This is a genomic window from Pseudomonadales bacterium, from assembly GCA_024234215.1.
Lineage (GTDB): Bacteria > Pseudomonadota > Gammaproteobacteria > Pseudomonadales > UBA5862 > JACKOQ01.
Genome location: JACKOQ010000005.1, coordinates 1 through 57141 on the forward strand (window position 1 = coordinate 1; position 57141 = coordinate 57141).

The window sequence follows — 57141 nt, forward strand, 5'->3', positions numbered from 1 at the left end:
ATCCACGGCGTCACCGAGGAGACCACCACCGGCGTACACCGGCTGGAGCAGATGCTCAAACGTGGTGAACTCAAGGTGCCGGCGATCAATGTCAACGACTCGGTCACCAAGTCGAAGAACGACAACAAGTATGGCTGCCGTCACAGCCTGACCGATGCAATCAAGCGTGGCGTCGATCACCTGCTGGCCGGCAAGCGGGCGCTGGTGATCGGCTATGGTGACGTCGGCAAGGGCTCCGCGGCCTCGCTGCGGCAGGAGGGAATGATCGTCCGCGTCGTCGAGATCGATCCGATCTGCGCGATGCAGGCCTGCATGGATGGTTTCGAGCTGGTCTCGCCCTATCGGAACGGGCTCAACACCGGGCGGCCGGAGGATCTGAACCACGCGCTGCTGGCCGAAACCGAGCTGCTGGTGACCGCCACCGGCAATGTCCGGGTCTGTGACCGGGCGATGCTGGCTGCGCTGAAGAGCGGAGCGGTGGTCTGCAACATCGGCCACTTCGACAACGAGATCGACACCCAATTCATGCGCGACAACTGGGAGTGGGTCGAGGTCAAGCCGCAGGTGCACCAGATCTACCGCGACCGCGCCAGCGATGACTTTCTGCTGCTGCTCTCCGAAGGGCGGCTGGTCAACCTCGGCAATGCCACCGGCCATCCGTCGCGAATCATGGATGGCTCCTTCGCCAACCAGGTGCTGGCGCAGATGCATCTGTATGGCCAGCGTTTTGCCGAGCAGAGCCCGGACCGTCAGCAGACGCTGCTGAAAATCGAGGTGCTGCCGAAGAAACTCGACGAAGAGGTGGCGGCAGCGATGGTGGCCGGCATTGGCGGTGTGCTGACCCGGCTGACCGCCGAGCAGGCCGACTACATCCAGGTGCCGGTGGACGGGCCCTACAAGCCCGAACAGTACAAATACTGAGCAGGGAACCTCAGCCATGGTCGTGACTTCGTCTGGGTTTCAGCTCAGCTTCGAATTCTTTCCGCCGAAGAGTGAGCAGGGGCTGGAGAAGTTGCGCAGCACCTGGACGCAGCTCGACCGCTTTGCGCCGGTCTTTTTCTCGGTCACCTATGGCGCCGGAGGTTCGACCCGCGATGGCACGCTGAACACCGTGCTGGCGATGCGGGCCGCCGGACTCGATGTCGCACCGCATCTTTCATTCGGTGGCGACAGCCGCGAGCAGATCGGTGAACTGCTCGACCGTTACCGGCAGGCAGGCATCGGGCGCATCGTCGCCCTGCGTGGCGACCTGCCTTCGGGGCTGGGCAGCCGGCGGCTTGCCTATGCCAGCGAACTGGTGGAGTTCATCCGCGGCCACAGTGGCGACCACTTCACCATCGAGGTGGCCGCCTATCCCGAGGTGCACCCCGAGTCGGCCAGTTATGCCAGTGAGCTGCACCATTTCGCCCACAAGGTGGCGGCCGGTGCCAACGCTGCGATCACCCAGTACTTCTACAACGTCGATGCCTACTGCCACTTTGTCGAGGCGTGCCGGCGCGCAGGGCTCGATCTGCCGATCGTGCCGGGCATCATGCCGATCACCAATTACGAGCGGCTGCTGCGCTTCTCCGACAGTTGTGGTGCCGAAGTGCCGCGCTGGATCAGGAAGAAGCTTGAAGGCCATCGTGACGACGAAGCAGCACTGTTGGCCTTTGGCGCCGACGTGGTGACCCGCCTGTGTGAACAGCTGCTGGCCGCCGGGGCACCGGGACTGCACTTCTACAGCCTCAATCAGGCCGAGCCGACCGCCACCCTCTGCCGCCGTCTTGGGCTGGCCGAACACGCCGCTCCGGCATGAATCATCCGTCCGAGGGCGACTGCCTGAACGCTGGTGACAACCGCCACTGGATGGCGCGCGACCTGCAGGTGGTGTGGCACCCCTGCACGCAGATGAAGGACCACGAATCGCAACCGCTGATCCCGATCAGACATGGCCAGGGGGTCTGGCTCGAGGATTTCGACGGCAAGCGCTATCTCGATGCCGTCAGCTCCTGGTGGGTCAACCTGTTCGGCCATGGCCATCCCCACATCAACGGCGCCCTCCGCGATCAGCTGGAGCGGATTCAGCATGTGATGCTGGCCGGCTTCACCCATCCACCGGTGGTGGAACTTTCAGAGCAGCTGGTGCGGGTCACGCCACCCGGGCTCGACCGCTGCTTCTATGCCGACAATGGCTCCTCGGCGGTCGAGATCGCGCTGAAGATGAGCTTTCACTACTGGCGCAACGTCGGGCACAGCCGCAAACAGCGCTTCGTCACCCTCGGTAACAGCTACCATGGCGAGACCCTCGGCGCGCTGGCGGTGGGCGATGTCGCGCTCTACAAGGAGACCTACGCACCGCTGCTGCTCGAAGCGATCACCGTGCCGAGCCCCGACTGCTTCAACCGCGAGCCGGGTGAGTCGTGGGAAGCCTACAGCCGCCGCAGCTTCGCGGCGATGGAGACCACCCTGGCGCGTCACGCCGATGAGGTGTGCGCGGTAATCGTCGAACCCTTGATCCAGTGCGCCGGCAACATGCGCATGTACCACCCGGTCTACCTGAGCCTGCTGCGCGAAGCCTGTGATCGCCATGGTGTCCATCTGATCGCCGATGAGATCGCGGTCGGCTTCGGCCGCACCGGCACGCTGTTCGCCTGTGAGCAGGCCGGCATCACCCCCGATTACCTCTGTCTCTCCAAAGGGTTGACCGGCGGCTACCTGCCGCTGTCGGTGGTGCTGACGCGCGAGTCGATCTACCGCGCCTTTTATGACGACTACAACACGCTGAAGGCGTTTCTGCATTCGCACAGCTTCACCGGCAATCCGCTCGCCTGCCGTGCCGCGCTGGCGACCCTCGAGCTCTTCGCCATCGAGCCGGTGCTGGAGCGCAACCGCACGCTGGCGGCGGCGATGGCGCGCAGTACGGCCCATCTGCTCGATCACCCGCATGTGGCCGAAGTGCGCCAGCATGGCATGGTGCTGGCGATCGAACTGATGCGTGACAAGGCGCGTCGTGAACCCTATCCATGGCAGGAGCGTCGCGGCATCCGCGTCTACCGCCATGCGCTCGAGCAGGGCGTTCTGCTGCGTCCGCTCGGCAATGTGATCTACTTCATGCCGCCCTATGTGATCAGTGAAGAGGAGATCGAGCTGCTGGCCACCGTGGCCACTTCAGGCATCGAGCTGGCGGTCCGCGACTGACCCGCGATGGCCACTGCGCGCATCCATGTCGATCTGCCGCTCGTCGTCGGCGCAACCCTGACCCTGCCCGAAGCTGCCTCGCACCACCTGTTGCGGGTGCTGCGCCTCGAACGCGGCGCCGCGCTGACCCTGTTCAATGGCGAAGGGGGTGAGTTCGCGGCCCGTCTGTTGGGCGTCAACGGGCGATTGGCGCAGGTCGAATTGGTTGCGCAGTGCGCCACCTCGACCGAATCGCCGCTGTTCAGCCACTATGGCCTGGCCATCAGCAAGGGCGAGCGGATGGAGATTGCGCTGCAGAAGCTGACGGAACTGGGGGTGTCGCGCATCACGCCGCTGCTGACTGCACGCTGCGAAGTGCGGCTCGGCGCGGAGCGCTGGGAGCGCAAGCGGCAGCACTGGCAGCAGGTGGTCATCAGCGCCTGCGAGCAGTCGGGCCGCACCCGCATTCCCGCCATCGCCCCGCCCTGTGCGCTCGAGACCTTTGCCGCTCAGGCCGAAGGTGACCTGAAGCTTTTCATGCACTGGCAGGGCAGGGCGCTGCCGAGCGGGCAGCAGCCCCGGCGGTTGGTGCTGGTCAGTGGGCCGGAAGGGGGGTTGACCGAAGCCGAGGCCGACTGCCTCGAACGGGCCGGGTTTTTGCGGGTAACGGTCGGACCGCGCATCCTGCGCACCGAGACCGCGCCACTGACGCTGCTGAGCCTCGGTCAGTGGTTGTGGGGTGATCTCGATGGCGGAGCGGTTTCACCGACGGAGTGATGGCACGCCAGTGCCGCCCTGTGCTCCTGGGGTGACCCGTTTCAGCATCTAGCGGTTGCTGTTCCAGCCACGAGCATTGAGTCGCTGGCTCTTCTTCAGAAAGTAGACCAGCACATAAAGAACGAACAGCAGCGCCATCGTGCCCCAGATCCAGCCGGTCGAACCGGCCTCGGCGAGGTACTCGGCCGCCGACCTGCGTTCATAGAACAGCAGCAGCAGCACGGTGCTGAACCAGGTGAACCAGGTGTTGTAATCCTTGACCACGATCTGGGCCAGATTGAGCCTGCCGTTTGCGAGGGCCTCGGCCAGCTTGTCCGGATTCGGCAGCCAGCGGTTCACGTCGGCGCAGTAGGCACGGTAGGCATCGCCGAACTTGTCGAGCAGAAAATCCTCCTCGGCCGCGACGATGGCAATGTAACTGCTGATGCCGAAGAGGGTGGCCACCGCATAGACCACCCAGTTGTGCCAGATCAGCACCATGCCGGCCAGGATCAGCAGATTGCCGACATAGAGCGGATTGCGGCAATTGGCGAAAATGCCGCCGGTGACCAGATCCACGGCATAGACCTTGCCATCCTTGCCGCCACGGCGGATGTATTCCAGACCGATCACCAGCGCGCGCATCGCCAGTCCGGCCAGCAGCACAGCGAAACCGACCAGGTCGAGCAGGCGGTCGGCCATCGCGCTGCCAAAGGCGGCGGTGGGTGGAAAGAACAGCGCCAGAGAGAGAAACAGCACCGGAAACAGCGCGTTGCGATATTTGAACAGAAAGCGGCCATAGGCGAGCAACATGGGAGGAGTCTCGACGGGATGGGCGGAAGAGGCGGCTACTTGACGGCGAGAATGCCGCAGAAGTTGTACCAGCGGAAGAAGACCTCGACATGGCGAAAGCCGGCCCATTTGAGCAGGTTGTAATTCTCTTCCCAGCGATAGGGGATCAGCACATTCTCGAGCGCTTCGCGCTTCTGCGAGATCTCCAGCTCAGAGTAGCCATGGCGGCGCTTGTAGTCATAGTAGTGCTGGATGAACAGCCGGTTGATCAGGCTGTCATCGACGGTCAGTTTTTCGATCAGAATCAGGGCGCCGTCGCGGCGCATTCCGTCATAAATGCCGCGCATCACCCGCTCGCGATAGAGTGGCCGCATGAACTGCAAGCAGAGCAGCATCGCCACCACCGAGGCATCCTCGACCACGGTGTCGTGGTGCAGGTCGGCGCAGACCAGATCGAATGGCCGTGTCACCCCATGCTGTTGCAGCTTGCTCCGTGCCTGGGCGAGCATCTCTGGTGAGTTGTCGACGCCGACGAAGCGCACGCTCGGGTCGATCACCGGATCGAGTTGCAGCATGGTGGTGGCGGTGGAGCAGCCGAGGTCGTAGAGGCTGCTGCCCGGCACGGCGAAATCGCGGGCGATCTCGCAGGTCATCCGCTGCATCTCGTCATAGAACGGCACCGAGCGGCTGACCATGTCATCGAACACCGCAACCACGGTCGAGTCGAAAGCGAAATCGGTGACGCGATCGAGCGGCTGGGCGAACACCTGGTCGCGCGGGGGGGCATTGGAGTCGGAAGTGGACACGGATTCGATCTCTTGATCTTGTGAAAGGTGGCAAAGTCTGTTGTTGTAATCGGGAGTTCGGCGCGTCAGGGCGATGCGGCCGGTACCATGGCAACGCGATCTTATTCAGTTTTCTGTGAATTCTACAGGAGTCAGCCTTTGTCTGTTCATGATTATGACCTGCTGGTGATCGGGGCGGGTTCCGGTGGCGTGCGTGCCGCACGCACTGCCGCTGAACTGGGCGCACGCACGGCAGTGGTCGAAGCCGGCCCGCTTGGCGGCACCTGCGTCAACGTCGGCTGCATCCCCAAAAAGCTGCTGGTCTACGCTGCCGAGTTCAGCCACACATGGGAAGAGGCCGCCGGCTATGGTTGGACGCTGCCCGAAGCGCCACGGTTCGACTGGCCGCAACTGATCCAGAACAAGAATCGTGAAATCACCCGGCTGAATGGCGTTTACCAGCGCCTGCTCGAAGGGGCCGGCGTGACGGTCATTGCCGGCACTGCCCGACTGACGGGTCCTAACGAGGTGAGGGTGGGCGAGCGCCGCTACAGCGCTGCGCACATCCTCATTGCCACCGGTGGAATGGCCGAACTGCCGGAGATTCCGGGCCGCGAACTGGCCATCACCTCTGACGAGGCTTTCTATCTCCCCCAACTGCCCGACAGCGTGGCGGTGGTGGGCGGCGGCTATATCGCCGTCGAATTTGCCGGCATCTTCAACGGCCTGGGCGCCAGAACCCATCTGATTCACCGCAGCGGCCAACTGCTGCGCAATTTCGACCACGATCTGGGGGCTGCCCTGTGTGAGGAGATGGCGCACGACGGCATCGAACTGCATCTGCACCAACAGATCGAGCGCATCGATGCGGGGGTGGCTGGCCGCAAACGACTGCTGCTGCAGGATGGAGAGGTGATCGAGGTCGATCAGGTGCTCTTTGCCACTGGGCGGCGACCCAACAGCGCTGGCCTGGGGCTGGAGGAGTTGGGCGTGGAGTGCACCGCCAACGGCGCGATTCAGGTCGATGCGCACTATCGGACCCGGGTGCCGTCGATCCTTGCCATTGGCGATGTGCTGGGCGGTTGGCAACTGACGCCGGTGGCACTGGCCGAGGCGATGGCGGTGGCGCGCACCATCGTGCTGAACCAGCCGAGCCGTGCCGATTATGACGCCATTCCGACCGCCATCTTCTCGCAGCCGCAGATCGCCACCGTCGGACTGAGCGAGCAGGAGGCACGCCGCCGTGGACCGATCCGTCTGTTCCGCAGCCGCTTCACCCCGCTCCGGCACACCCTCAGCGGCCGTAAGAGTCGCACATTGGTCAAGCTGGTGGTCGATGCGCAGAGTGACCGCGTTCTGGGTGCGCACATGGTCGGCGAGGGGGCGGCCGAGATCCTTCAGGGCTTCGCGGTGGCGGTCAAGGCCGGGCTCACCAAACGGCAGTTCGACGCCACCCTCGGCATCCATCCCTCGGCCGCCGAGGAGTTCGTCACGCTGCGCCAGGAGGTCGAAGCGTGATACCGTGCGGCCGTTGTTTCACTCTCTGGCGAAGGACATGGCGATGAACACACTGTGCGATCTGCAACTGGATGGCCCCATCGCCACCCTCAGCCTCAACCGGCCCGAGACCCACAACCGGCTGCCGGCCGCCGAGCTGCCGCACCTTCTTGAACTGCTCGATCGGGTCGAGGCCGATGCCCGCCTGCGGGTGCTGGTGCTGACCGCCGCCGGCAACAAGACCTTCTGTGCCGGTTTCGATATCAGCGACATCGGCAGCGAACCGCAGAGTGCTGTCACACTCGACGACGTGGTGAGCCGGTTGGCCGCGTTGTCGATTCCGACGGTTTGCGCGCTCAATGGCGCGGTCTATGGCGGTGGCGTCGACCTCAGTCTGGGCTGCGACTTTCGCATCGGCGTCGAGGGGATGCAGTTGCAGATTCCGGCGGCCCGGTTGGGGGTGCACTACTACCCCAACGGCATGCGGCGGTTGATCGAACTGCTGGGTCTCGGCATGGCGCGGCGGCTGTTGCTGCTGGCGCAGAGACTGACGGCCGAGGAGCTGCTGGCCTGCGGCTATCTCGATCAACTGGTGCCTCTGGCCGATCTGCCACTCACCACCGCGCAGATGGCACAGCGGTTGACCGAACATGCGCCGCTGGCGGTGAGGGGGATGAAATCCTGCCTCAACCAGCTCGCCCGCGGCCTGTTCGACGAAGCACGCGCCCGCCAGGGCATGGAAGCGGCGATGAACTCGCAGGATCTGCGCGAAGGCGCCCGCGCCTTTCAGGAGAAACGTTCACCGCGGTTCAAGGGGCGCTGAGGCGCGATCTTTCCGGAGACGCAGCAGTATCGCAACACCCTGTGCATCGACTGCGCCCGTCCATCGGCGGGCATGTCGAGGCCGCAGTGCTTGATTCAACCGTCCAGCAAACCCGGCATGGTTCAGGCTCGAATCATCTCCATCATCCCCCTCCAATCGCTCTGATTTCCCGTAAAACGGGAGCGGATTCGGATGATTCTCCGATCAGTTCTGCAGGGAAGGTACGTTTTCTGACAGGCCGACACGTCCGTTTCAGCGCGGCAGCGCCTGCCGCGATGGCCGGCAGTTCAGAGCCAGAGCAGCCAGAACGACAGGCCGACGCCGGCCGAGCCGATCAATGGCAGTGCCACCCGCCAGCCAGTTCGCTGGCCACCGATCAGGATCGCCAGCGCCGCTTTGGCCAGGTTGTTGCTGACCGCCACGGCAATGATGCCGGCCAGCGAGGTGGTCGGGCTCACTTCGGTCAGGCTGAGCCGGCTGAGCAGCATGGTGATGGCGTCGACATCGGCAATGCCGGAGATCAGCGCCACCGGCAGCAGCGCTTCGTCGCCAATCAATTGGCGCGCGGCGGCACAGAGGATGACCACCAAGGTCAGCAGCAGGCCGAAGCCGAAGGCCGCCTTCAGTTCGACCGGGTTGCTGAGCGGGGTCGGTTCGAAGGTGCCGACACGGTCGGCCCGCAACCAGCCATGGAGGGCCGGCAGCAGGATGACCGCCTCCATGGCCATGAACGGCAGCAGCAGTGGCGGAATCAGGGCGGCATTCAGCACCAGGATCATCAGCAGCATGCGCGGCAGCATGGCCGAACAGGAGAAGAGAATGCCGCTCCCCAGTAACCTGGCCTGTTCGGGCTGCTGGCGCGCCAGTCGCGAAAAGTGCAGCGTCAGTGCGGTGGATGAGGTCAGCCCGGCAAAGAGCGCGGTCAGCGCCAGTCCGCGGCGCTGGCCCAACAGCTTGACCATCACGTAGCCGTAGAAGGAGATGCCCGAGATCAGCACCACCATCCACCAGAGTTCATGGGGGTTGATCGCCTGCCAGGGACCGAGCTGTTCATTTGGCAGAAACGGCAGCACCACCACCGAGATCAGCAGCAGGCGCAGCAGCGCGGTCAGTTCGCGCTCCTCGAGCCGATTGAGCCAGCCATGCAGGGTCGACTTGAGGTCGAGCAGCAGCGTGGCCACCACTGCGGCCGCGGCAGCCAGCGCGATGTCGAGGTAGGTGGCCAGTGCCCCCAGCGCGAAGGTGAGCAGCAGTGCAATCAGGGTGGTGATGCTGATGTTGGCGGCAGGGTCAGCCGAGGTGGTGCGGGCATAGACCACTGCCAGCAGCAGCGCCAGCGCCAGAAAGATCAGCCCGATCGGCAGCGGACCCTGGTCGAGCGAGAGCAGTCCGGCCACGCCGCCGAGCAGGCCGGTCAACCCGAAGGTGCGAAATCCGGCGATGCGCCGCCCTTCGCCCAGCTCCCGGCTCTTCCAGCCCCGTTCGAGGCCGACCAGCAGACCGATCGCCAGGGCGACGCCCAGCTGCAGCACTGCATCGAGCGCTGCAGTGTCAAACATCACAGCCCCCGGCCGGCGCGCGGCCGCCCTTTGCTGGCTCTGGTTTGAGCGATGGCGCTATGGCGTTCTCCTTCAGCGGAAACTCTGATTGAGCTGTTGCAGCGCCGCGTTGCCGGGGCAGAGTGCGGCATCGTCGAGCTGGTTGAAGGGGGTGTCGACATTGCCCATCTCTTCATGCAGATCCACTGCATCGGGATCGATGAAGAGCAGACCGGTCACCACCTCGCCGCGCTGCTGCCGCTCCTGGATGCAGTTGATGGCGGCCACCCGGTCACGCGGGTTGTAGTCATGGTCGCACTTGGCCAGTCGCAGCACGCTGCCATCGTGCAGCGTCACCGCTTCGACTGCGCCGGCCGGGTAGTCGACGGTGATCTCGTCACGCAGCGGAATGAAGTCGGGGCGGTTGACCACGGCATTGTGCTCACGCACGTAATCGAAGCTCTTGGTCGAGCCCTTGTGGTTGTTGAAGGTGACGCAGGGTGAGATGACATCGATGAAGGCCGCCCCTTGGTGGTGGATGGCCGCCTTGAGCAGCGGCACCAGTTGGCGCTTGTCGCCCGAGAAGCTGCGGGCGACGAAGGTGGCGCCCATCTGGATCGCCAGCGTGACCAGATCGATCGCTTCGTCGAAGTTCTTCACGCCCCGCTTGCTGACCGCGCCATAGTCGGCGGTGGCCGAAAATTGCCCCTTGGTCAGCCCGTAGACACCGTTGTTCTCGACGATGTAGGTCATGTTGATGCCACGGCGCATGCTGTGGGCGAACTGCCCAAGACCGATCGAGGCCGAGTCGCCATCGCCGGAGACGCCGATGTAGATCAGATCCTTGTTGGCCATGTAGGCGCCGGTCAGCACCGAGGGCATTCGGCCATGCACGCTGTTGAAGCCGTGCGACAGGCCGAGAAAATAGGTCGGGGTCTTCGATGAGCAGCCGATGCCGGAGAGCTTGGCGATGCGGTGGGCCGGCAGACTCATTTCGTAGCAGGCCTGTACGATGGCGGCGCTGATCGAATCATGGCCGCAGCCGGCGCAGAGGGTCGAGATCGCCCCCTCGTAGTCGCGGTGGGTGAGTCCGAGCTGGTTGCGTGGCAGATCGGGATGGTGCAGCTTCGGTTTGGCCAGATAGGTCATGTTCAGCTCCGTTTGCGCAGTGGGGTCACCTTGAGCAGATCGAGCCTGGCCTCGATCCCGGCGATGATCGCCCGGGCGGTGATCGGCGTGCCATCATAGTGGCACACTGGCAGCAGCCGCGCCGGATCGATCTCCTCTTCATTGATCAGCAGGGTGCGCAGCTGCGCGTCGCGGTTCTGTTCGACGACGAAGACCAGGCGGTGACGTTCGACGAATTCGCGCACCGACGCAGCAAACGGGAAGGCCCGAACCCGCAGCGTGTCGAGTTGGAGTCCCCGGGCCGCCAGCAGCTCGACGGCCTCATCCATGGCGGGCGCTGACGAGCCGTAGAAGATCACGCCATATTCCCGACCGGCGTCCAGCTCCAGCGGTGCCGGCACCCAGCTCTTGGCGGTTTCGAACTTGCGCAGCAGCCGCTCCATGTTGTCGACATAGACATCGCCCTCTTCGCTGTAACGGGCGAAGGGGTCGCGGGTGGTGCCGCGGGTGAAGTAGGCGCCACGGGCCGGATGGGTGCCGGGATAGGTGCGGTAGCAGACGCCGTCGCCGTCGACGTCGAGGTAGCGGCCGAAGGTCTTGCCTGCCTCCAGCGCAGCGAAATCCATCACCTTGCCGCGGTCGAACCTGCGGCTGTCATCCCAGCTCAGCGGTGCGCAGAGGCGGTCGTTCATGCCGATGTCGAGGTCCGACATCACGAAGACCGGTGTCTGGAAGCGGTCGGCCAGATCGAAGGCCAGCGCACCGAACTCGAAACATTCGCCTGGTCCATCGGGCAGCAGCAGGATGTGCTTGGTGTCGCCATGGCTGGCGTAGGCGCAGGCGAGAATGTCCGACTGCTGGGTGCGGGTCGGCATGCCAGTCGAGGGGCCGCCGCGCTGCACGTCGAACAGCACCGCCGGAATCTCGGCAAAATAGGCCAGCCCGAGGAATTCGGTCATCAACGAGATGCCAGGGCCCGAGGTGGCAGTGAAGGCGCGGGCGCCGTTCCAGCCGGCGCCGATGACGATGCCGATCGAGGCCAGCTCATCCTCGGCCTGAATCACCGCGTATTTGCGCTTGCCCTCGGCATCGACGCGCATCCGCTCGGCATGGTGCATGAATGCTTCCGCCACCGAGGAGGAAGGGGTGATCGGGTACCAGGCCGCCACCGTCGCACCGCCGTACAGTGCACCGAGCGCCGCCGCCGTGTTGCCATCGATAAAGATGCGCTCGCCGACCCCATCGGCCCGCTCGACCCTGAGTCCGATCGGACAGGCAAAGTGATCGAGCGCGTACTGCCGCCCCAGCCGCAAGGTCTTCTGGTTGGGGGCGATCAGCTTGGCCTTGCCCTTGAACTCCTCGGCGATCAGTTGATCGAGCACCTCGAGTTCGATGTCGAGCAGTGCCGACAGCACACCGACATAGAGCACGTTCTTCAGCAACTGGTGCTGGCGGGCATCGCCCGGCTCACGGTTGCAGATCTCCATCAGCGGCACGCCGAACACCGTGATGTCACTGCGGAACTTGCTGGCCGGCAGCGGCTTGGTCGAATCATAGAGCAGGTAGCCGCCCGGCTCGATCGAGGCGATGTCCTGATCCCAGGTCTGCGGATTCATCGCCACCATGAAGTCGACGCCGCCACGGCAGCCAAGATGGCCACGCTCGCTCACCCGCACCTCATACCAGGTCGGGAGTCCCTGGATGTTGGAGGGAAAGATGTTGCGCGGCGCGATCGGCACCCCCATGCGCAGAATCGACTTGGCAAACAGCAGGTTGGCACTGGCCGAGCCGGTGCCATTGACGTTGGCGAACTTGACGACGAAGTCGTTGATGCTTTTCAGTGGCTGCGACATGAGGCCCCCGCCTTGGGCAGATCGATGACGAATTTCTGCATGTCCCAGGCTGCGGTGGGGCAGCGCTCGGCACACAGACCGCAATGCAGACAGACGTTCTCATCCTTGATCATCACCTGACCGGTGTTGAGCGCCGTGGAGAGGTAGAGCGGCTGATCGAGCTGGTGCGCCGGCACCTTCAACTGCTCGCGCAACTGCGCCTCGCTGGCTTCACTCATCTGCGGCAGGAAGGTGATGCAGTCGACCGGACAGATGTCGACACAGGCATCACACTCGATGCACTGGCTGGCGGTGAAGACCGTCTGCATGTCACAGTTGAGGCAACGCTCTGCCTCCTTGTAGGCCAGATCCGGATCAAAGCCGCGCTCTACCTCCAGATTGAGGTTGAGCAGCGCGATGCGCTTCTCTTGAAGCGGTACCTTGCGCCGCTGATCGAGCGAGATTTCGTTGTCGTAGCTCCACTCGTGAATGCCGAGCTTCTGGCTGGCCAGCGCGATCTGGGCCGGTGGCCGCGCCGCAGGCGATTCGCCACGACAGAACAGATCGATCGACAGTGCCGCCTGATGGCCATGGGCCACTGCCTAGATGATGTTCTTTGGTCCAAAACCGGCATCGCCACCAAAGAAGACCTTGGGCAGTGTCGATTGCAGTGTGGTCTCGTCGAGTACCGGCAGCCCCCAGCGGTTGAACTCGATGCCGATGTCGCGCTCGATCCAGGGAAAGCTGTTCTCCTGCCCCACCGCAATCAGCACCTCATCGCAGGCCATCTCGACCAGCGGTTCACCGGTCGGCAGCAGCTTGCGCTGCCCCGCTTCGTCGTAAACCGGCTGTACCGGTTCGAACAGCATGCCGGTCAGTCGGCCGTTGTCATGCAAAAACGCCTTGGGCACCAGAAAGTTGTGGATCGGGATGTCTTCATGCATCGCATCCTCGATCTCCCAGGCCGAGGCTTTCATCTCGTCGAAGCCGCTGCGCACCACCACCCGGACATCCTCGCCGCCCAACCGCCGTGCGGTGCGACAGCAATCCATCGCGGTGTTGCCGCCACCCAGCACGATCACCCGCGCACCGATCTTCTGGGTGTGACCAAAGGAAACGCTGGAGAGCCAGTCGATGCCGAGGTGAATCGACGCGGCCGCCTGCTGGCGACCCGGCAGATCGAGGTCACGCCCGCGCGGAGCACCGGTGCCGATGAAGATGGCGTCGTAGCCCTTCGTCAACAGTTCGGCCAGGCTGCCGACCCAGTGGCCGAAGTGGGCCTTGACCCCCAGGTCGAGCACATAGCCGACCTCTTCGTCGATCACACTCTCGGGCAGGCGGAATGCCGGAATCTGGGTGCGGATCATGCCGCCCGCGCTTGGCGCGCCATCGAACAGATCGACCTGATAACCCAGCGGCAGCAGGTCGCGCGCCACGGTCAGCGAAGCCGGCCCGGCGCCGATCAGCGCGATGCGCTTGTCATTGCTGGCAAAGGGCGCTTGCGGCAACCGTGCGCGAATGTCGCTCTTGTAGTCGGCCGCCACCCGCTTCAGACGGCAGATGGCCACCGGCTCCTGTTCGACCCGGCCGCGCCGGCAGGCCGGTTCGCAGGGACGGTCGCAGGTTCGCCCGAGAATGCCGGGAAAGACATTGGAGTGCCAGTTGACCAGATAGGCATCGTCATAACGGCCAGCGGCAATCAGACGGATATATTCGGGAACCGGGGTGTGGGCCGGACAGGCCCATTGACAGTCGACCACCCGATGAAAGTAATCGGGATCAAGAATGTTGGTGGGTTCCAACGATGTCCTCCTGACTGACGTGACGTAAAGCGGTGCAAACCTGACTGACGACGCACTGCTGTTCCGCAAGCGAAGTCAGAACTCCCTATCGACCTCGAAAAAATCGCGCAATGATACCGTAACGTTTCATTCGAGGGTAAGCCGGTGGTCACATTTTGGTGCGGGTCCGGCCACCCGTGGCGCCAGCAATGATCAGCCATGCCGCAGCGGTGTGCCAACGGCGCTCGATCAGGGTTCGACCGGAACCAGTTCACCCTCGCACGGCACCACCACCGCTTCGAGGCGGTGGCCATCGCCGTTCTGCAGCAGGGCCTCAAGCCGCTCAGCGACGGCCTCGATCGAGGCGGTGGCAAGGGTGATGCGCTGGACAGAGGGCGGTGCCTGCCGTCGCTCGACCCGAAACAGAAAGCCCTGCTGCGCCAGCCGCAGTTGCGCCGCATTGGCGGCCTCCACGCTGGCGAAACCGCTGACGATCTGCTGCGCCACTCCCGCCTGGTCCTGGCCGACATGGTGCTCGAATCCGAGCGCGCTCAGACTGCGTTCGAGTCGGGCCTTGGTGGCACCAACCGGCAGCGGCAGTGTCAGCGCCCAGGAGACATCAAAGCTGAGTGTCGGCAGCGGCGCCAGCAGCACGAAATTCGCGCTGGCCAGCCGTCGCAGCACGCCATCACGCTGCGCTGCGTCAACGAAAGGAGAGAGTTGGTAACAGCGCAGCGGTTCGCGTTCCGTTGCGCCCTGCTCCGGGGTGACTGGTTGCAGGCGGGCGAGCGGAAGAGTGGGCATCGGTTCGGTTGGCGGTTCGGGTGTCCCGGCGGCGGCATCAAGCTCCGCGCGCAGCACCCACGACGGCAGTTCGTCCACTGCTGCTGGGGTCAGGAGCGCGACCCGCCCGTGCTGCCGCAGCAGATGGGGTTGCCCCTCCCACAACGCCAGCAGCAGATTCAGCAGCAACAACAGCAGGAACAGGTTTCTCATGGCGACATCCCGGTCTGAAAAGCGTCACGGAACGGCCCAGGCCAGGCCATCGAGCACCAGATCGGAGTGGTAGCTGCCGGGCAGCTTCAGGCTTCGCAGCAGCCGCTCGCCATCGCCACCGGTGAAGTAGAGCCGGTAATCCCTACCGAGATACTCCTCCAGATTGTCCAGCAGGCCATGCAGCATTCGCATCACACCATGCCCGATCGCCTGGTCGGTGACCCGCCCCGGCGAAATTTCGCCCAGCGGCAATTCATCGATCCTGATCAATCGGGTGCGGGAGCTGAGCACCTCACTGACCATGCGAAGACCCGGGACGATGTAACCACCCAGATGCTTGCCATCGGCCTGCAGCAGATCAAGGGTGATGGCGCTGCCACAGTCGACCACTGCGCAGGGGCGGTTCTGCCGGTCCGGTCGATGGTAAGCCGCCAGCAGGGCGAGCCAGCGGTCGACGCCCAGCCGCTGGGGAAACTGGTAGCCATTGCTGACCCCGGCACAGTGCGCCTGACTCTGGGCGAACTCGGGCACCAGGTTCCACCATTGCCGACAGAGCTGGGTCAGCGCCTCATTGATTTGCGCTCCGGCCACGCTGCCGGCGCGAATCCGGCTGATCGGCAACTGCTGTGCGGGCAGTGCCAGGGTGCCGATCACGCCCTCCGGACCGATGCGAAAGTCGCCGCTGGCCAGCTCGCCCGGTGGCGCGCCGAGCAGACGCCATTTGGCCCGGGAGTTGCCGAGATCGAATTCGAGCAACATCACTGCATCCTGAGCGAGACTTCGCCGCTGCGGATCACCTCGATGCCCGCCGCGGTGCGCAGCTGCAGGCCACCGCGCTGATCAACGCCACAGGCAATGCCCTCGATGGCACTGTGCAGCCCGCGAATCACCACCGCCTGGCCGGCACAGAGGTCACGCTGATTCCACGCCTCGGCAAAGGCGGCAAAACCCTGTCGATGAAACTGCGACAGCATCGCCACCAGCTGATTGAGCAGCAGCGCCGTCAGCCGGTTGCGCGACAGTGGTTCGGCGAGGTGGCGCTGCAGATCGCTCCAGCGTTGATCGATCGCCGCCTCGGCTGCCGCGGGCATGCGCACGTTGACCCCCACGCCGATCACCACCTGACAGTGGCTGTCCATGTCGCCGACGGTCTCGATCAGAATCCCCGCCACCTTGCCCTGGTCGATCAGCAGGTCATTGGGCCACTTCAGCAGCGCGCCCTCAATGCCAAGCTGCTCCAGCGTGCGGGCCAGCGCCACTCCGACCGCCAGACTCAGCCCTTCGAGCGTGCTGACGCCGGCGTTGAACGACCAGCCGAGCGACAGGTAGAGGTTTCCGCCAAAGGGGCTGAACCAGTTGCGGCCACGCCGCCCACGGCCGGCGGTTTGCCGTTCGGCCAGACAGACCAGACCATGGATGCTGGCGGTCTGGGCCGCCTCGACCAGCCGGCTGTTGGTCGAATCGGTCGACCAGTGCAGATCGAGTCTGAGTGGCTGGCGCAGCGCCTCCGGATCGAGCTGCGCGCGGATGGCTGCCGCATCGAGCAGATCGAGGCCACCGTCGATGCGATAGCCCTTGCCATGACGCCGCTCGATGGCAATGCCGGCGGACTCCTGCAAGCGCTGCAACCGCTTCCAGATCGCCGCGCGGCTGATGCCCAGCAGCCTGCCCAGGACCTCACCCGAGTGAAACTGGCCATCGGCCAGATGTGTCAACAGTTGCCGGTTCTGCAGTTCGGCATCACTCATGCTCTGTTCCTGAAGCTGAAACCCAAAAAGAACCCGGATGGTACGGCATCGCCAGTGGCCATGACAGGGCGGCCTTTTTATCGACAGTGAGCAGTGGAGCAGCGCTGCCATGGTGAAAATTCATGGCGCCGTCGAGGGGAAGTCACAATCCCGCTCTACCCATGCGTCCATGATCACCACCAATGAAACCGGTCCGGATGTCGGCCGCTGCCTGTTCACGCTATTCGAAAGCGGGCAAGCGGGCGTGCAGCGCATCGACATCTGGAACGGCAACGCCACCCAGACCCTCTGGTGCAGCCCGGTGGCCGATGGCCATGCCTCCTTCGATGCCTCCTGCTGGACGCCCTTCTCAGTCACCGCACCACTGTGCCATCAGGCGGCGCAGTGGCTCCAGCTCGAATGGCGGCTCTAGGCGGGCATTGATGCCGCTGGCTTGCCAGTCACTCTCCGGCCGGTCAGGACCGTCGATGACGACCAGCGGCGTGGGCAGTCGATTGGACTGCAACTCCCAGGCTCGAATTCTCTGGCCGAGATCAAGGGCATCGAGCAGTGGTGGCTCATGGTGGATCAGGATCAGGTCATAATGGGTCTGTTTGATCCGTTGCAGCAGGGAGCTGCGTTCGCTGACACCCTCGACGGAGACCTTCAGTTTGAGGAAGAGCTTGCGCAGATGGTCGAGCGTGGCCGGATCGCGTTCGAAGATCAGGACCCGGCTGTCGGCATCCGGGCTGTGTGAAGTCGACTCGATCGCTTTGCGCGGCAACAGATCGCCGAGCAGCCGTTGCAGTTGCGCGCCATGAATCGGCTTGGTCAGCACCTTGGCGATGCCTGCATGGCGCAACCGCTCCGAGGTGGGGGCGGCGCCGAAGCCGAGCAGCAGGATCATCACGGGAGAGGGCGACAGCCCTTCTTGGTTGATTTTGAGGGCCAGTTCCAGCCCTGACAACGGGCTGCTCTCCTGTTCGAGCAGCAGAAAGTCGAAACCCTTGCCGAGGTGACCCTGGTCGCGAATCAGGGCGATGGCCTGGTTGCTGTTGCTGGCCGCCAGGGCATCCATGCCCCAGCGTCGGCAACGGATCAGCAGGGTGTCGCGGATGGTTTCGTTGCCTTCGACGATCAGAATGCGCTGGCCGGACAGTCGGATACCGTCGGCTGCCGTCGATGACGAGACTGGCAGTAACTCGGGGCTTGGCAGGGTGAAGCTGATCGAGCTGCCGCGGCCGGCATGGCTGACGAAGCTCAGTTGGCCGCCCATGCCGGTCACCAACCATTTGACGATCGGCAAGCCCAATCCGCCCTGTTCGCGCGACTCCAGTTCGACCAGCATCCGATGCAGGGGCAGGTCGAGCAGCTGTTGAATCGGTTCGGGAATGCCAGGCCCCTGATCGCTGACGGTGAAGCGCAGACCGGGGCTTTCGCTCAGGGCCTCAACGCCGATCCGCACTTCACCGGCATGAATCGCTGCGATGGCATTGCTGACCAGCTCGACCAGTGCCTGTTTGATGCGGCGCGGATCGCCCTGGGCAGTCTCTGCCAGTCTGGGATCGAGGGCAACGGTCAAGGTGATCCGTTGCGGATCGGCAATCAGGCGGGCCTGCGCGACCACTTCATCGAGCAGTTGTTGCAGATCGAACTCATCGACATGAAGCTGCAGGGTGTCCGATTCCAGGCCGACGGTATTCTGAGCCCGGTCAACCAGATAGATGGCCTTTTCAGCCGCCTGGTGAATGGTGCGTGCCTGATTTTTTTCATCTTTGCCAAGATCGGCATCGATGAGCAGTTCGCTCATGCCATGGATGCCGCTCAGAGGATCACGCAACTCCTGGGTGATCTTGGCGATCAGCTTGCGGCGGGCACGAATTTCGACCTGCCGCCGCTCATCCTGGTGTCGTTCGGCCAGGTGCCACTGTTCCATCAGGCGGATTCGATGCAGCAGTGCCAGTGAGAGGATGATGCCCTCGATGGCTGCCACCCCCATCACTCCCTTGCCGGCGAGGATCTGGATGTCGGTGCCGCCAAGCGCATGCAGGATCATCATCAGCAGCACGGGCAGCAGCAACATGCGGCCACAGAAGTAGTAAAGGGCTGGGCGGTAGCCCTGTTGGGCACGGTAGAGGCTGAGCAGCAGCAGAAAGAGGGTGAAAAGTGCCGAACAGGCGAGCGCCAACTGGTACAGCAATACGATATTGGATAGAAAGAGTGCGCTCAGGGCAGCGAGAATGACAATCCACTCGCCGAGGCGATTCAACCGGCTCCAGCGCCCTTCATGCGCATCCTGCAACAGAAATACACGGGCAAAGCGCAGTGCAGTGTAGTTGGTCAGCAGTACGGCAAGGATCGCGCTTTTTCCCAGCCATTTTGCATCGATCGGCACCAGGTTGAAAAACTTGCCATCGATCAATGCCTGCAACAGGGTCATCGACAGCAGGAAGGCGCCATAGTAGAGGTTGGCGGGTTCCCGATTGGCGAAGAACATCAGGAGATTGAACAGAATGACCGCCGTCATCAGCCCAAAGAAAGTGCCGGACATCCACTGGAACCACTCGATCTTCTGCAGCAGTGCATTGGGGACCCAGATGGTGGGGTCGAGTGCAATCGGCAGCGGGTGGTGCAGGCGCAGGTAGTAGGTGGTGGATTGCGAGACAGGCTTGATCAGAAACACCTGTTTCAAGGCAGCGCGGCTGTCAGAGTCGTCAAATGTCGGATCAACCGATCGGGGGTTGATGATTTTTCCGCTGCCATCCACTGCGAACAGTGTTGCCTCGCTCAATGAGGCATGACCGAGATGGAGCAGGCGATTGGGTTGGTGCGGGTCACCCGGTGCGATCTCGAATTTGATCCAGGTGGTGGCGTCGGGTCGATTGAGCCACAGCCGTGAGCGCTTCAGCGGCATGAATTGGTGCTGGTAGGCAGGCGTGAGCAGTGTCCGGATATCGACCTGATTGCTCGGGTCAGTGTAGATCTGCAGGTGCGCGGTGATGTCCGTGCAGGAAGATGCCTCATCCAGCACCACGGGCTGCGCCGACAGAGGCATGGCGCTGCCCAGCAGCCAGAGCAGAGCTGCCATCAGCCAGCAGGGCCAGGTCGAGCGCTCCCGGCACATCAGAACGTGTTGACGTGGCTCCATGCCGGAAGGTTCCATCGTGGGCCCTGCTTCACTCAGATACGGGAAGGCGTTTGCGCAGCTCCGCCTTGTTGATCTTCTCCAGCGTCGAGCGCGGCAGTTCATCGACCACCATGACGTTGCGCGGCACCTTGAAATCGGCCAGCTGGGTGCGGCAATGGTCGATCAGCCTGGCCGCCAGATCGGCGGGCGCGTCGGGGTTGGCGATGACAAAGGCGGCCGGCACTTCGTCGAGCATCGGATGGCGCTGCGCCACCACTGCCACCTCATCAATCCAGCCGGTGCCGCGAATCACGCTTTCGATCTCCGAGGCGGCGACATTCTCGCCTCCCACCTTCAGCATGTCCTTGTCGCGGTCGGCGAAGAAGACATGGCCATCGGGCATCGGTCGCACCCGATCGCCGGTACGGAACCAGCCAGCTTCGTCGAAGCTGTCGCGGGTGGCCTCCGGGTTGTCGAGATACTCCAGAAACAGCGAGACACCACGAATGCCGCGAATCAGCAGATGCCCGGTTTCACCCGGATCGACCGGCACGCCATCGTCATCCAGCACGGCGATCTCATATTCGGGCGCGGGACGGCCACACGAAAGTGATGCATTGGGAAAGTGCAGATCGCCGACGATGCCGTGGGTGATGGTTTCGGTCATGCCCCACCAGCCAAGGCTGGTGACGCCGAAGTAGGCATCGGTCGGCGGCGCACAGATGCCGTTGCCCCAGACCCGATAGCTGTGCCGTGGCGGTCGCTCCTGCTGCAGCAGCGCCTTCAGGCAGAAGGGAATCATCGAGCTCCAGGTGCAGCCGTGGCGCAGCGAAACCTCCCAGAACCGGCTGGCCGAGAAGCGTGGCTGCAGCACCACGGTGCCACCGACCCAGAGTGAACCGAGCACCGAATAGGATTGGGCATTGGTGTGGAACAGCGGCAGATGGGTGAGGGTGACGTCGTTTGAAGTCAGCTCCAGGTGACGGGCATTGATCTGGGCGCCCCACAGGGCGTTGGCATGGGTCCAGACCACCGCCTTGGGGCGTGATGTGGTGCCGGAGGTGTATTGGATTCCGGCCGGCGCCAGGGCTGCCGAGGGGTAGGCGGGGGCCATGCTGTCGGCCAGCAGCGAGCCAAATGGAATTGCCTGATCGGGCAGGAATTCGCTGGAAAGTGGTGAAGCACCGGCATCATTGTCGGTGACCGCCAGCCAGCGAATGCCTTTGGCTTCGCGGGCAATCAGATCAGCATGAGCGGGTTGGGTAATGGCGCCCACCGCTTGCGAATGGGCGGCAAAATAGGCGACCTCGGGACCGACGCTGCGGGTGTTGGTGGTGACCCCGACCGCACCCAGTTCGGCGCAGGCATACCAGGCCAGCAGTGACTCGGGACAGTTGTCGAGGTGAATCAGCACCCGCTCGGTCGGTTTGACGCCGAGGGCGGCAAGGCCGGCGGCCAGACGGCGCACCTCGGCATGGAACTGGCGGTAACTCCAACTGCGGGTGGCGCCCGAGAAGGGTTCCCAGATCAGAAATGGATGATCGGGCCGGACGGCTGCCCAGTGAGCCAGCAGCCAGGGCACATTGCGCCCCTGATAGTGGCTGCTGGCGGGGGAGCGCACTGCGGAGTGAGTCATCGACATGGTCAGGCTCCTGCTGGCTGTTCTGGCTTCCTGCGGCATCGATGCAGAGCGCCCCGCTCTGTCGACACCCTCTTTATTATCTATTCTGGTTCCAGCTCTTTTCTGCGTGCTGCCGAAGCAGCTCGGCATGTTGCTCTGCTTCCAGCCGTGGTCCGAAGCGCGACACCACAGCCGCTGCCGCACGGTTGGCCAGTCGGCCGGCGGCGGTGAAGTCATACCCATGGTTCAGGGCATAGAGGAAGGCGCCCGCGAACATGTCTCCGGCGCCATTGGTGTCAATGGCATGGACTGGCACGGAATCCACCTCGATCAGGCCTGCGCCATCGTACAGCAGGGCACCTCGGGCGCCACAGGTGATGGCGAACTGTTTTGCCACCCTGCGCAGTTGCTCGGCGGCATCCATCAGCGATTCGGCGCCGGTGAACAGGCGTGCCTCATGCTCATTGCAAAAGAGCAGATCGACGCCGTTTCCCAGCATCGCTGAAATGCCCGGCTTGAAATGTTGCACCATGTTCGGATCGGAGAAGGTGAGGCTGGTCTTGATGCCATGCCGTTCGGCAAACTCCCGTGCCGCAATGGCTGCCGCACGGCTGCTGTCGGAAGTGACCAGATAGCCCTCGAGGTAGAGGAACTCCGACCGCTTCAGCGCATCAAAGTCGATGTCCTCGATGTCCAGGGTGGCCGAGATGCCAAGAAAACTGTGCATGGTCCGTTCGGCATCGGCCGACACCATTACCAGACAGCGACCAGTCACGCCGCCAGCCGGGCGCGCGCCATTGATGTTGCTGCTGACGCCAGCTTGGGTCAGGTCATGCAGATAGAAGTCACCCGGCTCGTCATCACCGAGTTTGCAGGCGTAGTAGCATTTGCCGCCGAAATGGCTGACGGCAATAATGGTGTTGGCGGCGGAGCCGCCGCTGGCACGTTTTTTGACGCCGTAGCGCTGTTTCAACTGTGTCAGCAACTGCTCCTGTTGCTCATGGGGAACCAGCGTCATCACGCCCTTGTCGATGCCCTGTTCGGTCAAAAAATGCTCTTCAACCTCAAACTCCTTGTCGACCAGGGCATTGCCGATGCCGTAGACATGGTAGCGTGTCATGGTTTTCCTGTACTTCGAATGAAAAATCTGGACCAGCTTGGCATTATCGGAATTGCTGGCCCGTACGCAAGTCGAAACCGGCGATCCTGGCTGATCCCGGCCGCTTCGGCTGGCCCTGCTGAACATTCTGACGGTCGATGCGGTTGAGGTCTGGCCTGATCAAGAGTCTGGTGGCGCTGGCAGCCCTGTTGACGGCCTTCTGCGTCTATCTGGATGCACAGATCGTCGACTATTTCGAGCAACACCGCTACCAGCCACCGGCGCGGGTCCATGCGCGGCCGCTGCTGCTGCGTGAAGGAGAGCTGCTCAGCGAGGAGCGGCTGACGACCGAACTGGCGGCGCTGGGTTACCGTTTCGTTGCCGGGTTGAAGGAACCCGGAGAGGCCCACCGCGAAGCCGGTGAGGTGGCCTTCTGGCACCGCGGTTTTCGCTTCGCTGAGGGTGACGAGCCGGCCCGCCGGCTGCGGCTGCGCTTTGCCGGCGGGCGCATCACCGAGTTGCGGCAGGAAGATGGCCGTGACGTCGCCAGTGTGCGGCTGGAGCCGCTCGAAATCGGCTCGATCGAGACACGGCTGCATGAAGATCGTCAGCCGCTGGCCATCGACCAGGTGCCGCAACCGCTGATCGCCATCCTGCTGGCGGTGGAGGACCGTCGCTTCTTTGATCACCATGGCATCTCGCTCTGGTCGATCCTGCGGGCCAGTTGGGCCAACCTGCGGGCCGGTCAGGTCGAAGAGGGGGGCAGCACCCTGACGCAGCAATTGGTCAAGAACCTGTTCCTGAGCGGCGAACGCAGCCTGTGGCGCAAGGGGGTCGAAGCCTTGATGGCGCTGCTGCTCGAGTTGCACTATGACAAGTCGCTGATTCTCGAAACCTATCTGAACGAGATCTACCTCGGTCAGCAGGGACCGCGGGCGATTCATGGCGTCGAACTGGCCAGTCGCCACTATTTCAGTCGTCCACTCGATCAGCTCAACCTGCCGGAGATGGCCTTGCTGGTGGGGATGATCAAGGGCCCTTCACTTTATGACCCGTTTCGTGACCCGGTTGCGGCGCGTGGCCGCCGTGATGTGGTGATCGAGCGACTGCTGGCAGAGCGGATGATCACCCCGGAGCAGGCAACCGCTTCCCGCAATGCACCGCTCGGGGTCAGGGCGCGGGAGTTCGCCAATCAGCATCCGGCCTATCTCGACCTGGTGCGGCGTGAGTTGCAACACGATCAGGTCGACTTGAAAAACAATATCAACGGATTGCGTATCTTTACTCATCTTGATCCTGAAATTCAGCGCCAGGCCGAGCGGGCGTTGCGTGAGGGCATCGACGCGTTGGAGAGAAAACATGCGTTGCCGGCCGGGACGCTGAATGGCGCGGTGGTGATGGCCGAAATCGACAGCGGGCAGGTGGTGGCCGTGGTGGGCGATCGACAGGGAACGTTCTTTGGCTTCAACCGTGCGCTCGACAGCCGCCGACCGATCGGTTCGCTGATCAAGCCGGCGGTCTATCTCACCGCCTTGACGCAGCCGTCGCGCTATCGTCTCGACACGCCGCTCGAAGATCAGCCGCTCAGGCTGCGCGATGCCAATGGTCGCTCATGGAGTCCGGGCAACTATGACCAGAAGAGCCATGGCAGCGTGCCGCTCTATCGTGCGTTGGCCAACTCCTACAACCAGGCCACGGTGCGGCTCGGTCTCGACCTGGGGCTGCCACAGGTGATCAGGACCCTGCATCAACTCGGTGTCGAGCAGCCGATTGCCGCCTATCCCTCGCTGCTGCTGGGCACACTTGAGCGCTCACCGCTGGAGCTGCTGCAGATCTATCAGACCATTGCCGCCGGCGGGCGCCATGTGCCACTGCATGGCGTCGGTGGCCTGACCGCACAGCAGGGCGTGCCTCCAGCGTTACCGCCGGTGAGTGCCGAGCAGCGCTTCGACGCAGCCGAAGTGGCGCTGCTGCACCACGGCCTCTACGCGGTGGTGACCGAAGGCACCGCACGTCGTCTGGATGAGCAACTGGGTATCGCGCGGCGGGTGATCGGCAAGACCGGCACCACCAATGATCAGCGCGACAGTTGGTTTGCCGGCTTCGATGGCCGCTATGTCGCCGTGGTCTGGCTGGGGCGTGATGACAACCAGCCAATGCCGCTGACCGGGGCCACCGGTGCGCTCGAGGTGACGGCGCGACTCTATGGCGCCATCGACTCCCGACCCTGGCGCTGGAGTGCGCCGGCTGGAGTACAGATGGCGGCGATTCAGACTGCGGCCGGGTGCCGGGAGTTGCCATTTGTCAGTGGCAGCGAACCCGTTCAGTCCGGCTGTGGCGTCGGGTCACGCCTCGGCGCCACCGCTGGCGAGGCCGCGCAATCGTCGCAGAGCACGGTCAAAGGCACACTCAAAAGCTGGTTCAACCGGTTGTTGGGACGCTGACCGGGATTGTTCCCGCCAACCGTCCGAGTGGGTGCGCAATGCACAAGTGGTCGTCAGTGCCGCATGAACGGCCGAATCGATCCGGAAAGGATGCCGCTGCCGGAATCAGTCGTCCACCCGCTTGGCGAGCTGGCCTTTGCTGTCACGAAAGGGGTGACTTTGCTAGAATCGGCCGCTTGTTCTTTTTCGGCCAGCCCCGCCTGCATGCTTGATCGCACCCGGATCGTTCTGCTTCGCACCTCGCACCCCGGCAACATCGGTGCGGCCGCCCGTGCAATGAAGACCATGGGGCTCACGCGGTTGCTGCTGGTCGATCCAGTGCGTTTTCCGGCGCCCGAGGCCGAGTTCCGCTCAGCCGGCGGTGCGGACGTGCTGGCGCAGGCGCAGGTGGTGGCAACGCTGGACGACGCAATCGATTCCTGTCAGCTCGTCGTTGGCAGCAGCGCGCGCAGCCGACGGGTGCCCTGGCCACTGCTCGACCCGCGGCAACTGGCGGAGCGGCTCAGCCAACTGCCGGCGCAGACCGAAATCGCGATTCTGTTCGGCAATGAGCAGCATGGCCTCTCCAATGAGGAGTTGCACCGCTGTCACTGGCATGTGCAGATTCCGGCTGATGCGGAGTACGGGGTGCTGAACCTTGCCGCTGCGGTGCAGGTGATCAGCTATGAGTTGCGGATGCAGTGGTTGCAGGCAGGTGACATCGCCACGGTCTCGAACAGCTGGGATGTGCCATTGGCAACCAGCAGCGAGATCGAACAGTTGTTCCTCCATCTTCAGAAACTGCTGCTCGAACTCGACTTTTATGACCCCGACAACCCACGGCAGTTGCTGACCCGGCTGCGGCGGCTGCTGCTGCGCAGTGGCCTGGACCGGATGGAGGTCAACATCCTGCGCGGCATCCTGGCGGCGGCCATGGCGCGCATCGACCATTGAAATCAAAGACTGGACTTGCCCATGTTGACCCGACTGCGTGAAGAGATCGATTCGATATTCGAGCGCGATCCCGCAGCGCGCACCCTGTGGGAGGTGCTGACCTGTTATCCGGGGCTGCATGCGGTGCTGTTGCATCGAGTGAGTCACTGGCTCTGGCAGCACCGATTGAAATGGCTGGGGCGTTTTCTTTCGACCCTGACCCGTTGGCTGACCGGCATCGAGATTCATCCCGGCGCCCGCATCGGTCGCCGCTTCTTCATCGACCATGGCATGGGTGTGGTGATCGGTGAAACTGCCGAAATTGGCGATGACTGCACGGTGTATCATGGTGTGACCTTGGGCGGCACCAGTTGGCAACCGGGCAAGCGCCACCCCACGCTGCGGGATGGGGTGGTGGTGGGTGCCGGGGCCAAGATTCTGGGGCCGATCGAAGTCGGTGTCGGGGCAAGGATCGGCTCCAATGCCGTGGTCACCAAGAATGTACCGTCCGAGGCCACGGTCGTCGGTGTGCCGGGCCGCATCATTCAGCCGTTGACGGGTGAGCCTCCCTCGACCTCTTCACCGCACCGCGAAGCCATCGCCAGAAAATTCGGCTTCGATGCCTATGGGCTGGGACGTGATGTGCCCGATCCGGTGGCGCGCTCGATCCATGCCATGCTCGATCACATTCATGCGCTCGACACCAAGCTCGATGGCATCTGTGGCGCCCTGAAGGCGCTGGGCAGCGATCACTGCGCCGAGACGATCGAGATTCTGGATGAGGTGATCGACCTGGAGGGAGGTGTGCCGCCCGGCGCCAGCGGTCGAGCCAATACTTGACTTGTAAAGTAGGTTTTTGGATACTCATTTCACCTATCGACGAAGTTGCCTGGAGCTGATGCCATGAGGTTGACCACCAAAGGACGATATGCCGTCACCGCAATGCTCGATCTGGCCATTCATGCCATTGAAGGTCCGGTCAGTCTGGCAGACATTTCAGAGCGGCAGGAGATTTCGCTCTCCTATCTTGAGCAGATTTTTGCCAGGCTGCGGCAGAACAAGCTGGTTTCCAGTGTCAGAGGGCCAGGCGGCGGCTATCGCCTGAGCCGTGATCGGCAGGAGATCTCGGTGGTACAGATCATCGATGCGGTCAATGAATCGATCGACTCCACCAACTGTGGTGGGCAGGGCAACTGCCAGCGTGGCGAACAGTGCCTGACGCATCAGTTGTGGTGTGACCTCAGCGAGCAGATTCACCTGTTCCTGGCTGGCATCACCCTCGCACACCTGATCGAGAAGCGTGAAGTGCAGGACATTGCCAAGCGGCAGCGTGACTTCATTGCCCGAGAGCGTGGCACCGAATCGCTGGCCCATATTCGTCTGGGCACCAGCTGAGCGACTACAGCCCGGATATTGACGAGCGAGGAGCAGACCAACATGCGCGTACCTATCTACATGGACTATGCGGCGACCACGCCGGTCGATCCGCGCGTCGCTCAGAAGATGAGCGAATGTCTGTTGATGGATGGCTGTTTTGGCAATCCCGCGTCGCGCAGCCATCAGTTTGGCTGGAAGGCCGAGGAGATCGTCGAAACGGCCCGACGGCAGGTGGCCGATCTGATCAACGCCGATCCGCGCGAGATCGTCTGGACCTCGGGGGCCACCGAGTCGGACAACCTGGCCATCAAGGGTGTTGCACACCTCTATGGCGAGCAGGGCAGGCACATCATCACCTCGAAGATCGAACACAAGGCCGTGCTCGACACCTGTCGCCAGCTGGAGCGTGAAGGGTTCGAAGTCACCTATCTCGATCCGGATTCGACCGGGCTGATCACTGCCGAGCAGGTTGGCCAGGCGCTGCGTGATGACACCATTCTGGTGTCGATCATGCACGTCAACAACGAAATCGGCACCATCAACGACGTTGCCGCCATTGGCGAGGTGACGCGCGCGCGCAAGGTGCTGCTGCATGTCGATGCGGCGCAGAGCGCGGGCAAGGTGGAGATCGATCTGGAGCGGATGAAGATCGATCTGATCTCTTTCTCGGCGCACAAGATCTATGGCCCCAAGGGTATCGGCGCGCTCTATGTGCGACGCAAGCCGCGGGTGCGTCTCGAAGCGCAGATGCATGGCGGCGGCCATGAGCGTGGCATGCGCTCCGGCACCCTGGCCACCCATCAGATTGCCGGCATGGGCGAAGCGTTTCGAATCGCCAAGGAGGAGATGGGAGTGGAATGCAGCCGCATCGCCGCGCTGCGTGACCGGCTGTGGCAAGGGATCAGCAGCCTCGATGCGGTCCACTTGAATGGCCATGCCGAACGGCATGTCTGCGGCATTCTCAACGTCAGCTTTGCCTGCGTGGAGGGCGAGTCGTTGCTGATGTCGCTCAAGGATCTGGCCGTCTCCAGTGGTTCGGCCTGCACTTCGGCCAGCCTTGAGCCCTCCTACGTGCTGCGCGCGCTGGGATTGAGCGATGAGCTGGCACACAGTTCAATCCGTTTTTCGATTGGACGCTTCACCACTGAACAGGAGATCGACCATGCGATCGAGCAGGTTCGCAAGGCGGTGACGCGGCTGCGTGAACTCTCCCCGCTGTGGGAGATGCACCAGTCGGGTGTTGATTTGAGCACGGTCCAGTGGGCCGCACACTGACTGCTGCTGGCGGCGGCTGAGCGGTCAGGCACGGCTTCATCATCGGAGAGATCAAAATGGCATACAGTGAAAAAGTACTCGATCACTATGAAAATCCTCGCAATGTCGGCAGCTTGGACGTCAATGACGTCAACGTTGGCACCGGCATGGTGGGGGCTCCGGCCTGTGGTGACGTCATGCGGTTGCAGATCAAGGTCAACGAGGCAGGCATCATCGAGGATGCCAAGTTCAAGACCTACGGCTGTGGCTCGGCCATCGCGTCAAGCTCGCTGCTGACCGAATGGGTCAAGGGCAAGAGCCTGAACGAAGCGGCGCAGATCAGGAACCAGGAGATCGCCGACGAGCTGGCACTGCCTCCGGTGAAAATTCACTGCTCGGTGCTGGCCGAAGATGCGATCAAGGCCGCCATTGCCGACATCAAGCAGAAAAGAAGCGAATAGCGCCATGCGGGCAGACGATCGAGGTGGGTCATGGGCATTCAACTGACTGAACAGGCGGCTGAACACATTCGCCAGCAACTCGATGCGCGCGGCCATGGCATTGGTGTGCGCATCGGCGTCACGCCGAGCGGCTGTTCCGGCATGTCCTATCTGCTGGAGTTCGTCGACCAGCTCAATGAAGAAGATCAGGTGTTCGAGAAAGATGGCGCCAAGGTGATCATCGATGCCAAGAGCCTTCCCTATCTGGAGGGCACCCAGCTCGACTTCGTGCGCGAGGGGCTCAACGAGGGTCTGAAATTCAACAACCCCAATGTCAAGGCCGAATGCGGCTGCGGCGAGAGTTTCACTGTCTAGTCCACCCGCCACCGGCGGTCCTGGTCTTCTGTTGTCATGCGCTCCTATTTTCAGCTCTTTGATCTGCCGCAGTGTTATCAGCTCGACCTCGAGCGATTGGATCGCAACTACCGAAACCTGCAGGCCTCGGTGCATCCAGACCGTTTTGTTGGCGATGGGGCACAGGCCAGGCGTCTGGCCGAACAGTACAGCGGATTGTTGAATCAGGCCTACACGACGCTCAAATCCCCGGTCGAGCGCGCCGCCCACCTCTTGCAGTTGCTGGGCGTTGAAATCGATGGAGCAGCCACCATCTCTGATGGTGATTTTCTTTTCAGGCAGATGACGCTGCGCGAAACGCTGCACGACGTGCGTCAACAACGGGATGAAACAGCCCTGTTGCAGCTCAGGCAGCAGGCACTGGCCGAACAGAACGGGCTGCAGCAGGCCTTTTCGCGGGCCATCAAGGATCCGCAAAATTTGCAATCCGCCTTGCAATTCTTGCTCAAGATGCGGTTTTTTCAAAAGTTTCTGGCTGACATTCATGATGTTGAAGATGTGCTGCTTGATTAGTCGCCGAGCGTTGACAAGCGCTGTTTTCGCCAAATTCGAGTAGCCCATGGCACTTCTCAAGATAGCGGAACCCGGTCAATCCACGCCTGCGGCTCGTCCTCGACGGCGAGCGGTCGGCATTGACCTTGGCACCACCTACTCATTGGTGGCGACCGTCGAAGCGGGGCAGGTCAAGGTGCTGAGCGACAGTGATGGGGGGGTCCTGCTGCCATCGGTGGTCCATTACCGTGCCGAGGGGCTGCCCGAGGTGGGTGTGGCCGCGCAGTCGCTGGCGATCGTTGATCCACTCAACACCATCGCCTCGGTCAAGCGGCTGATGGGGCAGGGCATGGCGGCAGCGCAGCGGCTGTCGGACCATCCGCTGGAGGCGAGTGCCAATGGCATGCCCTATCTGCGAACGGCAGCGGGCAACAAGAGCCCGGTCGAGGTGTCGGCCGAGATCCTGCGCGCACTGGCGGAGCGTGCCGAACGGCACTTCAACGAAACCGGTGTGGCCGCGGTCATCACGGTGCCGGCCTATTTCGATGATGCGCAGCGACAGGCGACCAAGGATGCTGCGCGGCTGGCTGGCATCGAACTGCTTCGACTGCTGAACGAACCCACCGCCGCCGCGATTGCCTATGGGCTCGATCAGAATGCCGAAGGTGTGATTGCGGTCTATGACCTGGGGGGCGGTACCTTCGACATCTCGATTTTGCGCCTGTCGCGCGGTGTCTTCGAGGTGCTGGCCACCGGTGGCGACAGCCAGCTGGGCGGCGACGACTTCGACCGGCGACTGGCGCAGTGGCTTCTGAGCGAAACGGGTCACCCCGAACCCTTGACGCCGGCCGAATCACGTCACCTGCTTGGCGTGGCCCGTGCTGCCAAGGAGCGCCTCAGTGAACAGGTGCAGACAACGGTTGAATTGAACGAAGGCAACCTGTGCTGGCAGGGTGTGCTGACCCGCAGCCAGTTCGAGCAGCTCATTGGTGACGAGGTGGAGCGCACGCTGCGCGCCTGTCGTCGGGCGTTGCGTGACAGCGGTTGTGAGTTGAAACAGATCGACGAAGTGGTGATGGTCGGTGGATCGAGTCGCGTTCCGGTGGTGCGCGAGCGGGTGGAAGCGCTCTTTGGGCGCACACCGCGCATCGACATCGATCCGGAGCGGGTGGTGGCGATGGGTGCGGCGCGTCAGGCCGATCTGCTGGCCGGCAATGCGCAACAGCAGGCCCTTCTGCTGCTCGATGTCATTCCGCTGTCGCTCGGCATCGAAACCATGGGCGGCCTGGTCGAGCGGATCATCCCGCGCAATTCGCCGATTCCGGTGTCGCGGGCCCAGGAGTTCACCACCCATCAGGATGGTCAGACTGCCATGTCGATCCATGTGGTGCAGGGCGAGCGTGACCTGGTCGAGGAGTGCCGTTCACTGGCCCGCTTCGTGTTGCGTGGCATTCCGCCGATGAGCGCCGGCGCAGCACGGATCCGGGTCACCTATCAGGTTGATGCCGACGGACTGTTGAGTGTTTCGGCCACCGAGCTGACCAGCGGCGTTGCCAGTTCGATCGAGGTGAAGCCCTCCTACGGATTGGGCGAAGAGGAGATTCTGCGCATGTTGCGTGACTCACGCGCCTTCGCCGCCGAGGACATGCGCGCGCGCGCCCTGCGCGAACAGCGGATTGCCGCCGATGCCCTGCTGCAATCGCTCGACCATGCGCTGACGCAAGATGGCGACAAATTGCTTGCGGCGACCGAACGCCAGCAGTTGCTGCAGCAGATGGCCCGGCTGCGCACCCTGATGGCGGGTGATGATCCGCAGCAGATTGCGCTGGCCGTCGAGCAGTTGAACCGTGAAAGCCAGAGTTTCGCCGAGCGGCGCATGGACCTGATCTTGCGCAGTGCGCTGGCAGGCAAATCGATCGAGGAGGTCAAGGGCTGACATGCCAACCATCAAGGTCTTGCCCCACCCGCAGCGCTGCCCGCAAGGGGCACTGTTTGAAGCCAAGCCCGGCGACAACCTGATCGAGCTGCTGCTGGCGCATGACATCGAAATCGAACATGCCTGCGAGCGCTCCTGCGCCTGCACCACCTGCCATGTGATCATTCGACAGGGCTTCGACTCGCTGGATGAAGCAGCCGATCTGGAAGAGGACATGCTCGACAAGGCTTGGGGCCTGACGCTGACTTCGCGGCTGAGCTGCCAGGTGACCGTCGGGGAGCAGGATCTGCTGGTCGAGATTCCCAAATACACCATCAATCTCGCCTCCGAAAATCATTGAGGTGACCGACATGAAATGGACCGATGTTCAGCAGATCGCCATCGCGTTGACGGAACGGCATACTGATGTCGACCCCCAGTATGTGCGCTTCACCGACCTGCACCGCTGGGTCTGTGAGCTCGAGGGTTTCGCTGACGATCCGCTGCGCTCCAACGAGAAGATTCTCGAGGCCATTCAGGCCGCGTGGCTCGATGAGTTGTGAATTTCTGGGCCAACTCCGCGGGGCTCGCTCAGAGAGACGGCCACTTTAGGCTATAATCCGCCCTTCGCGCAGTCGTACTGGTGAGCGCGAACCTTTCCTACCGTTTTTACCCTGGAGACACACACGTGGCTGTTGAACGCACGCTTTCCATCATCAAACCCGATGCCGTCGGCAAGAGTGTCATTGGCAAAATCTACAGCCGGTTCGAAAAGGCAGGCCTCAGGATCGTGGCTGCCAAGATGGTGCATCTGAGCAATCGTGAAGCCGAAGGCTTTTACGCCGAACACCGCGAACGCCCCTTCTTCAAGGATCTGGTCGGCTTCATGACCTCCGGTCCGGTGATGGTGCAGGTGCTGGAAGGCGAGAATGCGGTGCTGCTCAACCGTGAACTGATGGGGGCCACCGATCCCAAGAAGGCGGACGCCAACACCATCCGCGCCGATTTCGCCCAGTCGATCGATGAGAATGCGGTGCATGGCTCCGACTCCGCCCAATCGGCGGCACGGGAGATCAGCTACTTCTTCGCCGCCACCGAACTCTGCCCACGCACCCGCTGAGCAGTTGTCTGTCGAGTCACGTCATGGGTGAAACCACCAGGATCAATCTGCTGGGCCTCTCTCGGCCGAAGCTGGAGCAGTTCTTTGCCGAGCTCGGTGAGAAGCGCTTTCGTGTCGACCAGACACTGAAGTGGCTGCACCACCGCCGTGTCGACAGCTTTGATCAGATGAGCGACCTCTCCAAGGGGCTGCGTACGCGCCTTGGAGAGGTGGCCGAGATTCGCCCGCCCGAGGTGGTCCATCGGCAGCGGTCGCTCGATGGCACCCGCAAGTGGCTGATCCGGGTCGAGAGTGGCAGTTGCGTCGAGATGGTCTTCATTCCACAGAATGGCCGCGGCACCCTCTGTGTCTCCTCGCAAGTGGGTTGCGCGCTCGACTGCAGCTTCTGTTCGACCGGCAAGCAGGGTTTCAACAGCAACCTCACCGCTGCCGAGATCATTGGTCAGGTGCGCATTGCCGTCGATGAACTGGCCGGGCTCTATCCCGAACGTGACCGCGCCGTGACCAATGTCGTGCTGATGGGCATGGGCGAGCCGCTGCTCAACTTCGACAATGTGGTCGATGCAGTGCAGCTGATGATGGATGACTTCGGTTACGGCATCTCCAAGCGCCGCGTCACCCTCAGCACTGCCGGTCTGGCACCGATGATCGAACGCCTCGGCGAGGTGACCGATGTCTCGCTGGCGATCTCCCTGCATGCGACGACCAATGCACTGCGTGACCAGTTGGTGCCGGTCAATCGCAAATATCCGATCGAGGTGCTGTTCGCCGCCTGTCAGCGCTACTTTGCGCGTCTCGGCGAACACCGCTCGCTGACGATCGAGTACACGCTGCTCGATGGCATCAACGACCAACCGGAACAGGCGCGTGAGCTGGCTGTACTGAGCCGGATTCTGCCGAGCAAGATCAATCTGATTCCGTTCAACCCCTTTCCCAACAGCGGTTACCGCTGCTCATCTCCGGCGGCCATCGACGCTTTTCTGCAGATTCTGCAACGTGAAGGGTGCCGGGCGACCATTCGCGCCACCCGTGGCGATGACATCGATGCCGCCTGCGGGCAACTGGTGGGGCAGGTGAGCGACCGCACCCGCCGGCAGCAGCGCCATGCCCAGCGTCATGCAGCTGAACTCCTTGCGCAACCACTCACCCTGCGGTGATCGATGATGAGCGCTCCTGTTGTCTCCTGCTGTCGTCGACTTCTCGTCACGCTGCTGCTGGCGTTGCTGGCCGGCTGTGTCACTCAGGAGACCACCCCGTTCAACAAGCGTGACCAGGCCAAGGCGGTCGAGGCCTACATCGCGCTCTCCATCGCTTACCTGCGCGACGGCAATGCGCAGATGGCCAAGGAGTCGCTGCAAAAGGCCAAGGCGCTCGATCCGGACAATCCGGCACTGTTTTCGGCGACCGCCTACCTGTTCCAGTGGCAGGGCGAACCGCAACTGGCCGAACAGAACTATCGCAAGGCGTTGAGCAGAGATCCGCAATTCTCCGAGGCACGCAACAACTATGGTGTCTTTCTCTACAGCCAGGGGCGCTATGACGAGGCGATCAGCGAACTGCTGAAGGTGGCGGAGGATCCGCTTTATGCCCAGCGCCATCAGGCTTATGAGAACCTCGGCTACTGCGCGCTGAAGAAGAACGACAGCGCACTGGCGATCCATTACTTCTCCAAGGCGCTGAAAATCAATGAAAACCAGCCCAATGCGCTGCTGGAGATGGCTGATCTGATGTTGCAGGCCGGCAACCTGTCGGCGGCCAATGCCCACATGGGGCGCTTTCGCGACTTGCTTAAGATGCGCCAGGCCGAAGCGAGCGCCCGCAGCTACTGGATCGAACTGCAACTGGCGCGGGCTCAGGGCAACCACGATCTGGAGGCCAGCAACGCCCTGAAACTGAAGGGGCTGTTCCCCGACTCCGAAGAGTATCGCAGCTACCTGAAGCAGGGCGGGCGCATCCCCTGAACCCTGTTTTGTCCATTCATTCGGTCCCGCTGGAATTCAACCTCGATCATGCAGCCGCAACAGAGCATCGTCCGGCGTAAATCGCGCAAAATCTGGGTCGGTTCGGTGCCGGTCGGCGGCGACGCGCCGATTGCCGTACAGAGCATGACCAACAGCGACACCCATGACGTCGCAGCGACGGTGGCGCAGATCCAGGCGCTCGCCGATGCCGGTGCCGACATCGTGCGGGTGTCGGTGCCGACCATGGAGGCGGCCGAGGCCTTTCGCCAGATTCGCGCCCAAGTGGCGCTGCCATTGGTCGCCGACATCCATTTCGACCACAAGATCGCCCTGAAGGTGCTGGAACATGGTGTCGACTGCCTGCGCATCAACCCGGGCAACATCGGCAAGGAGGAGCGAATCAGGGCCGTGGTCGATGCCGCCCGCGACCGACGGGTGCCGATCCGCATCGGCGTCAACGCCGGTTCGCTCGAACGTGACCTGCAACGCAAGTATGGTGAGCCGACTGCCGATGCCCTGGTCGAGTCGGCCATGCGCCATGTCGAAATTCTCGATCGGCTCGATTTCGCCGACTTCAAGGTGAGCGTGAAGGCTTCCAACGTGATGATGGCGGTTGCGGCCTACCGCAAGATCGCCAGCCAGATCGAGCAGCCGCTGCACCTGGGCATTACCGAAGCCGGGGGGCTGCGTTCCGGCACGGTCAAATCGGCGCTGGGCATTGGCACCCTGCTGATGGAGGGGATTGGTGACACGCTGCGGGTTTCGCTGGCGGCGGATCCGGTGGAGGAGGTCAAGGTCGGTTTCGACATCCTGCGCAGTCTGCAACTGCGCTCACGCGGCATCAACTTCATCGCCTGCCCGAGCTGCTCGCGGCAGAACTTCGATGTGATCGCCACGATGAATGCGCTGGAGCAGCGCCTGGAAGATGTGCGGGTGGCAATGGATGTGGCGGTGATCGGCTGCTATGTCAACGGTCCCGGCGAGGCGCGTGAAGTGGAGATCGGCGTCACCGGGGCGGCACCGCAGAACCTGATCTTCATCGATGGCAAGCCCAGCCACAAGGTGGCAGCCGAGGCCTTGACCGACGAACTGGAGCGGTTGATCCGTGAGCGGGCCGCGCAGAAGAGTCGGCAGGCTGCCAACACCATCGCCCGCGGCTGAGATGCTGTTCGGATTTTTAAGATAAAGAAATAATGAAAATCAATGCAATACGCGGGATGAATGACATCCTGCCAGAAGAAACGCCTCTATGGCGTTATGCTGAAAAAATAATTCAGCAAGTTCTCACCACTTACGGCTACCGTGAAATCCGCCTGCCGCTGCTGGAGCCGACCCTGCTGTTCGACCGTTCGATCGGTGAAGTCACCGACATCGTCGAGAAGGAGATGTACACCTTTCCCGACCGCAACGGCGAGTCGCTGACGCTGCGGCCCGAAGGCACCGCCGGCTGCGTGCGCGCCTGCCAGGAGCATGGCCTGCTGTTCAACCAGACCCAGCGGCTCTGGTACCAGGGGCCGATGTTCCGTTACGAACGGCCGCAGAAGGGGCGCTACCGGCAGTTTCATCAGATCGGCGTCGAGGCCTTCGGCTTTGCCGCCCCTGAACTCGATGCCGAACTGCTGCTGCTCAGTGCCGAACTGTGGCGGCAGTTGGGTCTGACCGAACTGGTCACACTGGAGATCAACTCGATCGGCAGTGCCGAGGCGCGTGGCCGCTACCGGGCCGATCTGGTCGCCTATCTGTCGACCCGCAAGGAAAAGCTGGATGATGATTCGCGACGCCGGCTCGATTCCAATCCGCTGCGCATTCTCGACAGCAAGGTGCCCGAAACACAGGCACTGCTCGATCAGGCACCGGTCATCACCGACTACCTCGATCAGCCCTCGCGCGACCACTTCGCGCGGCTGCGGGCGCTGCTCGATGCGATGCAGATTCCCTATCGCATCAACCCGCGGCTGGTGCGTGGCCTCGACTACTACTGCGACACGGTCTTCGAGTGGGTCACCAGCGCCTTGGGTGCTCAAGGCACGGTCTGTGCCGGCGGGCGTTACGATGGGCTGGTCGAGCAGTTGGGTGGCAGGCCGACCCCGGCGGTGGGCATGGCGATGGGGCTCGAACGGCTGATCCTGCTGCTCGGCAGCCGCACGCGGCAACCCGGCGAACTCGGCCCGCACAGTGACCTCTATCTGATCGCGGCCAGCGACGCCGAGCTCCCGGCAGTGATGCAACTGGCCGAGCGGCTGCGCCGGGCCTTGCCGCAACGGGTCATCATCACCCATCTGGAGGGCGGCAGCTTCAAGAGCAGGATGAAGCGGGCCGACAAGAGCGGTGCCGAGTTCGCATTGCTGTTGGGTGAGGATGAACTGCGTGATCAGGTGGTGAGCCTCAAACCGTTGCGCAGCGAAGCGCCGCAGCAGCGGTTCGACGAGGCGACGCTGATCGACCATTTGCGCCAGCACTTCAGGGTGACGCTATAATCCGGCCCATTTTGACTGACTGGCTGCACTCCTTTCGGCCGCGATCCGAGGATGCCGACGTCGACCGATCGATCACAGGCCGCTGGTGGCCGATGATCGAACAACCCGCATCCTTCGCTGAGTTGAACTGGAGAACAGTGTGGACCCCTACCTGAGTGAGCAGGAGCAGATCGAGGCAATCAAGAGCTGGTGGCGCCGGCATGGCAGCACGTTGCTGATCACGCTGGCGCTGTTGCTGGCCGCCTACTGGGGCTGGCAGCTGTGGCAGAAACAGCAGGCTGATTCACAGGCCAGGGCGGCCGCCCTCTACCAGAACATGGAGCAGGCCTACCTGCTGGCGCAGAAGGGTGAAAAAGAGGAGCAGGCACAGCAGCTCGCCACCTTCACTCATCTGGCCGGGCAGCTCAAGAGCGACTATCCGACCTACGGCTATGCCCGCTTTGCCGCCTGGATGCTGGCCAAGGCGGCGGTCGACCGGCAGGACTATCAGGCCGCCGAGAAGGAGCTGGAGTGGGTGCTGGCCCATCTCGGCATGGGCTGGATGAAGGGTGAGGACACCCTCTCCGCCGCGATCAGCCGGTTGCGGCTCGCCCAGCTCAAACTGGCGCAAAAGCAGTTTGACGCCGCGCTGGCACAGCTCGATCTGGTCAGCGACGGCGCGTTCGAGGTGCGCGAGGCGGAACTCAGGGGGGATGTTCTGATGGCCAAGGGAGATGCGGCCGGCGCGGTCGCTGCCTACACCCGGGCACTGGCGGCCACCGCGGTCGACGACCCGCTGCGCGGGCTCACCGAAATGAAGCTGGACGATGCCAAATCGCGGTTGCCAAAAACCAATACGGAGCAGAAACCATGAACAACCTTGCCAGAGCTCTGCCACTGCTGCTGCTCTGCCTGCTGGCCGCCTGCTCCAGCGACAGCAAGAAGAAGATCAACCTGCCGACGCCGCTGGTCGATGTCGGCAACGAGGTGGCGCTGGATGAGAAATGGTCACGCAGCATCGGCAAGATCAACGTCACCCCCTACAACCGGATTCAACTGGCGCTTGATCAGGGCACGCTCTATGCGGCAACCATCGATGGCACCGTGATCGCGGTCGATGCAACCACGGGTGAACGGCGCTGGGAGGTCGAGACCAAGGCGCGAATCAGCGGTGGCGTGGCGGCTGGCCGCGACCGGGTGCTGGTGACGACCCTCGATGGCGAGCTGATCGCCCTTTCGAGCAACGATGGCAGTGAGCTGTGGCGCAGCGCGATCAAGAGCGAGCTGCTCTCGGTGCCGGCGATCACCGCCCAGGCCATCGTGGTGCAGGGTGTCGATGACCGGCTGCATGGACTCGAACCGACCAGCGGCCGGGAGATCTGGAGCCATACCGTGCTGACGCCGGTATTGACGCTGCGTGGCACGGCCAGCCCGGTTGGCAATGATCAATCGGTCATTGCCGGTTTTGCCAATGGCAAGCTGATGGCGTTCGATGCCGGCAGTGGCGTGTCGCAGTGGGAGGCAGTGGTGGCCCAGGCAAAGGGCCGCTCCGAACTGGAGCGCATGGTCGATGTCGATGGTACGCCACTGCTGCTTGAACATCTGCTGTTCGCCGCCAGCCATCAGGGCCGGATCGCTGCTTTCTCCGCCGCCGATGGCAAGCCGCTGTGGGCACAGGAGGCCTCCAGCTTCCAGCCACTGGCGGGTGATGCCGAACGGATCTATCTGGTCAGCAATGATGACGAAGTGCAGGCGTTTGCCCTCGAGTCGGGCAAACCATTGTGGAAGCAGCCGGCACTGCAATACCGCAAACTGTCGCCGCCGACCCACTGGCAGCAGTGGCTGGTCGTGGCCGACAGCGAAGGCTATCTGCATCTGCTGGCTGCCAGTGATGGGCACATCGCTGGGCGCTACCGTGCCAGCCGTGATGCCATTGGCGCGATGATGATTGCCGATGGCGAACAGCTCTACCTGCTGGATGATGGCGGCAAGTTGCGGGCGCTGGGGCTGAAGGCACGATGATTCCGGTCATCGCCTTGGTCGGGCGACCCAATGTCGGCAAGTCGACGCTGTTCAATCGGCTGACCCACAGCCGTGATGCACTGGTGGCCAATCTGCCCGGACTGACCCGCGACCGCCGCTACGGCGAGGCGCTGCTGCAAGGTCAAAGAACAATCCTGATTGACACCGGCGGCATCGACGGCGAACGCAGTGGCGTTGATGCCGCTGCCGAGGCCCAGTCACGCCAGGCGATCAAGGAGGCCGATCTGGTGCTCTTTCTGGTCGATTGCCACGCCGGCCTCACCGCCGCCGACGAGGCGGTTGGCGCGGAGCTGCGGCGCCTTGGCAAGAAGACGCTGCTGGTGGCCAACAAGATCGATGGCGCAAACCCCGACCTGATCCTGAGCGAGTTTCACGCGATGGGGCTCGGTGATCCGCAGCCGATCGCGGCGGCCCATGGTCGTGGCCTGCAGTCGCTGATCGAAGCCGTGCTGGAGCGATTGCCGCCCCAGCCCGAAGAGCCCGAAACCCCGCCAGCCGAGACCGGGGTCAAGATTGCCGTGCTCGGCCGTCCCAATGTCGGCAAGTCGACGCTGGTGAACCGGATGCTGGGCGAGGAGCGGGTGGTGGTGTTCGACCAGCCCGGCACCACCCGCGACAGCATCTACATTCCCTACGAGCGCCACGGCCGGCGTTACACCCTGATCGACACCGCCGGCATCCGCCGACGCAAGAACATCGACGAAGCAGTGGAAAAGTTCTCGATCGTCAAGGCGTTGCAGGCGATCGAGGATGCGCACGTGGTGCTGCTGCTGGTCGATGCGCGCGAGAATCTGGTCGACCAGGATCTGCACCTGCTCGGCACCGCGCTGGAGGCGGGCAGGGCGGTGGTGATCGTCGTCAACAAGTGGGATGGCCTCGACCCCGAGCAGCGGGCGCGCATCCGCAGCGAACTGGAGCGCCGGCTCGCCTTCATCGACTTCGCCCGCATCCACTTCATTTCGGCGCTGCATGGCACCGGCGTCGGCGAACTCTACAAATCGATCGATGAAGCCTACCGCGCCGCCACCCGCAAGTTGCAGACCCACAAGCTGACGCTGCTGTTGCAGGCGGCCGTGGTGCAGCATCCGCCACCGGTCGGTGGCAGCGGCCGTCGCCCCAAGCTGCGCTACGCCCATGCCGGTGGGCAGAATCCGCCACTGATCGTGATCCATGGCAATCAGGTCGACTCGATTCCGGAGAGCTACCGGCGCTACCTGGAGCGCTTCTTTCGTGCCCGGCTGCACCTGAGCGGCACACCGATCAAGGTGGAATTCCGTGGCGGTGAGAACCCCTATGCCGAGCGCAAGAACACGCTGACCGAGCGGCAGCTTCGCAAGCGCCGCCGGCTGCTGGAGCATGTGAAAAAGCGCTGAAGCTAGGGCGGCGGCAGAAACAGTGCCGGATCGACCCTGACCCCGTTGAGACTGACGCCCCAGTGCAGGTGTGGCGCCGTGGCCCGGCCGCTCATGCCGACCCGTCCGAGGGTGTCGCCGGCCCGCACCTGCGCACCGCGCTGCACATCGATCTGCTCCAGATGGCAGTAGAGCGTGACCAGCCCCTGGCCATGGTCGATCAGCACCGTCTTGCCGTTGAAGAAGTAGTCGCCGATTTCGATCACCCGGCCGGCGGCCGGTGCCTGGATGGCCGTGCCTCTGGGCGCGGCGAGGTCGAGGCCACTGTGTGGCTGGCGCGGTTGTCCATTGAAAAAGCGGCGCACGCCGAAGGTGCCGCTGCGTGGCGCCTCGACCGGCGCTGCCAGCGTGAAGACCGGCAATATCGGGCTGCTCCAGTGGTCGAAGGCGGCGTCGATCTGCTGCCGCTCCCGTTCGATGCGCAGCAGATCATCCGGCAGCGGCGTCACCTGCCGTTGATTGGTCACGGTGATGTGCTGCTCGGGATAGTGGGCGGGCCCGATGGTGAAGTCGATCTGTCGGCCCGGTTCGATCTCCAGCCGTTGCGGACCCACCTTGGCGTCGAGCGGAATGCCGACCACCGCCAGCCAGCGTGCCGAGGTCGGATGGCCGGTCAGCGCGGCGGCGACCACCATCACCCGCCGTCCCTGATAGCGTGCGACGGGTGGCTGGGTTGCCGCCTCATGCCCGGGCAGTGGCAACAGCACAACGCCACCCGGAATCGCCGCGGCGCGCGGCAGCGCGGCCAGTGGCGAGGCGTTGCCGAGCAGCAGGCCGATCCAGAGGCAGCCGGTCACGATGGCCCATGTCGGCGCTGGAGGCTTCATGCGTCCTGTACCTCGTCCGGTTCTGATTCGCGCTGCTCGACCCGGCACAGCAGTCGGCCGCGATGCAGCCGCACCGCCACCGGCTGGCCCGGTTCGACCTGATCGGCGTCGCGCAGCAGCAGGCCATCGCCGGCGCGGCTGGCGATGGCATAGCCGCGCGCCAGCGTCTGCAACGGGCTGACGGCATTCAGCGTCGCCAGCAGTTGCTCCAGCCGGTGTTGTCGCTGATCCAGCCGCTGTCTGAGGGCCTGTCGCAGCCGCCGCTGCAATGCCTCCAACTGGCTGCCGTGCTGGTCGAGCCGTCTGTTGGGCAACTGCTGCCAGAGCCGGCCATTCAGCAGCTGCAGGCGGCTCTCGCTCTGTCGCAGTTGCCGCAGCAGGCCATGCCGCAGTCGCAGCTCTAGCTCATCGACCCGCTGCGCCTGTTCGCGCAGTCGTTGTCCAGGATGGCGCAGGCGTCGCTCCAGCATCGTCAGATGCGCCTGTTGCCGTTGCAGCCGCTGCCGCATCGCGCCATGCAGCCGTTCGATCTGCTGCGCCAGCGTGGCCAGCACGGCGTCCTGACTCGGGCTGATCAGTTCGGCCGCCGCCGAGGGCGTCGGCGCGCGCAGGTCAGCCACCAGATCGGCCAGCGTGAAGTCGGTCTCATGCCCCACCGCGCTGACCACCGGAAGCCGGCTGTGATGGATGGCCCGTACCAGTTGTTCGTCGTTGAAACACCAGAGATCTTCGAGCGAGCCGCCGCCGCGGGCGAGCAGGATCAGGTCGAACTGATCGGCCAGCCGGTTGGCCGTGGCGATGGCCGCGATGATCTCACCCGCTGCCGCGGCACCCTGCACCGCCACCGGCAGCAACGTCACCTCGATGGCCGCAAAGCGCCGCTTCAGCACCGTGAGGATGTCATGGATCGCCGCGCCACTCGGCGAGGTGATCACCGCGATGCGCTGCACGAAGGCTGGCAAAGGCCGCTTGCGTGCGGAGTCGAACAGCCCCTCGGCCAGCAGCTTCTGCTTGAGCAGTTCGAGCCGGCGGCGCAGCGCGCCATCGCCGGCTGGCTCCAGCCCCTCGATGATCAGTTGATAATCACCGCGCGCTTCGTAGAGACTCAGCCGTGCCCGGGCCACCACCCGGTCACCCTCGGCCGGATTGAAACCGAGGCTGCGCCCGCGGGTGCGGAACAGCGCGCAGCGCACCTGGGCGCGCTCATCCTTCAGCGTGAAGTAGAGATGCCCCGAGGCGGGGCGTGACAGGTTGGAGATTTCACCCTCGACCCAGACCAGCGCAAAGGCCTCTTCGAGCAGCTCGCGCGCCAGGCTGTTAAGCTGGCTGACGCTCAGGATCGGCGGGGTTGGGCGGCTGGATGGGGTGACGGACGACATGGCGGTGATGATGAAGTGGCCCTGCGCGCGACAAACGCGCAGGGTCCGGGCAGATCAGACGATCTTCGAATCGCGGTTGCCCCAGTAGCGATCCTTCAGCAGCCGCTTGTAGAGCTTGCCGGTCGGATGGCGCGGCAGCTCATCGGTGAAGTCGATCGAGCGCGGGCATTTGAGATGCGAGATGTTGTCGCGGCAGAACTGGATCAGCTCCTTCTCCAGTTCGGGGCTGGCCAACTGCGGATTCATCAGCTGCACCACCGCCTTCACCTCTTCGCCGAACTCCTCGTTGGGCACGCCGAACACCGCGCAGTCAGCCACCTTGGGGTGGGTCACCAGCAGGTTTTCGGTCTCTTGCGGATAGATGTTGACGCCGCCGGAGATGATCATGAACGCCTTGCGGTCGGTCAGGAAGAGGTAGCCCTCTTCGTCGAGGTAGCCGACGTCACCCAATGTGCTCCAGTCGGTGTTGGAGGGGTGGCGCGACTCGGCGGTCTTCTTCGGATCATTGTGGTACTCGAAGGTGGCGCCGCCCTCGAAGTAGATGGTGCCCGACTGCCCGGTCGGCAGCTCATTGCCCTCGTCATCGCAGATGTGGATCGGCATGCCGTAGCTCTTGCCGACCGAGCCCTTGTGCGCCAGCCATTCGGTCGAGGTGATGGCGGTGCCGCCATTGCCCTCGGAGCCGGCGTAGTACTCATAGATCACCGGGCCCCACCACTGAATCATCTGCTCCTTGACCGGCACCGGGCAGGGCGCGGCCGCATGCACGGCGCACTTCAGCGACGAGAGGTCATACTTCGTGCGCACCTCTTCGGGCAGCTTCAGCATCCGCACGAACATCGTCGGCACCCACTGGCTGTGGGTGATGCGGTACTTCTCGATCAGCTTCAGCGCCTCTTCGGGGTCGAACTTCTCCATGATGATCACGGTGCCGCCGACGCAGAGCACGCAGCGGTTGTAGCCGAGCGGCGCGGCATGGTAGAGCGGTGCCGGCGAGAGGTAGAGGGTGTTCTCGTCAAAGCCATAGCGCGCCGGCAGCGTCTGGGTCATGCGGTTGGGTGCGGTGATTGGCTCGCCGGAGAGTGGCCGCAGAATGCCCTTCGGCCGCCCGGTGGTGCCGGAGGAGTAGAGCATCTCGTTGCCGGAGGTCTCATCCTCCAGCGGCATGGTCGACTGCGCCAGCACCGCCTCTTCGAACGAGCGGAAGCCGGCGATGCTGCCATCGAGCATGAAGCGCGCTGCAGCCGGCACCCCCGGCATCAGGCCGGTCAGCTCCTCGGCCACTTCGCTCTTGGCATGCTGGGTGATGAAGGCACCGGCGGTGCAGTCGCCGACGATGTAGTCGACCTCGCTGGCGGTCAGCCGCGAGCTGATCGGGGTGAAGTAGAGTCCGGCGCGGTGCGCGCCAAAACCGATGATGTGAAACCAGGGGTGGTTTTCGAGCAGGATCGCCACATGGTCGCCCACCTTCAGCCCCAGGCTGCGGAACAGCCGTGACACCTGGATCGAACGCTCATTCAGCTCGCCGTAGCTGATCACCTGGCCGGTGCTGGCCATGATGTAGGCGGGTTTTTCGGGGTTCTTGGCGGCATGGACGGAAGGATACATGGGCAACTGCTCCAGTCGGATCATTAGAGTACTGGCAGTGCCGCTGCGTCTGCGCAGAGTCACGCGGCTGCCAGGCTGTTATTGAATCTTTCGGGTATTGGCCGATACCGTCTCGGACGGACGGTTTGCGGCAGCCGGGCAGAATAGGCCAAGCGACCTCGATTTGGCAATGGCGTCCGCGCTGGCCGGTAGCCGGATCAATCACGCCACCGCGTCGACGGTGGAGCTTGTGAAAAAAAATCCCCCGCAAGGCTAAATCTCCGTCACCACTGGCCGATAACTCTCTTGGGAGCGGTGAATGTCGAATCCTCGATCTATCCGCTAATGCAAGCAAAGCCGCATCAATGCGGTGACTCCTTAAGGGGAATGAAAAATGGCTCTCAGTGTCAACACCAACCTGGCGTCGCTCAATACCCAGCGCACGCTGTCGATCTCATCGGGCAAACTGGGCACGGCGATGGAGCGGCTCTCGTCGGGCCTGCGCATCAACAGCGCCAAGGATGACGCGGCCGGTCTGGGTATCTCGGCGCGGATGACCTCGCAGATTCGCGGTCTGGATCAGGCCGTGCGCAATGCCAACGACGGCATCTCGCTGGCGCAGACCGCCGAAGGCGCGATGGGCGAGATGAGCAACATCCTGCAGCGGATGCGTGAACTGTCGATCCAGTCGGCCAACGGCAGCAACAGCGCCACCGACCGCGCCTCGCTCAATGGCGAGGTCAACCAGCTCAAGCAGGAGCTGTCACGGATCGCCAACAACACCACTTTCAACGGCAAGCGGCTGCTGGATGGCACGCTGCGCAGCGAGCAGTTCCAGGTTGGCGCACAGGCCAACGAAACCATCAGCATGTCGATCGGCGATGGCCGCGCCACCGGCCTTGGCAACCATGCCGTCAATACCAGTGTCAACACCAGCACCACCACCAACGGCATTCAGGCCAACAATGGCCTTGAAGCCGCCAGCAAGCGCGGTTTCATCCTCTCCGACGGCTCGGTGATCGGCAAGGTGCAGACGGCAGGCACCACCAACGGCTACACCGCCACCACCTTCACCACGACGGCAGCCGATGGCACGACCGACACCTACCTCACCACTGCCAACGACAGCGCCAAGACCATCGCTGCCGGCATCAACAGCAACCTGACCGGCGCCTCGGCCACCGCCTACAACATGGTCACGGTGGCGGTCAGCGGAACGGCCGATGCCACCGATGCCGATGACATTACCATCAGCGATGGCACCAACACCGTGACCTATTCGGTCGCCGCCAGCGGTACCGCCACCAACGCGGCACTGGTGACGGCGATCAATGCTGACAGCGCCTTCACCGGTGCCGGCGGCTTTGCCCGCCTCAACGCCACCTCGGGCAATGTCGAGATCATCAACACCGAAGGGCGCGACATCCGGGTCGCTCTGGCCAAGGGCACCACGACTTCCGGTTCGACCGCGGTCACCGTGCAGGGTCTGGGCGACAGCAGTGCGACCAGCGTTACCAACGCCACCACCCGCACCGCCGGTGGCCAGATCAGCCTCTATCTCAATCAGGGTACTTCGGTGGCGGCCTCGGCCACCACGATCTTCACCGCTGCTCCGACCGCGGTGGCCGTGGGGCTGGCCGATGCCAGCGGTGGCAATGGCGTGGCCGCTCAGACCTTGAGTGTGGCTGGCGCGCAGGGCACCTCGTCGGTGGCCGTCAATGCCAACGATTCGGCTTACACCATTGCTACGGCGGTCAACCAGTACAGCTCCACCACCGGCGTCAGCGCCACGGCACGCACGGTGGCGACCCTCTCCGGGCTGTCGGCGGCCGGCACCATCACCTTTGGCCTGCAGGGCAGCAATGGCACGGCGACCACCATCAGCGCCAACATCACTGGCACCGGCAACTTGGTCGATCTGGTCACCGCCATCAACGGCAAGACCGGTGACACCGGCATCACCGCCAAGCTCAACAACAGTGGCGGCGTTGAGCTGACCCAGGCCGAAGGCCATGACATCAAGATCACCAACTTCACCCACAGTGCGGCGGTGAACAATGGCTCGTCGAGCGCACCGACCCAGGTGGCTGTCGAGCAGTCGATCACCGTCACCGGAGGCGAAGGGCAGTCGGTCAAACTCTATGACGGTGGCAACCGTGATGGTGCCGATTCGACGGTGGTGGGCGGCCAGGTGAGCTTCACCGGCTCGGCAGCCTACAACGTCTCGTCGAGCATTGCCGGTACGGTTGGCTCGGTCTTCTCTGGCGCTGCCAGTTCGGCCAATGCATCGAGCCTGTCATCAGTGAACAGCGTCGACATCAGCACCACCACCGGCGCCAATGATGCGATTGCGGTGATCGATGGCGCCATCGACCAGATCAACAGCATCCGCTCTGATCTGGGTGCGATTCAGAACCGCTTCCTGTCGGCGATCTCCAACATGCAGGCCACGTCGGAGAACATCAGCGCTGCCCGCTCACGGGTCATGGATGCCGATTTCGCCAGCGAAACGGCTGCCCTCAGCAAGGGGCAGGTGATGCAGCAGGCGGGCATGGCGATGCTGTCGCAAGCCAATGCGCTGCCGCAGCAGGTGCTGTCACTGCTGAGAGGTTGATGGCATGAAGGGGGCAGGAGGCCGGGGTGCCGGCCTCCTGTTTCTGTTTGAACACTTCATGAGCAGTACACAGGTGCGGCCATGGCAATCGAACCATTACTGACCCGTTCCCTCAATAGCTATTCAGTCAAACCGCAGTCACCGGCTGCCTCGATGGTGGCTGCCGACTCCGTGCCGGAGCAATCCAATCAGAGTATTGGCGGCAACAGTTTGCCGGCGCGGCTGGCAGGTGTTCACCTCGAAGCCGATGCCTCACCCGAACAGGCGCAGTTGGCCGTGCAGAAACTCAACGAATTCATCCAGAAACTGCAGCGCGACATCCATTTCGATCTCGATCAGCAGACTGGTAAAACCGTGATCACGGTGCGCGATCGCCAGACACAGGAGGTGATCCGGCAGATTCCGCCCGAGTACGTCATCAAGATGGCAAAGATGCTGCAAGACGAGATCAGCGCCCGCCAGGGCCAGCTGGTGCAAACTTCGGCCTAGACTGAAACAGGGCGCGCGAACTGAGCGCCGCTGAAAGGGCTGGCGCGCCGTGCTGGCGGGTGAGACAAACACTTGAAGAGGATGACTCAATGCCATCGGTTCTTGGCGTCGGTTCCGGACTGGATTTGCCAGGTGTGGTCAGATCGCTGGTGGCGGCCGAAGGCAATGCCAAGGCAGCGATTCTGGCCACCGAGCAGAGCGCGGTCGAGCTGAAGATCTCCTCCTATGGTCTGCTGGCGTCGGCCGTCAACGATTTCAAGGGCGCGATCAGTGCGATGCGCAACCTCACGGCAGGTGGCGGCATCAGCGCGACCTCGAGCGACAGCAAGGTGGTCAGTGCCACGGCCACCGCTGCGGCGGTGCCGGGCAATTACGAGGTGATCGCCAGCCAACTGGCGACCAGCCATCGGCTGATCAGCCTGAGCGAAACCAATGGCACCACTGCATTGGGTGGCGGCACCCTGACCCTCAGCAATGGCAGCGGCAAGAGCTTCAATGTCACCATTGCGGCGGCACTGAGTGGCCTCAATGACATCCGTGACGCCATCAACAACAGCCCGGACAACTTCGGCGTCACCGCCTCGGTGGTCACCACCGGCACCGGCAGCGTGCTGGTGCTCGATGGCCAGGGAGTCGGCAGCGACAACGCCATCAAACTGACAGTGGCCGATGCTGACACCCTCAATGGCGATCTGAGCGGACTGTCGCGGTTGGCCTATGATCCGCTGGGCAGCTCGGGCGCTGGAAAGAACATGACCGAAGACCGTGCCGCGGTCGATGCCTCGATCAAGGTCAATGGCGTCACCCTCACCAACAAGTCTGGCAACCTGTTCGACAAGGCGATCGACGGCGTGACGCTGACCCTCAACAGCACATCGCTGACGCCGGTGACGGTCAAGGTGGCGGCCAAAAGTGCCGACCGCAACGCCATCGAGCAGGCGCTCAACAAGTTCGTGACCGGCTACAACACGTTGCTGGGCAAGCTCAATCCGATGATCAGCTATGACGCCGTCCAGAAGCAGGGCGGGGCGCTGCTGGGAGAGAGCTCGGCGCGGCTGCTGAGTCAGCAGTTGCGCACGCTGCTGGTCACCAAGGTCGAGGGGCTGCCCGAGGGCGCCAGCAGCCTGTCGCAGATCGGCCTCACCAGCAAGCGCGACGGCACGCTGGAGATCAACTCCACCCTGCTCAACAGTGCCCTGAATGACCACCTCGATGACACGGCACGCCTGCTGGCGTCGAGCGGCGATCCGATCAAGCAGCTGCACAAACTGGAATCGACGCCCTTCACGGCGGTCACCGATCCGGTGGGCTCGGGCACCCTGACCATCCACCAGGGCAGCAAAAGCTTCGATGTCACGGTCACCGCCGGCGTCAACGACAAGGTGTCGGATCTGATCTCCGCCATCAATCAGGCCGCGACCAGCAACGGTGTGGCGGTGAAGGCCTCGTACCGTTCGCTGGTGGGGGGCGGCGTTGCGCTGACGCTGCAAAGCCAGAGCGAAGGCGCGGCGATTCGGGTGACGGCGAACGATGACGATGGCAACGACAGTGATGCGGCCGGGCTGTCGCGGCTGGTGTTCGACCCTGATGGCAACGCCCTGCAAATGAATCAGAGCCAGGCGGCCAGCCGTTCGGTGGCGCAGGGGTTGGTGAAATCGATCGACCGGATGGTCGACAGCTACACCGGCAAGAGCGGCATCTTCTCGCTGAAGAACAGCCAGCTGACCGAGAGCATCAGCAGGATCGAAGAGCGGCGCACCGCGCTGAACCGACGGCTCGATCAGTATCAGCAGAGTCTGGCGCGCCAGTTCGCGGCCCTCGATGGCCTGGTCGGCAAGCTGCAATCGACACAGAGCTACCTGACCAACCAGTTCGACATGCTGTCGAATCTGGCCAAGGGCAGCAGCAAATAAACAACCAAAACTCATGGAGTCACACAAAATGGTCTACGGCAACCAGGCGGCACGGCAATATCGGGCGGTCGACACCGGAAGCATCGTGCTTGAGGCTGATCCGCACCGGCTGATCCAGATGCTGTTCGACGGCGCACTGGAGCGGTTGGCGCTGGCCAAGGGCTTTCTGCACAACGGCGAAATTGCCGGACGGCTGCAGGCGGTCAACGGCGCCATCGCCATCATCGATGGCCTGCATGGTGCACTCGACATGGAGCGCGGTGGCGCGCTGGCCAGCCAGCTCGACCAACTCTATCGTTACATGAACCGTCGTCTGGTCGAGGCCAATCTGCACCGCGATGCCAGCATCATCGAAGAGGTGGCACATCTGCTGCGTGAGCTGAAAGAGGGCTGGGACGGCATTCGCCCCCTTGCGCTGGCAGCGCAGCCGGCCTGATACTTGGCGAATTCCGGGCTGGATGAAATTCATGCAGATTTTGAGACAACTCATTGATACTGCTGCGCTGTTGGCAGCACATGAAGATTGGCGAGGATTGGCCGAAGTCGATGCCAGATTGCGCAACGAGCTCGATCGGGTGGTGAAGGAGGTGGTCGAGCGCGCCAACCCTGTCGAGTTGCAGGCGCTGAGTGAAGTGGTCGCCGAACTCAATGGCGCCTACAGCCACTGGCTGGCACGTGGACGTGATCTGCGTGATCAGGTCAGTTACGAAGTGCGCCACTATCGCCGCCAACTCGACGGCGTGGAGTTCTATCAGCGCAACGGACTGCCCAGAGAAGAGCCCTGACGGTGCATCGACTCAGCCGCTGAGGGCATGGAAGGCCATGCCGACGGCGACGATCAGCATCAACAGCGCAAACAGTTGCTGAAGGCGTACCCCGGCAATGCGTGGCGCCAGCTGGCGTCCTCCCAGCATGCCGGCCACCGTGCCGGCAATGAAGGGCAGCGCAATGCCCCAGGGCAACTCGATGCCCTGCATCAGGATGGCGCTGGCCACCGTGCCGGCGCTGGTCAGTGCAATGACCATCAGTGAGGTGGCGACGGCCGAGTGCATCGACAACTCGGTGGTGGCCCGCAGCAGAGGCACGATCACGAAGCCGCCACCGACCCCGATCAGACCGGCCAGAAAGCCAGTGGCGCCACCACCACTGGCGATGGTCACTGCGCAGCGCCAGGTCCACTGAATGCGCCCAGTGAGCGGGTCGAGCCGGCAACAGGGGCCAGCCGCTGGTTCACCATCACCTGCCACCGTGGCGCGTACCACATTGGCCTCTTCAGGCTTGCGGATGGCCTGGCGCAGCATCCGCAGCGCAACGATGGTCAGCACCACGGCAAACAGCAGGTTAAGCAGTGAGACCGGCAGTGAATGCGCGAGCTGGATGCCCAAAGGCGCCGTGAACCAGCCGCAACCGGCCATCAGCAGCGCGGCGCGGTAGCGGATGTAACTGACATCCCAGGCGGCGAGAGTGCCAATGAGTGCCGAAGCACTGACGGCAAGCAGTGCAACCGGCGTTGCCTGCGGCAGACTCCAGTGCAAGCCCCACATCAACAGCGGTACGGCAAAGATGGAGCCGCCAGCACCGGTCAACCCCAGCACCGCACCAATCGCCAGACCCAGCAAGAGCAGAAGGGGGGTCATGCGCTATTCATTCATCCGTCACGTTCTGGTGTAGAGCTCAGCAGAAATTTGAGTGGGGTCGAGGAGTCGCGGTTTCTTGCTTGTCTTGATTGGATCATTCTGGAAAAGCGACCACTGCAAACTGGATGTATTTGGTGTCTTCGAGATAATCTTTGAAGATGCGAAAACCAAAACGTCTCCAAATGGAAGAGGTCCACCACTCCTCATTGATTCCTTCGAGAATCTCGACACGATAGCCACTCTCTTCAAATAGACGAAGGATGCTCTTTCGGGTAAAAAAGCGAAGGTGTGTACGATCGCGAATGCCCATGGTTTCGTAATGGAAGTCTTTATCCTTGAGGATATGAATGAGGTTGTCGATTTGCCTGAGGTTCGGAATCGAAGCCACGACGCATCCTCCTGGCCGCAATTTTCTGGCAGCGATTCTCAATGCATTCCACGGTTCTGCGAAATGCTCCAGAACATCGTTGAAAATCACCACATCGAAGGTTGCATCAGGCAGGGGAACATCTGCGTCGAAGAGTGAAACAATGACGTTGTCCAGTCGCTGACTTGCCAATTTCGCTGCATTGGCGTTGGGTTCGACACCCCAAACCTCGATGGAGCGCGTGTTCTTCAACCCTTCTCCAAAGGCGCCGGTGTTGCAACCGATGTCAACCACTTTGCGTGCCGAAGCTGGAATGAAGGCATGCATGTTCTGACGTGGGTTGTGGGGGTAATTTTTCATTTTCAATCTGCTCGACTGGAAATCTTTTCTAAGACTTTTTCAATTTTAGCCTTGTATGGCCTTGCGAACAGCTTGAATTTTATCCAGTTCCTGTACCATGTGACGCTCCATTGAAGGTGACCGATAAAGGAAAATGGCTGTGCTCCGACTTGAGCAATCCGATATCCGCGCTCCTGGACCTTCTTCGAGATGGCGATTTCACTTCCTACCGCTTCAGCATAGATGTCACTGGTTATGAATCCGGAAACCTCTTCAAGGACTGTTCTGGAAGAAAACAGAATCAGACTTTGCAGATGTTCCGCGCTTTCTCCAGGGTCGATGCCGTTCAGGACGATAAAAGCTCTCAGAAAATCGACGGCATTGAACGGCACTTCGCCTTCCCTGTTGAGGCAGCTTGCAGCGACCGGATTGTTCCTTTGCTCGCTCCATGCACGTTTCCAGTTGATGCTTTCACCCAGCAGTCCAATTTCTCTGGACTCCTGCATTTTATCCAGAAAGGCCTTCAGCCAGCCTGTTTTCAGAATGCGACACTCATCCTGAAGAAAAAGGAAATATTCACTTTCACCATCGGAACGCCATCCATGCTCCCATGCGCCGATGTTGTATCCGGAGTTTACCCGATTGAGCACATGGACGCCGTTTTTGACATATTTTTCAGGAAGGATCAGCGGGTGCCTGTCTCCACCATTGCAAACGATGGTTATGATGAATGGAGCCTGCGCATCATGCCTGGCTATCTGGTTCAACAGCTGGTAGAGCCTGTTTGGTGGGCGGCCGACCCAGTATGAAATGATGATGTTTGTCACTTTGATCGCATGCTCCGAGAAGGAGTATTTCGGTGAAATCAGCGCCTGTTTATTTTCTTGCGATCAATGGTGAAAGAAAGTATTTGATCCATAATTTTGCATGTGCCTTGCTGAAGGAAAGTGAGGAGGATGCCGCGAGCGCCTTCATGCCTTCCTTTCGGTTTTTTCCGTACAGATAATATGCCTTGGAAAACAGCTGTTCGGAATGATGCTTTTTTATTTTTCTGTTGCGCTCATGCCATTGCTGATTTTTTTTTACGAATTTTCCCATGAGTTGCGCTGAGGATGAAATTGAATTCTCAATCTGCCTGAGTCTTATTTCCTCCAGCTCGAGACCGGAGGGCCATCCAAAATTATTTCCGTGTATTCTCCACTGCGTGATGGCCTCTTCAGTCAGGGCAATGGTTCCAATGCAGGCGGCATGTATCGCCCATGCTGATTCGCTGAAAAGAGCATTCTCGTCGAATCCTCCGGTGATGTTCCACATGCTCCGGCGTGCCGCCGGCCGTTGAAAGTCTATTGGAACTGTATCCAGAAGGGCATCGAAAAGAGTGCTGGAAAAAAAATATAAGCCATCGCATTTTTCTGGATTCGTTCTCTCCAGAATCTTCTTCATGGCCTCTTTTCTGCTTTTTTCTGGTCCCTCATGGTATGCACCAAATGGACGGACGCCCAGAAACAGGCAGTCAATCTGTGGGTGCTTGGAAAAAGCGTGGAAAATCTGCTCCAGCGAGTTTGGCATCAGCAGGTCATCATCATCGAGCAGGAGGATGACTTCTCCCTGCGCCGCATTGATTCCGGCATTTTTTGCCTTGGGAACACCTTGTGCCGAATCGTGCCGGTGCAGCGTGAGGCGATCTCCCAGTGCATCTTTCAATGCCGAATGTGAAATCGGCGGCGTTGAGCCGTCATCGATGACGACCACTTCGTAGTTTGAGTAATTTTGCGCAGTGACGCTGTTGATCGCTTCCAGCAGAAGTTGAGGCCGGTTATGCGCCGGGATCACGATCGAGATCAGAAAAGGCGACATGGTGGATGGCACCTGGGCCCAGAAGAGAGATTGTGCCTGCCGATCATTTATCCGGGCACCTGTTCGTCTTTGAAAAACCAGCGCACCCGCAACGGCAGGTCGATGCCATCGAGCAATCCGGCACGCATGGCCTGGGCCAGTTCGGCTTCATGTCGGCTTTGACGTTGTTTGACCTGATAGAGCCGGCCCTTGCCGGCTTGTTTCACACCCGGTTTTTCACCGCGTTCCAGCCGGTCGAGCAGTTCGCAATAGACCTCGGCCGAAGCCTTGACGCCGCGCCAGAACAGCGTCAGCTCATCATCCTGCGCGGTGACCGGCGGGCAGATGTGGGCAATCAGGTCACCGGTGTCGATGCCGGCGTTGATGAAGTGCAACGTGCAGCCCACTTTGTCAGGTTCGCGGTTGTAGAGCGCCCAGAAGGTGCAGTCGGCACCGCGATATTCCGGCGAGAGCCCGCCATGCAGGTTGACCATGCCGAGCCGTCCGGCTTCGAGCAGCGGACCGCGGATCAGCGAGGTGCCAAAAACCAGGATCAGGTCCGGTTTGAGACGGTTGGCCAGCTCGACCACCTTGGGGTCATTGATATGGGGCACTTCGATGCGCAGATCTTCACGGTCGAGCCGAACCGGCTGATCGCCGAAGAAAAATCTGGCCTCCGGATTTCCCCGGTAGCGCTTGCGGTCGCGCAGCCAGCGGCTGACTTTCTGCCTGAGCACGCCGGGTTTGAGCCACTGTTGTACTTTTTTCAGGCTCAGGTCGCTGCCGTTCTCCTGCACGATGGCCAGCACCTGTGAGTGGGCCGACAACCGGTTGGCGACATGGACGTGACGGGCCGAGCGCCCACAGAGAATCAGGGTGGTGAGTTGCGACATGTTCACTGCTCCTTCGACCTGGCCGACGCCGCGAGGTCGAACATCAGTGCGTCGGCGAAGAACTTGCCGGCCCAGTTGGGGAACTCGAACATCGAGTAGCGTCCCCACAGCGGCGATGAGCCGGCAATGGCGCCATCGTCGATGCGGCCATCCTGCTTGAGCCGCTGGTGGCGCTTCAGGTAGTGCAGCGCGCGGTCGACGGCGGGCTGGAGCGTCTGTTCATCGCAGCAGCGAATCAGCCGTGACCAGATCATGCTCATCTGCGCCACCCCGGTCAGGCAGACATAATAGCTGTCTGATTGCCACTGCTGGTCGAGGGTGCCGGGCAGTGCACCATCGGCGGGCAGCACCGCAGCCACCGCGCCGGCAGCGCGGCGTGCCGCGTTGATGTAGCGCTCATCATCGAGCAGCAGGCCGCTTTCGAGCAGGCCGCGGATCGCATAGGCGATGGTGTGGGTGAAGGGTGCGGCATGACCTTCAGGCGTGAAGCCGTTGGTGGCGAACCAGCCCGCTTCGTTCTGCTGCGTCAGCACCCAGTCGAGGTTGCGGATCGCCCCGTCGCGCAGTGCGCGGTCATCGGCCAGCAGGCCGGTCTTCAGCAGTGCCCAGGCCGAGCGGCTGTTGTAGGTGTGCGGAATGCCGTTGTGCACGCTGCGGCGCCAGCAGCCGTCGTCATCCTGTTTCGACAGCATCCAGTGGCCGGCACGCACGGCAGCAGCCAGACATTCGGTACGGCCGAGACGTTCATGGCCGGCATTCATGCCATGCATGATCTGGCCGGTGTTGAAGATGACCGGATGGCTGCCCTGTTCGCCAAAGTGGCCCGGAAAGGCGCCATCATCGAGCTGGATCGACAGCTCCCAGTCGAGTATGCGCTGGGCGCGGGTGACCAGCTCCTGGCGCCCGAGCAGTGCGGCGGCATCGAGGAAGGTCTCGACGATGTAGCCGCTGGTCTCGGGATAGCTGGGCAGCCAGCCATCCTCGAAACTCCAGCCGGCGCTGATGCCACCGCTGTCGGCATGGCCGACACGCACATCCTGGGCGCGGCAGAGCCAGTCGATGGTCCCATGCAGATGGGTCAGGTGGTGCCGGACCGGTTGACCGCCACGGTTGAACAGATCAGCCAGAATCAGTTGCCAGTGGAGTGGTCTCCAGAGTTGGTAGCGGACGGGGACAGACAGCAGTTTTTTGAGCATGTGATCAATGAATATCGAGAGGGATGAATGGATGACGCACGATCAGTGCCAAAGGACTCCTGCAAGTCCGGCTGGCAGGGGCACCCGGCTGACGACATAGCGGTGCTTGCCGGAGGCTTCCGGGGGAATCTCGTCGACGAGCCGAACATCGATCCGCACACCGCTGCCGAGCCGGGCGGTGAGGCCGTTGCGGATCGCATCGATGCTGCCGGCCTGCCACCCGGCGGTGGGTACCACTTCGACCCGGCAGTCGTCGAGGCTCTCCTGGATGATCTTGAACTCGCCGACACCGGCCACAGCACGCAACACGTAGATGAGCGCCAGTGCGTGCATGATGGTGCCATCGGCCGCGACGATGAAGTCGGTGGAGCGGCCGATCACCTCGCCGATGCGGTGCAGGCCGCGTGCATCCTGGCACTGTGCCGGATCGGCTGCGCGGACCATGTCACCGGTGCGATAGCGGATGAAGGGCTGCGCTTCGGAGCAGAGTCCGGTGATCACCGCTTCGCCGATTTCATCGGCCGCGACCGGCCGGCCTTCGACATCGAGAATCTCCAGAATCATGCTTTCGCTCAGCAGCAGCATCTCGCCCTGCGGCGTTTCGTGGGCGGTGAAGCCGATGTCGCGGCTGCCGAACTCATTGGCAACCGGCGCGCCAAATACCCGCTGGATCAGTGCCCGCTGTTGGGGATAGAGCGGTTCACCGGTGGTGCAGACCACTTTCAATTCGCTCAATCCGAGCGATGCCCCCTCGGCCTCGCAAAAGGCGGCCAGCAGCGCCAGGCTGCTGGCATAGCCATAGATGCAGCGCGGCTGCACCTGCTGCAGTACGACCAGATAGTGCCGCATGTCGGCAGGTGACATTCTAAAGGCATTGAGCACCCACTGGTTGATCAGCCGGTCACGCAAGGTCTTGATTCGGTCGGTCTTGTTCAGCTCGACTGGTGCGCCCCACAGATAGACTTCCCGGTCGCCCGGTTCGACCCCCCACCAGCGACGGGCGCGCATCCGGCCGGCGGCATCGGAGGCCTGGCGGCTGCGACCGAAGTAGAAGATCAGGGGCTGCCCGGAGGAACCGCCGGTGTTGTAGCTGTGGCAACCGCCCGGCACCTGCTGCCAGGCGATCCGCTCCCGCTGCTGGGATGCGTCAGCCTTGGTCATGG

52 protein-coding genes and 1 pseudogene (1 of these 53 only partly in view) are annotated in these 57141 nt (G+C 62.6%); 31 read left to right on the forward strand and 22 right to left on the reverse strand.

The window, feature by feature from the left end:
- From H7A13_09565 to H7A13_09580, 4 genes are all read left to right on the forward strand, one after another.
- Positions 1-921, forward strand: a 921-nt coding sequence (locus H7A13_09565; GenBank protein ID MCP5333583.1) for an adenosylhomocysteinase, incomplete at its 5' end; no start/stop codon positions are given.
- Positions 922-937: 16 nt separating this feature from the next.
- Positions 938-1798: a methylenetetrahydrofolate reductase [NAD(P)H] gene (metF, locus tag H7A13_09570; GenBank protein MCP5333584.1), complete on the forward strand. Its 861-nt coding sequence runs from the start codon at positions 938-940 to the stop codon at positions 1796-1798.
- The gene (locus H7A13_09575; GenBank protein ID MCP5333585.1) at positions 1795-3180 is read left to right on the forward strand and encodes an adenosylmethionine--8-amino-7-oxononanoate transaminase; all 1386 of its coding nucleotides are present in this window, start codon (positions 1795-1797) and stop codon (positions 3178-3180) included. The genes metF and H7A13_09575 overlap by 4 nt, the downstream gene beginning before the upstream one ends.
- Before the next feature lie 6 nt (positions 3181-3186).
- On the forward strand, positions 3187-3936 hold the full coding sequence (locus H7A13_09580; GenBank protein ID MCP5333586.1) for a 16S rRNA (uracil(1498)-N(3))-methyltransferase: 750 nt from the start codon (positions 3187-3189) through the stop codon (positions 3934-3936).
- 48 nt (positions 3937-3984) lie between these two features.
- Here the strand turns inward: H7A13_09580 and H7A13_09585 are convergent, their stop codons facing one another.
- On the reverse strand, positions 3985-4728 hold the full coding sequence (locus H7A13_09585) for a phospholipid methyltransferase (protein ID MCP5333587.1): 744 nt from the start codon (positions 4726-4728) through the stop codon (positions 3985-3987).
- Between the two features lie 35 nt (positions 4729-4763).
- A complete protein-coding gene (gene cmoA / locus H7A13_09590; GenBank protein ID MCP5333588.1) occupies positions 4764-5522 on the reverse strand; it encodes a carboxy-S-adenosyl-L-methionine synthase CmoA in 759 nt (252 codons plus the stop codon).
- Positions 5523-5600: 78 nt separating this feature from the next.
- Between cmoA and gorA the strand changes: the two genes are divergently transcribed.
- Both gorA and H7A13_09600 read left to right on the forward strand, forming a co-directional pair.
- A complete protein-coding gene (gene gorA / locus H7A13_09595) occupies positions 5601-7010 on the forward strand; it encodes a glutathione-disulfide reductase (GenBank protein MCP5333589.1) in 1410 nt (469 codons plus the stop codon).
- Positions 7011-7047: 37 nt separating this feature from the next.
- On the forward strand, positions 7048-7812 hold the full coding sequence (locus H7A13_09600) for an enoyl-CoA hydratase/isomerase family protein (protein ID MCP5333590.1): 765 nt from the start codon (positions 7048-7050) through the stop codon (positions 7810-7812).
- A gap of 287 nt (positions 7813-8099) precedes the next feature.
- Here H7A13_09600 and H7A13_09605 read toward each other — a convergent pair whose 3' ends face one another.
- From H7A13_09605 to birA, 7 genes and pseudogenes are all read right to left on the reverse strand, one after another.
- The gene (locus H7A13_09605; protein MCP5333591.1) at positions 8100-9371 is read right to left on the reverse strand and encodes a DUF4010 domain-containing protein; all 1272 of its coding nucleotides are present in this window, start codon (positions 9369-9371) and stop codon (positions 8100-8102) included.
- A 72-nt stretch (positions 9372-9443) separates the two neighbouring features.
- Positions 9444-10499, reverse strand: a complete 1056-nt coding sequence (locus H7A13_09610) for a 2-oxoacid:ferredoxin oxidoreductase subunit beta (GenBank protein MCP5333592.1) — start codon at positions 10497-10499, stop codon at positions 9444-9446.
- Between the two features lie 2 nt (positions 10500-10501).
- Positions 10502-12331: a 2-oxoacid:acceptor oxidoreductase subunit alpha gene (locus tag H7A13_09615; protein ID MCP5333593.1), complete on the reverse strand. Its 1830-nt coding sequence runs from the start codon at positions 12329-12331 to the stop codon at positions 10502-10504.
- Positions 12316-14112: pseudogene (locus H7A13_09620) on the reverse strand (FAD-dependent oxidoreductase). The gene H7A13_09615 and the pseudogene H7A13_09620 overlap by 16 nt, the downstream one beginning before the upstream one ends.
- 228 nt (positions 14113-14340) lie before the next feature.
- A complete protein-coding gene (locus H7A13_09625; GenBank protein ID MCP5333594.1) occupies positions 14341-15087 on the reverse strand; it encodes a hypothetical protein in 747 nt (248 codons plus the stop codon).
- A gap of 24 nt (positions 15088-15111) precedes the next feature.
- The gene (locus H7A13_09630) at positions 15112-15846 is read right to left on the reverse strand and encodes a type III pantothenate kinase (GenBank protein ID MCP5333595.1); all 735 of its coding nucleotides are present in this window, start codon (positions 15844-15846) and stop codon (positions 15112-15114) included.
- Entirely contained in the window at positions 15846-16835 is a 990-nt protein-coding gene (gene birA, locus H7A13_09635) for a bifunctional biotin--[acetyl-CoA-carboxylase] ligase/biotin operon repressor BirA (protein ID MCP5333596.1), read from the reverse strand. Before birA ends, H7A13_09630 begins: the two co-directional genes overlap by 1 nt.
- 169 nt (positions 16836-17004) lie before the next feature.
- Here birA and H7A13_09640 point away from each other — a divergent pair, with 169 nt between their 5' ends.
- On the forward strand, positions 17005-17247 hold the full coding sequence (locus H7A13_09640; protein MCP5333597.1) for a hypothetical protein: 243 nt from the start codon (positions 17005-17007) through the stop codon (positions 17245-17247).
- Here the strand turns inward: H7A13_09640 and H7A13_09645 are convergent.
- The 3 genes from H7A13_09645 to H7A13_09655 form a co-directional block, all read right to left on the reverse strand.
- Complete coding sequence (locus H7A13_09645) at positions 17185-19962, reverse strand: hypothetical protein (protein MCP5333598.1); 2778 nt, start codon at positions 19960-19962, stop codon at positions 17185-17187. The two genes, H7A13_09640 and H7A13_09645, sit on opposite strands and share 63 nt — an antisense overlap.
- A gap of 28 nt (positions 19963-19990) precedes the next feature.
- A complete protein-coding gene (locus H7A13_09650) occupies positions 19991-21577 on the reverse strand; it encodes an AMP-binding protein (GenBank protein ID MCP5333599.1) in 1587 nt (528 codons plus the stop codon).
- Positions 21578-21659: 82 nt separating this feature from the next.
- Entirely contained in the window at positions 21660-22682 is a 1023-nt protein-coding gene (locus H7A13_09655) for an adenosine kinase (GenBank protein ID MCP5333600.1), read from the reverse strand.
- 137 nt (positions 22683-22819) lie between these two features.
- Here H7A13_09655 and mrcB point away from each other — a divergent pair, with 137 nt between their 5' ends.
- From mrcB to der, 19 genes are all read left to right on the forward strand, one after another.
- Positions 22820-25105, forward strand: coding sequence for a penicillin-binding protein 1B (gene mrcB / locus H7A13_09660; GenBank protein MCP5333601.1), 2286 nt, complete (start codon positions 22820-22822; stop codon positions 25103-25105).
- A gap of 204 nt (positions 25106-25309) precedes the next feature.
- Positions 25310-26038 (forward strand): RNA methyltransferase, encoded by a 729-nt coding sequence (locus tag H7A13_09665; GenBank protein ID MCP5333602.1) that lies wholly within the window; start codon positions 25310-25312, stop codon positions 26036-26038.
- A 21-nt stretch (positions 26039-26059) separates the two neighbouring features.
- Entirely contained in the window at positions 26060-26857 is a 798-nt protein-coding gene (gene cysE, locus H7A13_09670; GenBank protein MCP5333603.1) for a serine O-acetyltransferase, read from the forward strand.
- Positions 26858-26920: 63 nt separating this feature from the next.
- Positions 26921-27412: a Fe-S cluster assembly transcriptional regulator IscR gene (gene iscR / locus H7A13_09675; protein MCP5333604.1), complete on the forward strand. Its 492-nt coding sequence runs from the start codon at positions 26921-26923 to the stop codon at positions 27410-27412.
- Between the two features lie 42 nt (positions 27413-27454).
- The gene (locus tag H7A13_09680; GenBank protein MCP5333605.1) at positions 27455-28669 is read left to right on the forward strand and encodes an IscS subfamily cysteine desulfurase; all 1215 of its coding nucleotides are present in this window, start codon (positions 27455-27457) and stop codon (positions 28667-28669) included.
- Positions 28670-28725: 56 nt separating this feature from the next.
- On the forward strand, positions 28726-29109 hold the full coding sequence (gene iscU, locus H7A13_09685) for a Fe-S cluster assembly scaffold IscU (GenBank protein MCP5333606.1): 384 nt from the start codon (positions 28726-28728) through the stop codon (positions 29107-29109).
- 30 nt (positions 29110-29139) lie between these two features.
- The gene (iscA, locus tag H7A13_09690; GenBank protein ID MCP5333607.1) at positions 29140-29463 is read left to right on the forward strand and encodes an iron-sulfur cluster assembly protein IscA; all 324 of its coding nucleotides are present in this window, start codon (positions 29140-29142) and stop codon (positions 29461-29463) included.
- Positions 29464-29499: 36 nt separating this feature from the next.
- Positions 29500-30015 (forward strand): Fe-S protein assembly co-chaperone HscB, encoded by a 516-nt coding sequence (gene hscB / locus H7A13_09695; GenBank protein MCP5333608.1) that lies wholly within the window; start codon positions 29500-29502, stop codon positions 30013-30015.
- Between the two features lie 46 nt (positions 30016-30061).
- Positions 30062-31930, forward strand: coding sequence for a Fe-S protein assembly chaperone HscA (gene hscA / locus H7A13_09700; GenBank protein MCP5333609.1), 1869 nt, complete (start codon positions 30062-30064; stop codon positions 31928-31930).
- A 1-nt stretch (position 31931) separates the two neighbouring features.
- A complete protein-coding gene (gene fdx, locus H7A13_09705) occupies positions 31932-32270 on the forward strand; it encodes an ISC system 2Fe-2S type ferredoxin (GenBank protein MCP5333610.1) in 339 nt (112 codons plus the stop codon).
- A 10-nt stretch (positions 32271-32280) separates the two neighbouring features.
- The gene (gene iscX / locus H7A13_09710) at positions 32281-32472 is read left to right on the forward strand and encodes a Fe-S cluster assembly protein IscX (protein MCP5333611.1); all 192 of its coding nucleotides are present in this window, start codon (positions 32281-32283) and stop codon (positions 32470-32472) included.
- Positions 32473-32597: 125 nt separating this feature from the next.
- Positions 32598-33029 carry a nucleoside-diphosphate kinase gene (gene ndk, locus H7A13_09715; GenBank protein MCP5333612.1) on the forward strand — a complete coding sequence of 144 codons (432 nt, stop codon included), beginning with the start codon at positions 32598-32600 and terminating at the stop codon, positions 33027-33029.
- A 23-nt stretch (positions 33030-33052) separates the two neighbouring features.
- Positions 33053-34186 carry a 23S rRNA (adenine(2503)-C(2))-methyltransferase RlmN gene (gene rlmN, locus H7A13_09720; protein ID MCP5333613.1) on the forward strand — a complete coding sequence of 378 codons (1134 nt, stop codon included), beginning with the start codon at positions 33053-33055 and terminating at the stop codon, positions 34184-34186.
- Positions 34187-34192: 6 nt separating this feature from the next.
- Entirely contained in the window at positions 34193-34990 is a 798-nt protein-coding gene (pilW, locus tag H7A13_09725) for a type IV pilus biogenesis/stability protein PilW (GenBank protein MCP5333614.1), read from the forward strand.
- Between the two features lie 48 nt (positions 34991-35038).
- Positions 35039-36151, forward strand: a complete 1113-nt coding sequence (gene ispG, locus H7A13_09730) for a flavodoxin-dependent (E)-4-hydroxy-3-methylbut-2-enyl-diphosphate synthase (protein MCP5333615.1) — start codon at positions 35039-35041, stop codon at positions 36149-36151.
- Between the two features lie 32 nt (positions 36152-36183).
- Positions 36184-37467 carry a histidine--tRNA ligase gene (hisS, locus tag H7A13_09735; protein MCP5333616.1) on the forward strand — a complete coding sequence of 428 codons (1284 nt, stop codon included), beginning with the start codon at positions 36184-36186 and terminating at the stop codon, positions 37465-37467.
- Between the two features lie 139 nt (positions 37468-37606).
- Positions 37607-38320 carry a tetratricopeptide repeat protein gene (locus tag H7A13_09740; GenBank protein ID MCP5333617.1) on the forward strand — a complete coding sequence of 238 codons (714 nt, stop codon included), beginning with the start codon at positions 37607-37609 and terminating at the stop codon, positions 38318-38320.
- On the forward strand, positions 38317-39468 hold the full coding sequence (gene bamB, locus H7A13_09745) for an outer membrane protein assembly factor BamB (protein MCP5333618.1): 1152 nt from the start codon (positions 38317-38319) through the stop codon (positions 39466-39468). The genes H7A13_09740 and bamB overlap by 4 nt, the downstream gene beginning before the upstream one ends.
- Positions 39465-40862: a ribosome biogenesis GTPase Der gene (gene der / locus H7A13_09750; GenBank protein ID MCP5333619.1), complete on the forward strand. Its 1398-nt coding sequence runs from the start codon at positions 39465-39467 to the stop codon at positions 40860-40862. Before bamB ends, der begins: the two co-directional genes overlap by 4 nt.
- A 2-nt stretch (positions 40863-40864) precedes the next feature.
- Here der and H7A13_09755 read toward each other — a convergent pair whose 3' ends face one another.
- From H7A13_09755 to H7A13_09765, 3 genes are read right to left on the reverse strand one after another with little or no spacing between them, the layout of a single operon-like run.
- Positions 40865-41728: a peptidoglycan DD-metalloendopeptidase family protein gene (locus H7A13_09755; protein MCP5333620.1), complete on the reverse strand. Its 864-nt coding sequence runs from the start codon at positions 41726-41728 to the stop codon at positions 40865-40867.
- On the reverse strand, positions 41725-43107 hold the full coding sequence (locus tag H7A13_09760; GenBank protein MCP5333621.1) for an exodeoxyribonuclease VII large subunit: 1383 nt from the start codon (positions 43105-43107) through the stop codon (positions 41725-41727). Before H7A13_09760 ends, H7A13_09755 begins: the two co-directional genes overlap by 4 nt.
- Before the next feature lie 54 nt (positions 43108-43161).
- Entirely contained in the window at positions 43162-44715 is a 1554-nt protein-coding gene (locus tag H7A13_09765) for an acyl-CoA synthetase (GenBank protein ID MCP5333622.1), read from the reverse strand.
- A gap of 373 nt (positions 44716-45088) precedes the next feature.
- On the opposite strand from H7A13_09765, the gene H7A13_09770 reads away from it, so the two are divergent.
- From H7A13_09770 to H7A13_09790, 5 genes are all read left to right on the forward strand, one after another.
- The gene (locus tag H7A13_09770) at positions 45089-47308 is read left to right on the forward strand and encodes a flagellin domain-containing protein (protein MCP5333623.1); all 2220 of its coding nucleotides are present in this window, start codon (positions 45089-45091) and stop codon (positions 47306-47308) included.
- A gap of 81 nt (positions 47309-47389) precedes the next feature.
- Positions 47390-47797 (forward strand): flagellar protein FlaG, encoded by a 408-nt coding sequence (locus tag H7A13_09775; protein MCP5333624.1) that lies wholly within the window; start codon positions 47390-47392, stop codon positions 47795-47797.
- A gap of 134 nt (positions 47798-47931) precedes the next feature.
- Complete coding sequence (gene fliD, locus H7A13_09780) at positions 47932-49710, forward strand: flagellar filament capping protein FliD (protein ID MCP5333625.1); 1779 nt, start codon at positions 47932-47934, stop codon at positions 49708-49710.
- A 28-nt stretch (positions 49711-49738) separates the two neighbouring features.
- Entirely contained in the window at positions 49739-50146 is a 408-nt protein-coding gene (fliS, locus tag H7A13_09785; GenBank protein MCP5333626.1) for a flagellar export chaperone FliS, read from the forward strand.
- A 31-nt stretch (positions 50147-50177) separates the two neighbouring features.
- Complete coding sequence (locus H7A13_09790; GenBank protein ID MCP5333627.1) at positions 50178-50495, forward strand: hypothetical protein; 318 nt, start codon at positions 50178-50180, stop codon at positions 50493-50495.
- Between the two features lie 12 nt (positions 50496-50507).
- Here the strand turns inward: H7A13_09790 and H7A13_09795 are convergent, their stop codons facing one another.
- From H7A13_09795 to H7A13_09825, 7 genes are all read right to left on the reverse strand, one after another.
- Positions 50508-51347, reverse strand: coding sequence for a sulfite exporter TauE/SafE family protein (locus tag H7A13_09795; protein MCP5333628.1), 840 nt, complete (start codon positions 51345-51347; stop codon positions 50508-50510).
- Positions 51348-51441: 94 nt separating this feature from the next.
- Positions 51442-52074: a class I SAM-dependent methyltransferase gene (locus H7A13_09800; GenBank protein ID MCP5333629.1), complete on the reverse strand. Its 633-nt coding sequence runs from the start codon at positions 52072-52074 to the stop codon at positions 51442-51444.
- 2 nt (positions 52075-52076) lie between these two features.
- The gene (locus tag H7A13_09805; GenBank protein ID MCP5333630.1) at positions 52077-52880 is read right to left on the reverse strand and encodes a hypothetical protein; all 804 of its coding nucleotides are present in this window, start codon (positions 52878-52880) and stop codon (positions 52077-52079) included.
- Positions 52881-52929: 49 nt separating this feature from the next.
- Entirely contained in the window at positions 52930-53910 is a 981-nt protein-coding gene (locus tag H7A13_09810) for a glycosyltransferase family 2 protein (protein ID MCP5333631.1), read from the reverse strand.
- 47 nt (positions 53911-53957) lie between these two features.
- Positions 53958-54782: a formyl transferase gene (locus H7A13_09815; GenBank protein MCP5333632.1), complete on the reverse strand. Its 825-nt coding sequence runs from the start codon at positions 54780-54782 to the stop codon at positions 53958-53960.
- A 2-nt stretch (positions 54783-54784) separates the two neighbouring features.
- A complete protein-coding gene (locus H7A13_09820) occupies positions 54785-55987 on the reverse strand; it encodes a terpene cyclase/mutase family protein (GenBank protein ID MCP5333633.1) in 1203 nt (400 codons plus the stop codon).
- 33 nt (positions 55988-56020) lie between these two features.
- Positions 56021-57141: the 3' portion of a phenylacetate--CoA ligase family protein gene (locus H7A13_09825; protein ID MCP5333634.1), read on the reverse strand. 268 nt of this gene lie beyond the right edge of the window; 1121 of the gene's 1389 nt are visible here — the last part of the coding sequence; its start codon lies off the right edge, out of view; its stop codon occupies positions 56021-56023.

Excerpts from the sequence above, each read along its gene's own strand:
- metF (MCP5333584.1), top strand. The coding sequence starts at position 938 with ATGGTCGTGACTTCGTCTGGGTTTCAGCTCAGCTTCGAATTCTTTCCG.
- H7A13_09575 (MCP5333585.1), top strand. The coding sequence starts at position 1,795 with ATGAATCATCCGTCCGAGGGCGACTGCCTGAACGCTGGTGACAACCGC.
- H7A13_09580 (MCP5333586.1), top strand. The coding sequence starts at position 3,187 with ATGGCCACTGCGCGCATCCATGTCGATCTGCCGCTCGTCGTCGGCGCA.
- H7A13_09585 (MCP5333587.1), bottom strand. The coding sequence starts at position 4,728 with ATGTTGCTCGCCTATGGCCGCTTTCTGTTCAAATATCGCAACGCGCTG.
- gorA (MCP5333589.1), top strand. The coding sequence starts at position 5,601 with ATGGCAACGCGATCTTATTCAGTTTTCTGTGAATTCTACAGGAGTCAG.
- H7A13_09600 (MCP5333590.1), top strand. The coding sequence starts at position 7,048 with ATGGCGATGAACACACTGTGCGATCTGCAACTGGATGGCCCCATCGCC.
- H7A13_09605 (MCP5333591.1), bottom strand. The coding sequence starts at position 9,371 with ATGTTTGACACTGCAGCGCTCGATGCAGTGCTGCAGCTGGGCGTCGCC.
- H7A13_09610 (MCP5333592.1), bottom strand. The coding sequence starts at position 10,499 with ATGACCTATCTGGCCAAACCGAAGCTGCACCATCCCGATCTGCCACGC.
- H7A13_09615 (MCP5333593.1), bottom strand. The coding sequence starts at position 12,331 with ATGTCGCAGCCACTGAAAAGCATCAACGACTTCGTCGTCAAGTTCGCC.
- H7A13_09625 (MCP5333594.1), bottom strand. The coding sequence starts at position 15,087 with ATGAGAAACCTGTTCCTGCTGTTGTTGCTGCTGAATCTGCTGCTGGCG.
- H7A13_09630 (MCP5333595.1), bottom strand. The coding sequence starts at position 15,846 with ATGTTGCTCGAATTCGATCTCGGCAACTCCCGGGCCAAATGGCGTCTG.
- birA (MCP5333596.1), bottom strand. The coding sequence starts at position 16,835 with ATGAGTGATGCCGAACTGCAGAACCGGCAACTGTTGACACATCTGGCC.
- H7A13_09640 (MCP5333597.1), top strand. The coding sequence starts at position 17,005 with ATGATCACCACCAATGAAACCGGTCCGGATGTCGGCCGCTGCCTGTTC.
- H7A13_09645 (MCP5333598.1), bottom strand. The coding sequence starts at position 19,962 with ATGGAGCCACGTCAACACGTTCTGATGTGCCGGGAGCGCTCGACCTGG.
- H7A13_09650 (MCP5333599.1), bottom strand. The coding sequence starts at position 21,577 with ATGACTCACTCCGCAGTGCGCTCCCCCGCCAGCAGCCACTATCAGGGG.
- H7A13_09655 (MCP5333600.1), bottom strand. The coding sequence starts at position 22,682 with ATGACACGCTACCATGTCTACGGCATCGGCAATGCCCTGGTCGACAAG.
- mrcB (MCP5333601.1), top strand. The coding sequence starts at position 22,820 with ATGCGGTTGAGGTCTGGCCTGATCAAGAGTCTGGTGGCGCTGGCAGCC.
- H7A13_09665 (MCP5333602.1), top strand. The coding sequence starts at position 25,310 with ATGCTTGATCGCACCCGGATCGTTCTGCTTCGCACCTCGCACCCCGGC.
- cysE (MCP5333603.1), top strand. The coding sequence starts at position 26,060 with ATGTTGACCCGACTGCGTGAAGAGATCGATTCGATATTCGAGCGCGAT.
- iscR (MCP5333604.1), top strand. The coding sequence starts at position 26,921 with ATGAGGTTGACCACCAAAGGACGATATGCCGTCACCGCAATGCTCGAT.
- H7A13_09680 (MCP5333605.1), top strand. The coding sequence starts at position 27,455 with ATGCGCGTACCTATCTACATGGACTATGCGGCGACCACGCCGGTCGAT.
- iscU (MCP5333606.1), top strand. The coding sequence starts at position 28,726 with ATGGCATACAGTGAAAAAGTACTCGATCACTATGAAAATCCTCGCAAT.
- iscA (MCP5333607.1), top strand. The coding sequence starts at position 29,140 with ATGGGCATTCAACTGACTGAACAGGCGGCTGAACACATTCGCCAGCAA.
- hscB (MCP5333608.1), top strand. The coding sequence starts at position 29,500 with ATGCGCTCCTATTTTCAGCTCTTTGATCTGCCGCAGTGTTATCAGCTC.
- hscA (MCP5333609.1), top strand. The coding sequence starts at position 30,062 with ATGGCACTTCTCAAGATAGCGGAACCCGGTCAATCCACGCCTGCGGCT.
- fdx (MCP5333610.1), top strand. The coding sequence starts at position 31,932 with ATGCCAACCATCAAGGTCTTGCCCCACCCGCAGCGCTGCCCGCAAGGG.
- iscX (MCP5333611.1), top strand. The coding sequence starts at position 32,281 with ATGAAATGGACCGATGTTCAGCAGATCGCCATCGCGTTGACGGAACGG.
- rlmN (MCP5333613.1), top strand. The coding sequence starts at position 33,053 with ATGGGTGAAACCACCAGGATCAATCTGCTGGGCCTCTCTCGGCCGAAG.
- pilW (MCP5333614.1), top strand. The coding sequence starts at position 34,193 with ATGAGCGCTCCTGTTGTCTCCTGCTGTCGTCGACTTCTCGTCACGCTG.
- ispG (MCP5333615.1), top strand. The coding sequence starts at position 35,039 with ATGCAGCCGCAACAGAGCATCGTCCGGCGTAAATCGCGCAAAATCTGG.
- hisS (MCP5333616.1), top strand. The coding sequence starts at position 36,184 with ATGAAAATCAATGCAATACGCGGGATGAATGACATCCTGCCAGAAGAA.
- bamB (MCP5333618.1), top strand. The coding sequence starts at position 38,317 with ATGAACAACCTTGCCAGAGCTCTGCCACTGCTGCTGCTCTGCCTGCTG.
- der (MCP5333619.1), top strand. The coding sequence starts at position 39,465 with ATGATTCCGGTCATCGCCTTGGTCGGGCGACCCAATGTCGGCAAGTCG.
- H7A13_09755 (MCP5333620.1), bottom strand. The coding sequence starts at position 41,728 with ATGAAGCCTCCAGCGCCGACATGGGCCATCGTGACCGGCTGCCTCTGG.
- H7A13_09760 (MCP5333621.1), bottom strand. The coding sequence starts at position 43,107 with ATGTCGTCCGTCACCCCATCCAGCCGCCCAACCCCGCCGATCCTGAGC.
- H7A13_09765 (MCP5333622.1), bottom strand. The coding sequence starts at position 44,715 with ATGTATCCTTCCGTCCATGCCGCCAAGAACCCCGAAAAACCCGCCTAC.
- H7A13_09770 (MCP5333623.1), top strand. The coding sequence starts at position 45,089 with ATGGCTCTCAGTGTCAACACCAACCTGGCGTCGCTCAATACCCAGCGC.
- H7A13_09775 (MCP5333624.1), top strand. The coding sequence starts at position 47,390 with ATGGCAATCGAACCATTACTGACCCGTTCCCTCAATAGCTATTCAGTC.
- fliS (MCP5333626.1), top strand. The coding sequence starts at position 49,739 with ATGGTCTACGGCAACCAGGCGGCACGGCAATATCGGGCGGTCGACACC.
- H7A13_09790 (MCP5333627.1), top strand. The coding sequence starts at position 50,178 with ATGCAGATTTTGAGACAACTCATTGATACTGCTGCGCTGTTGGCAGCA.
- H7A13_09795 (MCP5333628.1), bottom strand. The coding sequence starts at position 51,347 with ATGACCCCCCTTCTGCTCTTGCTGGGTCTGGCGATTGGTGCGGTGCTG.
- H7A13_09800 (MCP5333629.1), bottom strand. The coding sequence starts at position 52,074 with ATGAAAAATTACCCCCACAACCCACGTCAGAACATGCATGCCTTCATT.
- H7A13_09810 (MCP5333631.1), bottom strand. The coding sequence starts at position 53,910 with ATGTCGCCTTTTCTGATCTCGATCGTGATCCCGGCGCATAACCGGCCT.
- H7A13_09815 (MCP5333632.1), bottom strand. The coding sequence starts at position 54,782 with ATGTCGCAACTCACCACCCTGATTCTCTGTGGGCGCTCGGCCCGTCAC.